The 57671-nt window shown below is 57.2% G+C and carries 39 protein-coding genes, 1 pseudogene and 1 riboswitch (1 of these 41 running past the window's edge); of the genes and pseudogenes, 32 read left to right on the top strand and 8 right to left on the bottom strand.

All coding sequences use genetic code 11. The features are described from left to right. Window positions 1-971 precede the first annotated feature (971 nt). The 4 genes and pseudogenes from DQG13_RS32040 to DQG13_RS22965 form a co-directional block, all read left to right on the top strand. A pseudogene (locus tag DQG13_RS32040) lies at window positions 972-1289 on the top strand (hypothetical protein); the annotation flags it as partial. Window positions 1290-1556: 267 nt separating this feature from the next. Beyond that, entirely contained in the window at window positions 1557-5444 is a 3888-nt protein-coding gene (locus tag DQG13_RS22955; protein WP_181592937.1) for a bacterial Ig-like domain-containing protein, read from the top strand. 155 nt (window positions 5445-5599) lie between these two features. After that, entirely contained in the window at window positions 5600-7096 is a 1497-nt protein-coding gene (locus DQG13_RS22960) for an FGGY-family carbohydrate kinase (RefSeq protein ID WP_113022511.1), read from the top strand. Between the two features lie 218 nt (window positions 7097-7314). After that, on the top strand, window positions 7315-8058 hold the full coding sequence (locus tag DQG13_RS22965; RefSeq protein ID WP_113022512.1) for a class I SAM-dependent methyltransferase: 744 nt from the start codon (window positions 7315-7317) through the stop codon (window positions 8056-8058). Between the two features lie 379 nt (window positions 8059-8437). Here the strand turns inward: DQG13_RS22965 and DQG13_RS22970 are convergent, their stop codons facing one another. Continuing rightward, window positions 8438-9301, bottom strand: coding sequence for a LysR family transcriptional regulator (locus DQG13_RS22970; protein ID WP_113022513.1), 864 nt, complete (start codon window positions 9299-9301; stop codon window positions 8438-8440). Between the two features lie 165 nt (window positions 9302-9466). On the opposite strand from DQG13_RS22970, the gene DQG13_RS22975 reads away from it, so the two are divergent. Continuing rightward, entirely contained in the window at window positions 9467-11293 is a 1827-nt protein-coding gene (locus DQG13_RS22975) for an ABC transporter ATP-binding protein (protein WP_113022514.1), read from the top strand. Continuing rightward, entirely contained in the window at window positions 11290-13029 is a 1740-nt protein-coding gene (locus DQG13_RS22980) for an ABC transporter ATP-binding protein (protein WP_113022515.1), read from the top strand. The genes DQG13_RS22975 and DQG13_RS22980 overlap by 4 nt, the downstream gene beginning before the upstream one ends. Here the strand turns inward: DQG13_RS22980 and DQG13_RS22985 are convergent. Both DQG13_RS22985 and DQG13_RS22990 read right to left on the bottom strand, forming a co-directional pair. After that, the gene (locus tag DQG13_RS22985) at window positions 13026-14669 is read right to left on the bottom strand and encodes a sensor histidine kinase (RefSeq protein WP_113022516.1); all 1644 of its coding nucleotides are present in this window, start codon (window positions 14667-14669) and stop codon (window positions 13026-13028) included. The two genes, DQG13_RS22980 and DQG13_RS22985, sit on opposite strands and share 4 nt — an antisense overlap. Then, window positions 14666-15346 (bottom strand): response regulator transcription factor, encoded by a 681-nt coding sequence (locus tag DQG13_RS22990; protein ID WP_113022517.1) that lies wholly within the window; start codon window positions 15344-15346, stop codon window positions 14666-14668. Before DQG13_RS22990 ends, DQG13_RS22985 begins: the two co-directional genes overlap by 4 nt. Before the next feature lie 134 nt (window positions 15347-15480). Here DQG13_RS22990 and DQG13_RS22995 point away from each other — a divergent pair, with 134 nt between their 5' ends. From DQG13_RS22995 to wsfD, 11 genes are all read left to right on the top strand, one after another. After that, complete coding sequence (locus DQG13_RS22995; protein ID WP_113022518.1) at window positions 15481-16389, top strand: carbohydrate ABC transporter permease; 909 nt, start codon at window positions 15481-15483, stop codon at window positions 16387-16389. A 37-nt stretch (window positions 16390-16426) separates the two neighbouring features. Next, on the top strand, window positions 16427-17284 hold the full coding sequence (locus DQG13_RS23000) for a carbohydrate ABC transporter permease (RefSeq protein ID WP_113022519.1): 858 nt from the start codon (window positions 16427-16429) through the stop codon (window positions 17282-17284). 18 nt (window positions 17285-17302) lie between these two features. After that, window positions 17303-18433 carry an efflux RND transporter periplasmic adaptor subunit gene (locus DQG13_RS23005; RefSeq protein WP_113022520.1) on the top strand — a complete coding sequence of 377 codons (1131 nt, stop codon included), beginning with the start codon at window positions 17303-17305 and terminating at the stop codon, window positions 18431-18433. Between the two features lie 26 nt (window positions 18434-18459). Beyond that, window positions 18460-19839, top strand: coding sequence for an ABC transporter substrate-binding protein (locus DQG13_RS23010; protein WP_113022521.1), 1380 nt, complete (start codon window positions 18460-18462; stop codon window positions 19837-19839). 534 nt (window positions 19840-20373) lie between these two features. Further along, window positions 20374-22047, top strand: coding sequence for a hypothetical protein (locus tag DQG13_RS23020; RefSeq protein ID WP_146767188.1), 1674 nt, complete (start codon window positions 20374-20376; stop codon window positions 22045-22047). A gap of 174 nt (window positions 22048-22221) precedes the next feature. Then, window positions 22222-22908: a glycosyltransferase family 2 protein gene (locus DQG13_RS23025; protein WP_113022524.1), complete on the top strand. Its 687-nt coding sequence runs from the start codon at window positions 22222-22224 to the stop codon at window positions 22906-22908. A 31-nt stretch (window positions 22909-22939) separates the two neighbouring features. Continuing rightward, window positions 22940-23341: a DUF2304 domain-containing protein gene (locus tag DQG13_RS23030; RefSeq protein ID WP_113022525.1), complete on the top strand. Its 402-nt coding sequence runs from the start codon at window positions 22940-22942 to the stop codon at window positions 23339-23341. Between the two features lie 74 nt (window positions 23342-23415). Beyond that, on the top strand, window positions 23416-23778 hold the full coding sequence (locus tag DQG13_RS23035) for an EamA family transporter (RefSeq protein WP_113022526.1): 363 nt from the start codon (window positions 23416-23418) through the stop codon (window positions 23776-23778). 5 nt (window positions 23779-23783) lie between these two features. Further along, on the top strand, window positions 23784-24995 hold the full coding sequence (locus tag DQG13_RS23040) for an ArnT family glycosyltransferase (RefSeq protein WP_181592938.1): 1212 nt from the start codon (window positions 23784-23786) through the stop codon (window positions 24993-24995). Then, a complete protein-coding gene (locus DQG13_RS23045; protein WP_113022528.1) occupies window positions 24992-25906 on the top strand; it encodes a phosphatase PAP2 family protein in 915 nt (304 codons plus the stop codon). The genes DQG13_RS23040 and DQG13_RS23045 overlap by 4 nt, the downstream gene beginning before the upstream one ends. Before the next feature lie 18 nt (window positions 25907-25924). Continuing rightward, complete coding sequence (wsfD, locus tag DQG13_RS23050; RefSeq protein WP_483874474.1) at window positions 25925-27361, top strand: glycan biosynthesis hexose transferase WsfD; 1437 nt, start codon at window positions 25925-25927, stop codon at window positions 27359-27361. A gap of 372 nt (window positions 27362-27733) precedes the next feature. Here wsfD and DQG13_RS23060 read toward each other — a convergent pair whose 3' ends face one another. Beyond that, the gene (locus tag DQG13_RS23060) at window positions 27734-29551 is read right to left on the bottom strand and encodes a choice-of-anchor A family protein (RefSeq protein ID WP_113022562.1); all 1818 of its coding nucleotides are present in this window, start codon (window positions 29549-29551) and stop codon (window positions 27734-27736) included. Between the two features lie 271 nt (window positions 29552-29822). On the opposite strand from DQG13_RS23060, the gene DQG13_RS23065 reads away from it, so the two are divergent. From DQG13_RS23065 to DQG13_RS23075, 3 genes are all read left to right on the top strand, one after another. Continuing rightward, window positions 29823-31286: a CAP-associated domain-containing protein gene (locus DQG13_RS23065; protein ID WP_113022531.1), complete on the top strand. Its 1464-nt coding sequence runs from the start codon at window positions 29823-29825 to the stop codon at window positions 31284-31286. 37 nt (window positions 31287-31323) lie between these two features. Next, window positions 31324-31830 (top strand): nitroreductase family protein, encoded by a 507-nt coding sequence (locus DQG13_RS23070; RefSeq protein WP_220094438.1) that lies wholly within the window; start codon window positions 31324-31326, stop codon window positions 31828-31830. A gap of 184 nt (window positions 31831-32014) precedes the next feature. Next, the gene (locus DQG13_RS23075; protein ID WP_181592939.1) at window positions 32015-34624 is read left to right on the top strand and encodes an Ig-like domain-containing protein; all 2610 of its coding nucleotides are present in this window, start codon (window positions 32015-32017) and stop codon (window positions 34622-34624) included. A gap of 128 nt (window positions 34625-34752) precedes the next feature. On the opposite strand, the gene DQG13_RS23080 is transcribed toward DQG13_RS23075, so the two are convergent. The 4 genes from DQG13_RS23080 to DQG13_RS23095 form a co-directional block, all read right to left on the bottom strand. Continuing rightward, entirely contained in the window at window positions 34753-35475 is a 723-nt protein-coding gene (locus DQG13_RS23080) for a glycerophosphodiester phosphodiesterase (protein WP_113022533.1), read from the bottom strand. Between the two features lie 39 nt (window positions 35476-35514). Continuing rightward, window positions 35515-36570 carry a metallophosphoesterase family protein gene (locus DQG13_RS23085; protein WP_113022534.1) on the bottom strand — a complete coding sequence of 352 codons (1056 nt, stop codon included), beginning with the start codon at window positions 36568-36570 and terminating at the stop codon, window positions 35515-35517. Window positions 36571-36751: 181 nt separating this feature from the next. Continuing rightward, window positions 36752-37102, bottom strand: coding sequence for a PspC domain-containing protein (locus DQG13_RS23090; RefSeq protein ID WP_113022535.1), 351 nt, complete (start codon window positions 37100-37102; stop codon window positions 36752-36754). A 3-nt stretch (window positions 37103-37105) separates the two neighbouring features. Further along, a complete protein-coding gene (locus DQG13_RS23095) occupies window positions 37106-37291 on the bottom strand; it encodes a hypothetical protein (protein WP_113022536.1) in 186 nt (61 codons plus the stop codon). Window positions 37292-37694: 403 nt separating this feature from the next. Then, a riboswitch (cobalamin riboswitch) is annotated at window positions 37695-37905 on the top strand. A gap of 277 nt (window positions 37906-38182) precedes the next feature. On the opposite strand from DQG13_RS23095, the gene DQG13_RS23100 reads away from it, so the two are divergent. The 12 genes from DQG13_RS23100 to DQG13_RS23155 form a co-directional block, all read left to right on the top strand. After that, on the top strand, window positions 38183-40504 hold the full coding sequence (locus DQG13_RS23100; protein ID WP_113022537.1) for an anaerobic ribonucleoside triphosphate reductase: 2322 nt from the start codon (window positions 38183-38185) through the stop codon (window positions 40502-40504). A gap of 136 nt (window positions 40505-40640) precedes the next feature. Continuing rightward, window positions 40641-41189, top strand: coding sequence for an anaerobic ribonucleoside-triphosphate reductase activating protein (nrdG, locus tag DQG13_RS23105; protein WP_113022538.1), 549 nt, complete (start codon window positions 40641-40643; stop codon window positions 41187-41189). A gap of 430 nt (window positions 41190-41619) precedes the next feature. Continuing rightward, entirely contained in the window at window positions 41620-42009 is a 390-nt protein-coding gene (gene nrdI / locus DQG13_RS23110) for a class Ib ribonucleoside-diphosphate reductase assembly flavoprotein NrdI (RefSeq protein WP_113022539.1), read from the top strand. 516 nt (window positions 42010-42525) lie between these two features. Next, the gene (gene nrdE, locus DQG13_RS23115) at window positions 42526-44610 is read left to right on the top strand and encodes a class 1b ribonucleoside-diphosphate reductase subunit alpha (protein WP_113022540.1); all 2085 of its coding nucleotides are present in this window, start codon (window positions 42526-42528) and stop codon (window positions 44608-44610) included. Between the two features lie 39 nt (window positions 44611-44649). Next, window positions 44650-45639 carry a class 1b ribonucleoside-diphosphate reductase subunit beta gene (gene nrdF / locus DQG13_RS23120; protein WP_113022541.1) on the top strand — a complete coding sequence of 330 codons (990 nt, stop codon included), beginning with the start codon at window positions 44650-44652 and terminating at the stop codon, window positions 45637-45639. A 384-nt stretch (window positions 45640-46023) separates the two neighbouring features. Beyond that, the gene (locus tag DQG13_RS23125; protein WP_181592940.1) at window positions 46024-49047 is read left to right on the top strand and encodes a sugar-binding protein; all 3024 of its coding nucleotides are present in this window, start codon (window positions 46024-46026) and stop codon (window positions 49045-49047) included. A 256-nt stretch (window positions 49048-49303) separates the two neighbouring features. Further along, window positions 49304-50278: an ABC transporter permease gene (locus DQG13_RS23130; RefSeq protein WP_258525820.1), complete on the top strand. Its 975-nt coding sequence runs from the start codon at window positions 49304-49306 to the stop codon at window positions 50276-50278. 26 nt (window positions 50279-50304) lie between these two features. Then, window positions 50305-51183: a carbohydrate ABC transporter permease gene (locus tag DQG13_RS23135; RefSeq protein WP_113022543.1), complete on the top strand. Its 879-nt coding sequence runs from the start codon at window positions 50305-50307 to the stop codon at window positions 51181-51183. Between the two features lie 57 nt (window positions 51184-51240). Further along, window positions 51241-52854, top strand: coding sequence for an extracellular solute-binding protein (locus tag DQG13_RS23140; protein ID WP_113022544.1), 1614 nt, complete (start codon window positions 51241-51243; stop codon window positions 52852-52854). Between the two features lie 42 nt (window positions 52855-52896). Then, window positions 52897-55233, top strand: coding sequence for a helix-turn-helix domain-containing protein (locus tag DQG13_RS23145; RefSeq protein WP_113022545.1), 2337 nt, complete (start codon window positions 52897-52899; stop codon window positions 55231-55233). Window positions 55234-55299: 66 nt separating this feature from the next. Beyond that, window positions 55300-57477 carry a family 78 glycoside hydrolase catalytic domain gene (locus DQG13_RS23150; protein WP_181592941.1) on the top strand — a complete coding sequence of 726 codons (2178 nt, stop codon included), beginning with the start codon at window positions 55300-55302 and terminating at the stop codon, window positions 57475-57477. Further along, window positions 57425-57671: the beginning of a hypothetical protein gene (locus DQG13_RS23155; RefSeq protein WP_113022547.1), read on the top strand. It continues 1427 nt past the right edge of the window; only the first 247 of its 1674 coding nucleotides appear in the window; the start codon lies at window positions 57425-57427; its stop codon lies off the right edge, out of view. Before DQG13_RS23150 ends, DQG13_RS23155 begins: the two co-directional genes overlap by 53 nt.

The following is a 57671-nucleotide window of genomic DNA, read 5'->3' on the forward strand; positions in this document are numbered from 1 at the left end:
GGCGCGTGCTAGTACCGTGCCCTTATAGGGCTGATGGAAGCCACCGGCTAAGCCGGTGGTTATGACTGAAGTCACGCCAGAAAGCATATATCGGGACGGCAGGGCAATTGCATTAGACTTTGTACGGAACACGCCCCTATGCGTTTCTAACGCGGTTGCGCTGTGGTTCTGTTCCTTGGCAGTAGACATTTTGCGAATTTTGTCTTTCATACAGTGGACATGAGCAGAGTAACTCTCCCCTCCCCTACTTTGCTCACAAAACACAATATACGGGAAACAAACGATGTTCAACAACTATATATAGACGTGTATCCTGGAGCGACCTCTATAGCCGCAATGTCCACTTTCCAACGGACATTCAGGAAGCTTTTGTCCTTCTGACGCATACAAAATCTGGATACGAAAACCTGGTTTCTGCGCTCCCTCTACCTTGGCCTGATGCAATTGCCCTGCGGTAAGCGGCTCGACTCTCGACAAACGCAGGTTGTCAAAGGATGCGACAGGCGTTTATCCTCGTCACAGTTGGGCGGACAGAGGATTCGTTATTTTCCGAATTTGATCCGTTTTTAGATTTACATGGACAGACGTTCCGCTATTTTGCTCCAGAAGCATGGAATTCCCCCGTTTTTTCAGATTTAACGGATAGTGAGTCCGCGGGGGAGAAAAAGAGGCAGGTTTTAGTGAAATAGCGGAGCCACAGTCCGCCAGCCTCAAACATCTTGATAAATGCGCAGCTCCAAAGGATGCCGCAGGCATTTTTCTCATTGGACAATACATGTCCGTTTTGACCAAAGGACAACATTTTATAAAAAAGCATTTATATTCTCTAAAACTTGGTTTATAATGGTGTTGTTAACGTGAAACATATAAATATTTGTTTCGACGCATGGTGTGAAAACGCCAACATGGTTCAGCAAGGAAGTTGTTTTGCCGCTTTATTGCTACAAATTTTTTACGAAGGAGACGTGAACATGAGAAAAAGAAAGCGCATTCTTCCAGCATTCCTAGCTTTACTGCTGTTGCTGACCATCGCAGCGATTCCGGTATATGCGGATACAGGGGTCGACTCTGGTGAATGGCAGTTTCAGGCCTTTGGCGCAGGTGTCGGTGAACCATACAATCCTGTTCCAGAGGTGGATGACGCGACAGGAGCAGTTACTGTAAAGGCTTTGGAAAAGGGCGGGAAAATTGCTTCTACAGAAATTGGCGTTTCGTTCTATTACCAAGAATTGCAGAACACGGACAGTTTTACACTGTCCGCTAAGGCGGAAATTAAAAGCTACCGTAGTTTCGACAATAATAAACAAGTATCGTTTGGCCTTATGCTTAACGATGGTCTTACAAAAAGTGATAATTATATTGCAGTCGGCGATGATAATCTGGTACTGAAGCCTTTTTATATGAAAAAAGAGGGAGCTACTCAGCAGCCTAAACAAACGAAGCTGGCTTTTCAATCACCTCCGCAAACAAAGGTTGGTGGTGTCTACGACTTTTCTATCCAAAAGAACGGAAACGCATACAAGCTCTCTCTTAACGGTGAAAGCATCATTATTCCCATGAACGACATGTTCTCGGATACGCTTTATGCCGGTCTTTATGTGGCCCGTGATGCTGAAGTAACCTTCAGCGACATTTCCCTTCAGGTGGACCAGCCCCCGCAAGGGCTGCAAGTATCCGCCGCCAAATCCCAATACCTGTTGAATCAGCCCTTGGATTTGTCCACACTTACGGTAACGGCGCAGGTTTACGGTACCGGTGAGAGTGTGGTTCTGCAGCCGAACGAGTACATGGTGACGGGCTACAACCCCGACCAATTGGGCACCCAAACGGTTACCGTGAGCTATAAAGGCGCAGAAGCTTATTTTGACGTTACCGTGATCAAGCTGGACGTGGTGGATATGAGGGTCACCTACCTCCCGGCCAAAACGGTTTATTATGTCGGAGACGCTTTTGACAGTGCGGGAATGGTTGTGACAGGCGACTACAATAACGGAGTAACGGCGGAAATTACGCCGGACAAGTATGCCTTGTCGATTACGGGAGCTACCGTAACGGATGCGGTATATACCTTCGAGATTCCAGGCCAGCAAATGGTTACCGTGAAATCTCTGGAAACTCCAACTAAGACTGCAACATTCCCGGTTGAGGTGAAAGCGGATACGCTGACAGGTCTGGAAATCGCAAAGACACCGGCCAAAACCAGCTATTTCCTTGATGAAATCTTGACGATGGACGGAATGATCTTGTATGCCCAATACAGTAACGGCAGCAAGGTCAGAATTATGGACGGGGAGTACAGTGTTAGCGGGCCGGATATGTCTATTGCCGGTACCTACAATGTGATTGTCAGCTTCCGGGGAATGCAGACCACGTTCCCTATAACCGTCAAGGCCAAATCCGTAACCGGATTGGAAGTAAAGACCTACCCCAAAACCACCTACAAGGTCGAGGAAGATTTTGATCCCATCGGCTTGAAGGTAGCAAAGGTTTATGACAATGGCGACCGGGAGACGCTGATTCTGGGTAAGGACTACATCCTGGATACAACCGCTTATGATAAAACCAAAGCAGGCATTTATGAACTGCCGATTACTCCGGTAGTTGAAGGTCCTGCCCCTACGGTGCTGAAGGTTGCCGTACGGAATGACCAGGCTCCGGTTTGGAAGAGTATTGAGTTCGGACAATCCACCTCTGCTACCAAAAATACGGTTACCGTAAAAGAGAATGACACAGTGGAGATCGTTGCTCTGGAAGGCGCCGGCAAGGTTACCGGCGACCATGACGGCATCAGCTTCTACTACACAGAGTTGGATGCGGAGAATGATAATTTTGAGCTTTCGGCTACCATCAATGTCAAGGTCTATGCCAAAACTCCTCATGACGGCCAGGAGTCCTTCGGCATTATGGCCAGAGACGCCATCGGAACAGCCAAGGATTCCAGCGTATTCGCCTCCAATATCGCAGCAATCGGCGGTTACAGCGGCGGCACCGGCAATGCCAATGGCACACAGCTTTTTGTCCGTACCGGTGTGACCTCTCCTGACGGGGCAGGCAGCAAAGGCATTCAGAAGATCATGCTGAACAACGCCCGACCGGGACCGGACAATACTCCGTACACCCTTACCTTGGGCAAAACCAACAGCGGGTTCTACGGCAAGATTGGCGATGGAAAGAGTGAAATGTTCTTTGAACCGGACATTTTGAAGGTGCAGGATTCCAAAATGTATGTAGGCTTCTATGCAGCACGGCTTGCTACCATTGAAGTCAGCAACATTCAGCTTAAGGTGACTTCAGCGGCAGCAGATGCTCCCAAGGTGGAAGCTCCTGCCCAACCGATAGAACCGAATTTCGATCTGGTCTCTTTGAGCCGGGCATCCACAGCGGACTACGACCTTCGGGTATTGGCCAATGTGGATGGGACACTGACTGTGCGCAAAGGCCAGGAAGAGATTAGACAGGATGCTCCGGTGCAAGCGGGCGCACAAACGGTTGTACCCGTTACTCTGGTGAATGGCGAGAACACCTTCAGCATCACCTTTTTGCCGGATAATACACAGTTTCTTACCTCCGAAAGCAAGATCGTCAAGAACTTCACCGTTACCCTGAAGTCCTTCGGTAATGGCAACGATCTGATCGTCACTCCGCAGGGTACGGCTCAAGGTGAAGGAACAGCGGAAAGTCCGCTGGATTTGGACACAGCGATTGATTTTGTCCAGCCGGGCCAAACCATTGTGCTCCAGGAGGGTGTATACAAGCGCAGTTCTCCGCTGTTTATCAACAAGTATAATGACGGTACGGCAGATGCCATGAAGTACCTGGTGGCGGCTCCCGGAACCCGTCCGGTCATTGACTTCGACGAGAAGTCTGAAGGGGTTGTTTTGGGGGGCAACTACTGGCATGTGAAGGGCATTGATTTCGCCCGTTCCGCCGCCAATACCAAGGGCTTTACTGTAGGCGGAAGCTACAATATTGTGGAAGACAGCCGATTCTATGAAAATGGGGACACCGGTCTGCAAATCAGCCGTACGGACGGCTCCGATAACAAGGCGGATTGGCCTTCCTACAACCTGATTCTGAACAGCACCTCCTTCGACAACAAGGACCCCTCCCAGAACAATGCCGACGGCTTTGCCGCCAAGCTGACTGTGGGCGAGGGCAACGTATTCCGTGGCTGTATTGCCCATAACAATATCGATGATGGCTGGGATCTGTACACCAAAGCCGGTACCGGAGCCATCGGGGCTGTTATTATTGAGGACAGCATTGCTTACAACAATGGCACCCTGACCAACGGCGAAGTCGGCAAGGGCGATAAAAATGGCTTCAAGCTGGGCGGCGAAGGCATTCATGTGCCGCATATCATCCGCAACAGCATCGCTTTCGGCAACGGGGCATACGGCTACACCAGCAATAGCAACCCGGGTCTCATCGTTGAAAACAACATCGGGTTTGACAATGCCAGAGGCAATCTGAATTTGTCCACCTATACAGGCATTACGCCGGATTTCCAGCTGAAAGGCTTTGTATCCTACCAGAAGTCCTATACAGCGGCGGACACTTATCCGGCCACCTTGGCCTCGGACAGCAATTATTTGTTCAATGGCTCCAAGTCCGCCAACAAATCGGGAGTGGCCTTGAGCGACAGCAACTTTAAGAGCTTAACGCCTGTGGTTCCGTCCCGTGATGCGCAGGGCAACATTGTTCTTGGGGATTTCCTGAAATTCGTGGCGCCGGTGCCATCAACACCGGAAGAGCCGTCGACGCCGGAAAATCCTTCAACACCGGGAAATCCGTCCACTCCGTCTGTTCCAGGGCCGACCCAACCGGCAGAGCCCAAGACGGTATTGGAGGGCCCCAACGGGCTTCAATTGACCAAGGAATCTGTGCCGTATCTGAGCGGCTATGAAGACGGAACAGTCCGTCCGGACAACCGGATTACCCGGGAAGAGGTACTGTCCTTGTTCTATGGGCTGCTGGTGAACACGGACAAGGGCCAAACAACAGGAGCAGCCTCCTTTAAGGATCTGTCTTCCTCCGGCTGGTCCACCCCGGCAATCCAGTATTTCCTGCAAAAGGGTCTGGTTAACGGCTACGAGGATGGTACCTTCCGTCCTGCCGCTCCCATGACCCGGGCAGAGCTGGTCACCATTCTGGTGCAATTCCTGCCGAAGACAGCGGTCCAAGGCACCGTCGGCTTCTCCGATTCCGGCAACCACTGGGCCAAGGCGGCTATTGAGCAAGCGGCAGCTGCAGGCTGGGTGAATGGCTATGAGGACGGCAGCTTCCGTCCCGACCAAAGCATTACCCGTGCGGAAACCATCGTACTGCTGAACCGGGCTCTGGGCCGCACTCCCAATCCGGAGCAGTTGGCCGGGAAGAAGGGCTTTACTGATTTGGATTCCGGACACTGGGCATACTACCATTTATTAGAATCCTCTAAATAAAGAACCGTTCCCATGGCTTCCGTTTCCGCGCTTTCGCGGAGGCGGAGGCTTTTTTGTTTTGCAAAATTGGTACGTACCAATGATTGTAATTTGCTGTTCTACAGGATAGAATGAAACAAGAGAAACGGATGAATACGAATACGGGAGGAAGTCAGATGCTCCTTGGCATTGATTTGGGCACCACCAACAGCAAGGCCGGTTTGTTCGCCAAAGACGGCAAGCCGGTAGCTATCGCCAGCCGGCCGACTGCCACGCACCAGAACGAGCGGGGCGAGTTCTACTATGACCCGGAGGAGATGTGGAAGTTTGTGTCCTCTGCCATCCGGGAAGTGACCCGCGGCGTGAGTCCGGAAGAAATTGAAGCTGTCGGCATCACCAGCATGGCGGAAAGCGGGCTGTTAATCGACAAGGAGACCGGAGCTCCGTTGTCCCCCTTCATGCCTTGGTTCGATACCTGCTCCAAACCCCAGGCGGAGCTGATCCGCTCCCAATGCGATACCTTTCAGCGTTTTCAGGCCAGCGGCCTTCATCTGAGCTTCAAGCTGGGCTTGTGCAAGCTGCTTTGGCTGAAGGAGCATGTGCCTGAGGCTTTTACCCCCAATGCCCGGTGGCTGTCCGCCTCCGGCTATATGGCCTACCGGCTGTGCGGCGAGTTGGGCTTCGATTATTCCCTGGCTGCCCGTACCTATGCCTTCCGCATCGACGAAAAGGCCTGGGATGAGCCGTGGCTCAGAAGCTTCGGCATTGACCCGGCTATTTATCCGGCGGCGCGTCCCTCCGGCGCCACCCTCGGCGGGGTAACCGCCCAGGCTGCTTCCGCCACGGGGCTCCGCCAGGGGATACCCGTTGCCATCGCCGGGCACGACCATGTGGTGGCGGCGCTGGCGGTAGGGGCTATTGCCAAGGGGGTCATCTACGACTCCATGGGGACCGCCGAGACATTGGTAGGCACCATGGAGGAGAAGCCCCTGGGCCGCAAGGAGTTCGAGTCCGGGCTGTCCTTCGGCTGCCACGTGGCCAAGGACCGCTATTTCTGGATGGGGGGTAACTCCTCCTCCGGCGGTTCGGTGGAGTGGCTGCGCACTCAGCTTAGCGAGGAGCAGATGTCCTATGAGCGGCTGCTGGCTCTTTTGGAGGAAACGGACTCCGGCCCCACAGGAATCCTGTATTATCCCTATCTGAGCGGCAGCGGGGCGCCTGCACCGGAAACCCGGGCCAAGGCTGCGTTTATCGGGCTGAGCAAGGAGCATGGGCAGGGGGATATTATCAAGGCCGTGCTGGAGGGGACCGCCTACCAGTTGGAGGCCATCCGCCGGTCGGCGGAAGAGATTGCCGGAAGCCCCATTGAGCGGCTGCAGGTGGTAGGCGGCGGCACCCGCAACAAACATTGGCTGCAGGTGAAGGCGGATGTATCCGACTTTATTCTGGAGCTGCCGCCTATTCCCGAGGCGACGCTTTTGGGCGCAGCCATGGCCGCAGGCATCGGCGCCGGTGTATACGAAAGCGCAGAGGCAGCCGCGGCGGCTATCGACAAAAGCGGTACGGGGAGAGTCACGGCGGACCCCGGACGGCATGAAGCTTACCAAAAGCTATACACCACCGGCTATGCGGCGCTGCAGGAGCCTTTGCGCAGATATTATCTTCAGCAGTAGACGCCTGGTAGTAACAATTCACAAAAGAGGACGGTCTTTCTCCTTCACGGAGGAAAGGCCGTTTTTGCTTCCATAGGTGTTCGCTTGCCGTTCCCTCGGTAATATGGTATTCTCTTTAAGTTAAAACCATATTTAACCAATTATTGAATGACCTCAAAAACAGGTATACTGATATCAGGGTAAACTTGGAGTGAGGCTTATAAAGGGAGTGAGCAGGCATGAGCTTTTATGAAACGCTAAGCCGTTATTATGATGATATTTTTCCCTACTCCCCGGATCAGCAGCGGTTTGTGGAGCAATATATGCCCCATTACGGGCGGATACTGGATGTGGCTGCCGGAACAGGCAATCTTGCCGCGGCTTTGTCCGGCTCCGGTTACCAGGTGACGGCTTTGGATGTGGACCCTTCCATGGTGCAGCGGATCAGGGCGAAGCAGCAGGCGGGAGAAGCGCCTTCCTTTGAAACCCTGCTGATGGATATGAGAGGGCTTGACCGTCTTCCTGCGGAGTATTACCATGCGGTGCTGTGCGTTGGCAACTCCCTGGTCCACTTGAATGACTTGACGGAAATTGCCGAGTCCGTCATTCAGATGTATGACCGGCTGGTGCCCGGAGGCACGCTGATCCTGCAAAACGTCAACTACGACCGCATCCTGCGCGACCGGGTGAAGGAGCTGCCGGTGATTGAGCGGAGTCTGGCGGAGGGGACTCTCACCTTCAGACGGTTCTATGAGCTGGAGGAGGACGGGATTCTGTTCCAGGGGCGGCTCACGCTGGATAAGGACGGCGCTCAGGAGGTATACGAAAACAGTGTGCGCCTCCTGCCGATGCAAAGCGAGGAGCTGCTGCATATTGCCGAGCAGTACGGATTGCCTGTGCCGGAGCTGTACGGGGGGTACAAGCAGGAGCCATACCAGACCGGCTCTACGGCGCTGGTGGCCGTGTTCCGGAAGCCGGAGTAAACGCAAAAGAACAGGAAAGGCAGCCGGGTTTGTCGGGCTGTCTTTTTGTTGCGTGGAGAGGTGCAGGTTGGGGCGCGGCGGGTGCGGACACAGAATCCGTTATTTTGCGAAAAAGCGGCGTTTATCCGGCTGGGCGGACAGAGTATCCGTTATGCGGCGGAAAAGTGGTGTTTGGAGGGTCTTCGCGGGCAAATAACGAATCGTATGTCCGCGAAATCTGCAGAAGGGGCTATTTTTGTGAAATAACGGATCGTGTGTCCGGAGAGTCGGGAGTATCGGGAGAGTCAGAAGAGTCCAGAGGGCCGGAGAGCGCTGCGCCGGAGAAATTTCCCTGCGCCGGGGCACACTTGAAATATGACGCGCCAGAACCGATCCGGCCCTAATGAAACAGCTCCAAAAACCGCGCGGCGGGGGAGGATAAATATTTGTCCTTGTTCCAGATGGCCGCTACGCTGGTGGTCAGCTCCGGGCAGCGGATTTCCTTGTGGAGCAGGTTTCGGTTGCTGCCCAGACCGAAGGCCGAGCGGGGCACAATGCCGATGCCCAGACCTTCGTTGGCCCATTGCAAAGTGGTGCGGGCGTCGTCATTGCGGCAGAAAAAAGCCGGCTCAAAGCCGTGGGCCTGGCAGCTCTCCCGGATTAAGGATTCGAAGCGGTAGTATATAATAAGGGGCTTGCCTGCAAGCTCCTTCAGCTCCGCATGGGGCGAGCCGGGACTCCAGTCCAGCTCCGCCGTCATCACTGCGATCATCGGCTCGGGGGAGGCATACTTGCAGCCCAGATTGCCGGGGTTGAAGGGGGTGCGGACAATGCCCACCTCCACCAGGCCCTTGCCCAGCATCTCGATAATGCTGAAGGTATTGCCCTCCCGGATTTCAAAGCTCACCCCGGGATAAGCCCGGTGGAATTCCGCCAGCCCCCGCTTGAGCAAGGCTTCCCCCGAGGAGGAGACGGTGCCGATGGTCAGAGTGCCGTTCATGCCCTTGGCCAAATCGCGGATTTCCCGGGCGGCGGCATCCGTCAGCTCCAAAATCTCCTCAGCCCGGTTGCGGAGAATGGCCCCGGCCTCGGTCAATTGCAGGCTGCGGGGACCGCGGTCTACCAGACGGGCACCAAGCTCCTCCTCCAGCTGCTTCAGCTGCTGGCTTAAGGGCGGCTGGGCCATCCGCAGCTTCCGGGCGGCGGCGGAAATTTGCCCTTCCTCGGCAATGGTCAAAAAATAGCGGAGCTGGCGGATATCCATCAGCATCATCCTCCTCTTTGACTGGCGGCATGTCCATTCATTATATACGATAAAAGTATGACCGGCATATAAAACAAATATTTTTCATATATCACCGTCTGTGGGATAATGCAGAGCAGATAAACTGACCGTGCATAAGAAATTTACGTTAGGTGTGATGCTGACATGTTTAAGCTTGTGGGCTTTCTCAAGCCCTTCCGCAAAGAATGTATTGCCGGCCCGTTCTTCAAGCTGCTGGAGGCGGTGCTGGAACTGCTGCTGCCTACAGTTGTGGCCCTGATCGTCAACAACGGCATTGCCCGGGGGGATGAGGCCTATGTCCTGCAAATGGGGGCGCTGATGATCGGCATGGCCATTCTGGGCTACGGCTGCTCGCTGGTGTGCCAGCATTATGCGGCCCGGGCGTCCCAGGGCTTCGGAACCGATCTGCGCAATGCGCTGTTCAAGCATATTTCCTCGTTGTCCTATGCGGAGGTGGACCGGTTCAGCACGTCCTCCCTCATCAACCGCCTGACCAGCGACGTGAACCAACTGCAATTGGCTGTCGCCATGCTGATCCGGCTGGTGATCCGCGCGCCCTTCATCTGCATCGGCGCCATCATCATGGCCATGATCCTGGATCTGCGGCTGTCGCTGATTCTCTTGGTATCTGCGCCAATCATCGGCGTCATTCTGTACTTTATTATAAGCCGTACGGCTCCCCTGTACCGCCGTTATCAGGGCAAGCTGGACCGGATGGGCGGGGTGCTCAGCGAAAATCTGACGGGAGCCCGGGTGATCCGGGCCTTCGCCAAAGGCAGGGAGGAGCAGAAGCGGTTTAAGGAGACCTCCGGGGATCTCGCCGGAACCGCCATCCATGTGGGGCGCATCGCCGCTTTGCTCAATCCCGCCACCTCCCTGGTGGTTAACGGCGCCATTATCCTGATCCTCTGGGCAGGCGGCCTTCATATCGACAGCGGCTCCTTGTCCCAAGGGGAAATTATTGCCTTTATCAACTATGTCACGCAAATTCTGCTGGCGCTGATTGTAGTGTCCAATCTGGTCATTATTTTCACCAAGGCCGCCTCCTCGGGAGCCCGGGTCAGCGAGGTGCTGGCCACCCCGGCCTCCATTGCCGACGGTAAAGGGACAGCCGCGCCATCCGCACAGGGAGTACCTGCCCTTGGGCGTTCCGCTGAGTCCAGTGCCAGTGCATCGCCTCATGCGCCCCGTCTCACAAGCGCTCTGCCGGAGGTACCCTCCGCACCTCCGGCCATTGCCTTCGAGTCCGTTTCCTTCGGCTACAGCGCCACCGGCGAATTGGCTCTGGATGGCATTTCCCTCTCCATCGCCCGGGGGGAAACCCTCGGCATTATCGGCGGCACAGGCTCCGGCAAATCCACCTTGGTAAACCTGATTCCCCGGTTCTATGATCCGGTGCAGGGAACCGTCCGGGTCAACGGCGCGGATGTCAGAGCTTACCGCCTGGAGGAGCTGCGCAGCCTGATCGGCGTGGTGCCCCAAAAGGCGATGCTGTTTACCGGCACCGTGGCGGAAAATATCCGCTGGGGCAAGCCGGAAGCCACAGCGGAGGAGGTGGAGGAAGCGGCCCGCACCGCCCAGGCGGCGGAATTTATCGCCAAGTTGCCCCAGGGCTATGAGACGGTGCTGGCCCGCGGCGGGCTCAACCTCTCCGGCGGCCAGAAGCAGCGCCTGACCATTGCCCGGGCCTTGGCGGCCAAGCCGGAGATCCTCATCCTGGACGATTCCGCCAGCGCCCTGGACTACGCCACCGACGCCGCCCTGCGCAAGGCGCTGCGGGAAACCGCAGTCGGCAAAACGCTGCTCATCGTCTCCCAGCGGGTTAGCTCTGTCCGCCACGCCGACCGCATCCTGGTGCTGGATGACGGCAAAATAGCGGGACTGGGCACCCACGGGGAGCTATTGGCAAGCTGCCAGGTGTACCAAGAGGTTTGCCAGTCCCAGCTTTCGGGAGAGGAGGCCGTATCATGACAACCAGACAAATTTGGCAAAGGCTGCTGGGCTACGTGGGCCGCTACCGCTCCATCCTGTACTGGTCCGCTGTCTGCGCCATTCTAAGCGTGGCCTCAAGCCTGGCGGGGCCCTATTATATCGGCAAAGCGGTGGATGCCATGACGGGAGCGGGACAGGTGGATTTCCCCGCCGTGCTCCGCATCCTGCTCATATTGGGCGTCATCTACGGGGCAGGCAGCCTGTTCGGCTGGCTCCTGGCTTACCTGATGAACCAGGCGGCCTACAAAACCGTGGACGCCCTCCGCCAGGACCTTTTTGGACATATCGGCAAGCTGCCCTTGTCCTTTCACGACAACCATCCCCACGGGGACAGCATCAGCCGTTTCATCAACGACATGGACATGATCTCCGACGGCTTGCAGCAGGGCTTCTCCTCGCTTCTTACGGGAGTTGTCACCATCGCAGGCTCCATCGCGCTGATGCTTTATATCAGTCCGCTAATGACCTTGATTGTGCTCCTGTCCGCACCCGCGGCCTATTATGCCGCCCGCTGCATTACCACCCGGTCGCAGAAGCTGTTCCGGGAGCAAGCCAAAACTCTGGGCGAACTGAACGGCTATGTGGAGGAAATGGTAGGCGGCCAAAAGATTGTCCAGGCCTTCCACTATGAAGCCCGGGCCATGGAGCAATTTGCAGAAAAAAATAACCGCCTCTATGAGGCGGGGGTAAAGTCTCAGTTCCTGGGCTCCCTGGCCAATCCCACTACCCGGCTGGTGAACAATGTCACCTTCTCCGTAATTGCCATGGTAGGAGGCGTTGCCAGCATCATGGCGAAGATTTCCGTAGGCGGCTTGTCCAGCTTCCTGATTTATGCCAACCTGTTCGCCAAACCCTTCAACGAAATCACCGGCGTGCTGACTCAACTGCAGTCTGCTACGGCCTCCGCCCAACGGATTTTCACCATTATGGATATGCCCCCCGAAAAGCCGGAGCCGGCCGATGCCGTTACGGCGGAGCCTGTCCAGGGCACAGTGGAGTTTCGGCATGTGGCCTTTGCCTACAATCCGCAGTACCCGCTGATCTCCGATTTCAGCCTGACGGTGAAGCCCGGCACCCGGGTAGCCATCGTCGGCCAGACCGGAGCGGGGAAAACCACCCTGGTCAATCTGCTGATGCGCTTCTATGATGTGGACCGGGGAGAAATTAGCTTAAACGGCGTCAATATCAAACAAATGACCCGGGACAGCCTGCGCCGCTCCTTTGGCATGGTGCTGCAGGACACCTGGCTGTTTGGCGGCACCATCCGGGACAATATCGCCTACGGCAAACCCGATGCCACCGATGCCCAGGTGGAGGCGGCGGCCCGGGCGGCCAATGCCCACAGCTTTATCCGCCGCCTGCCCGACGGCTACCGCACCGTTATCAGCGGGACGGGGGACAGCCTGTCCCAGGGCCAGAAGCAGCTGCTCACCATCGCCCGGGTCATGCTGGTGGACCCGCCCATGCTGATTCTGGACGAAGCCACCAGCAGCATCGACACCCGCACCGAGCTGCGCATCCAGGAGGCTTTCCTGCGGATGATCGAAGGCCGCACCAGCTTTGTTATCGCCCACCGGCTGTCCACTATCCGGGAGGCGGACCTGATCCTCTATATGCAGAACGGCGACATCGTGGAGGCGGGAAGCCACGACCAACTGCTGGCCAAGGGCGGCGCCTACCGGCAGCTGTACGAGAGCCAGTTCGCGGCGGGTTAACCGTCGTCTTCGTCTCCATCGCCCGCCGGAATGGTGAACATAAACTCCACGCCGCCGGGCACGTTGCGCACGCCGCAGCGCCCCCCATGCAGTCCGATAATCTGCCGCACGATAGCCAGACCAATGCCGGTGCCGCCGCCCTTGCGGTGTTCGCCTTCGCGTTGTCTGGCTTTTTCCACGCGATAAAAATGATCCCAGATATACCCCAATTCCTCCGGGGGAATCGGTTCGCCTTCGTTCCAAACCACCACGCGGGCCTCTTCATGGTCCGCCTTCAGCCGGATGCCCAGCCGTCCGCCGGGAGGCGTGTGCCGCAGGGCGTTGGAGAGCAAATTGGAGAGCACCTGCTCGATGCGGAAGCGGTCGGCGGTGACTGCAATCTCCGCCAGCTCCGTCTCCATGCGCAAGCCTTCATTGCCGGGATGCTCCTGCAGCTTGTCCGCCGTTTGGCCAATCAGCCGGTCAAGCCGGAAGCGCTCCGGATGCAGCGTATACTGCCCTGACTCCATCTGGCTTAAATCCAGCATATCATTGACGATTCCGGCCATTCTGGCCGCCTCTTCGCGGATAATGCTGGCGTAGCGCTCTCTCTTCTGGCCATTGCCCACATTATCCTGCAGCGCCTCGGCGAACCCGCCGATCAGGCTGACAGGCGTCTTCAATTCATGGGAGACGCCGGCCACAAACTCCCGGCGCGATTGCTCCAGCCGCTTCTCCTTTTCAATATCCGCCTGCAATTTGGCGTTGGCTTCATGCAGCTCGGAGAGGGCCTGATCCAGATTCTCCGAGAGGAAATTAAGGGTGTCGGACAGACTGCCGATTTCATCGGAGCGGCGCATCCCGCTTTTCTCCCGGAAATCCAGCTTGGCCATCCGTTGGGCGGTCCGGTTCAGCGTCAGCAGCGGTTGGGCAATCATCCGCGAATACAATAGCGCCAGCAGCAGTATGCCCGCCACCGCCAGCAGGTAGAAATAAGGATAGAAGCTGCGGAAGGCATCCATGGCGTCCCCTACGGGCTGGAGGGAGGACACCGCGATCATCAGCGTTCCCGCCCCGTTGTCCAGGCGGACAGGGGCGGCCACAACAAACTGGCGGCTTTGGCCTCCGGTGGTGGCAATGTCGGCAATGAAGGAAACCCGTCCGCCGCGGACAAGCACCTCCTCCCGCCGCTCCGGATTCTTGTACCACTGCTCGATTCCCGCCATAAGCTTCTCCATCTCGGCGTTGGGATAGGAGAGGCCCAGGGGAGGCTCCGGCAGACGGAAGGAGGGCGTATTTCTGCTGCGGTTCATGGCCGCATCGGGATTGACGATGCGCAGGCTCACCTTGCCCGCGGAGCCGCTGATGCCCTTGCCTGCGGAAATCTCCCAGCTATTGGGCTTTAGAGTAACCAGCGCGGAAATAGCATAATATTCCTCCTCCAGCCGGGAGAAAAAAGAGGGGACCTCAGTGGTCTCCGGGGCTTCCCGGAGCAAGCGCTGCCGGTTCTCCTCGAAGGCCGCGAGGAAGCCGTCTGTCTTGTCGCGAACGTAATAAGGCTCGAAGTAATGAAGCTGAAGCGCCAGCATAATGGTCAGACATCCGATAAACACCAGCCCGGTGACGGCAAACAGCTTGAAGGAGATGCTTTTAAGCTTCATGGCGCGACCTTCAGGATATAGCCGTTGCCCCGGATGGTCTGGATAAGCGGGGCATACGGCCCCAGCTTCTGGCGCAGCCGCTTGATGGTGGCGTCCACATTGCGGGCGTCTCCCTCGTACCCGTAGCCCCATACCCCGTCCAGCAGCATATCCCGGCTCAGCACCTGATTGCGGTTATGATACAGATACAAAAGCAGCTCGAATTCCTTCGGCGTCACCTCCGAGGGCTGCCCGTCCACCAGCAATTCAAAGGAATGCTCCCGAATCTCCAGTCCCCCCGCCCGGTAGGCGGCGGGGGCTTCCTCCCCGCCTCGCGCTCCCGCCCGCTTGAGCAGCGCCTTCACCTTGGCCACCAGCACCTTGGGGCTAAAGGGTTTGGTCACGTAATCATCCGCCCCAAGCTCATAGCCGTAGAGCTTGTCCGTTTCCTCCGACCGGGCCGTCAGCATGACAATCACCGTATTCGAGGCCTGGCGGAGCTCCCGGCATACGGCGAAGCCGTCCAAAAACGGCATCATCACATCCAGGATCACCGCTTCCGCCGGAGTGTGGGCGAATTTCTCCAGCGCCTCCGCCCCGTTGCGGGCCTCGTCCACCAGAAACCCCTCCTCCTTCAGATAATCCGCAATCAGCTCCCGCATGAGGGGCTCATCCTCCACCACCAATACCGTTGTCATACGTCCTCCTCCTGTAGGCCTTCCTCACCCACATTAAAGCAAAAAAGCCCGGGCTTGTCACACAGAAATCACAATCCGCTGATATGATGACTTCGGAAGCCGGATCAAATTCATCCGCGAAAGGAGGTGCACTCATGCTGCCTCAAGCACGCATCCATCGTCCGGTTCTGCTGCGCCGGTTGTTCAAGCGGGGGGGAGACGGCTGGACCGCCCTGCTGTTTCTGGCCCCCAGCCTCATCGGGTTTGCCTTGTTCTATCTTATTCCCTTCGCCGGAGGGCTTTATTATTCCCTCATGGATAGCCCGGTGAACGGCTCCTTCGCCGGCTGGAGCAACTACAGGGAGGTGGCGGGCAGCGCCTCCTTCCGCAAGGCCGCCGTCAATACGGCCTGGCTGGCGGGTCTGGGCGTGCCCCTCCTGATGGTTATTTCCCTGACTCTGGCGCTGCTCCTAAACCGCGCCCTGCCCCTGCGCAGATGGTTCCGCACCGCCTTCGTTCTCCCCATGGTAGTGCCGGCGGCCTCCGTGATTCTGTTCTGGCAGGTGCTGTTCGCTTCCCACGGCTGGCTGAATCACCTGTTGATCCAGGCGGACCGCTTGCCTGTTCCATGGCTGGAGAGCACAAGCGCCAGAGGCGTCATCGTTGTGCTCTACGTCTGGAAGAATGTGGGGTATAACATTGTGCTTCTGCTGGCCGGGCTTGCTGCCATTCCGCGGGAGTATTATGAATCCGCCAGCATCGACGGCGCGGGAAAAATACGGCAATTGTTCGGCATTACCCTCCGCTACCTGATTCCCACCCTGTTTTTTGTCACGGTGATGTCTGTAATCGGAGCGTTCAAGGTATTTCGGGAGACCTATCTGATTGCCGGGGAATATCCCCATGACAGCATTTATATGCTGCAGCATTATATGAACAATATGTTTCTGGCGCTGGACTACCAGAAGCTGACCTCGGCGGCTTACATGATGGCTGCAGTTATCATTGCCCTGGTGGTCCTGCTGTTTCAGGCGGAAAGATGGTTCAGGCGTTCCCTGGAGTAAGGAATGCGCCGCCACAATGAATGAGGGGGACTTATCCATGCGAGTAAACATGCGCAAAGGCGCGCTTACGGGAATGCTGCTTATCGTGTCGGTTCTCATGCTGGCGCCCTTTGTTGCAACCATCACCAACTCCTTCATGACGGTCAATGAAATTGCCCTGAATTATGATGCGGCGGGAGGAAGCGCCGTCCCGGAGGATTATGCCAATCTGAAGTGGATTCCCGATTGGGTGACGCTGGAGCAGTATAAGGAGCTGCTCCTGGTCAAGCCGCTTTTCCTGCAGATGTTCTGGAATTCCGCCCTTCTTGCGGTTCCCATAGTGGCCGGCCAGACCATCGTGGCGGCGCTGGCCGCCTATGCCTTTGCAAAAATGAGATTTCCCGGCAGAGATGCGCTGTTCTTTCTGTACATTGTAACCATGCTCCTGCCCTTTCAGGTGACGCTGGTGCCCAATTTTATCGCCATGGACAAGCTTGGGCTGCTGGGCAGCTATCCTTCCATTATTCTTCCGGGAATTTTCTCCGCCTTCGGGGTATTTTTGCTCCGCCAATTTATGGTCCAGATTCCCTGGGATTACGTGGAGGCGGCCAAGGTGGACGGGGCCGGACAAGGAAAGATTTTCTCGGCGGTTATTATGCCGTTGGCCATGCCCGGCATTGCCGCCCTGCAGATTCTGGCCTTCATCGACAATTGGAATATGGTGGAGCAGCCGCTCTTGTTTTTGAATGATGCCTTGAAGCAGCCGCTGTCCGTATTTCTGTCACGGGTGAACCAGGGGGACCGGAGTGTAGCCTTTGCCGCCGCCGTATTGTATATGGCTCCGGCGCTGTTCCTCTTTTTGCACGGGGAGAATGAACTGATTGAGGGGATTCAACTGACGGGGATCAAGGGATAGAGGTTGGGAGGCTGACAGATGACAGAGCTTTCAGAGGAGTTGATCCGCAGCAGGCGGAAACGGGCCATTCGGCTTGCCGCCGCCATATTTGCCGGGTGCCTCATTATATTTACCTTTTACTCCAACACATATCAAAGTTTGACACTGCCCAAGGTGTCCGTGGAGCAGCCGGAGATCGGCCAGCTTTCCTACGAAATCGAAGGGGAGGGGAATGTGGCGCCCAAGCGGACAATCCCCCTGTACCATCAATCCGGCTGGCCGGTTGCCCAGGTGCAGATTCAAGAGGGCGAGCTGGTCAAGAAGGGCCAAACCCTCCTGACATTCGATACCTCCCAAGCGGAGAAAAGTTTGGCTGACGAAGAGGACCGCCTGGCCAAGCAGCGGCTGGAGCTGGAGAAGCTGGAGAAAGCGCTGACGCGCAACGGCATCGGCGGGGAAACGGCTGCATTGGAGGAGACTATGCGGCAGATTGCCGCCTTGAAGCTGGATATGTCCATCCAAAGCCGCAAGGTGGAGAGCATCCGCCAGGAAATCGCCCGGAACGGGACGCTGGCGGCCCCCTTCGATGGATTGGTTGCGGTGCTGGAGGCGGATGAGGGGGTGATACCCTCCCAGGGCAAGGCGGTTGTGCAGCTGTCCGACCTCTCCCGGGGCTGGGAGCTGGAGGCGGCCGTTGAGGCGGAGGCGGCGGGCCAGCTGGCCGTGGGCGAGGTTCTCGACGTGCGGATCAGGGCCGGTGAATCCAGGTATGTGAAGGGGACGGTGTCCGCGATTGGAAATGAGGGCTTGGCGGGCGGCCAAACAGCCGGAGGCTCCTCCGGCACGAAGCAGGTAACGCTGGATATTGCCGATGACAAGCTGTCGGGCGGAGAACCGGCGGAGTTCAGCTTGACCCGGAAGGTGGGGATGCCCCGGATGCTGGTTCCCTTATCTGCCATCAAGACAGATGCGCAAGGGGAATATCTGCTGGTGGTTCGGGAAACGAAGCGCCCCTTGGGAAATGAGATGAAGGCTGTCAAGCAATACGTGCGCACTGAAAGCGCCGATGCAACCAAAGCCGCAGTCAGCGGCGCAGTGAACAAGAACGACAAGATTATCGTGGAAGCCAGCCAGCCGGTGAGCGATGGCGATCCGGTCAGGCTGAATTAGGACTTGGAAAAAGGAGAGGAATTCAGATGAAAACCAATTGGACCTGCGCATTGCTGTCTTCTATTCTGCTTGCTGTGCCGTTATCCGCCTGCGGCACCGACTCGGAGCCCGCAGCCGCCGGCAGTTCGCCGGAAGCGGCGGGAGGCAAAACCACGGTGACGGTTTCCGTTCTGAACAGCGATGCTTTTCTGCAGAATGCGGAGCGCCTGTTCGAGGAGGCCCACCCGAATATTGATATCGAAATCCGCGCCTATACCGTTACTCCGGCCAGCAATACCCGGATGATGAACAAAACCCCCGGAGCGGAGCCGGACAATTCGGCGGATATCGAGAAATTCCGGACAGGAGTCAATACGGAGCTGATGTCGGGCAAGGGAAGCGATCTGATTGCTTTGGAGCATCTGCCGTATGCCAAATATGCGGACAAGAAGCTGCTGGCTCCGCTGGACCCCTGGATCGGCAAGGGGCTGAACCCGCAGGAATACTATACGGGAGTATTCGACGCGCTTAAGCTGGAGGGCAAGTCCTATGCGCTGCCTGTCCATTTTAAATCCAATCTGACTCTGGGCAACGGGCCTCTTCTGGACGGGAGCGGAATCAAGGTGGACGATGCGTCCTGGACCTGGCAGCAGATGATGGAGATGGGCCAATCCTTGGTGCAATCCGGCGCGGCAACGTCGATCTGGACAGGCGTGAAGCAGGCGAACCTGCTGGCGGATATGGTGGAGAGTGAATACGGCAGCCTGGTGCAGGGGAAAAAGGCGGCTTTTAATACCCCCCAATTTATCTCCCTGCTGGAAATGGTGCGCGGCATGTATGGGCAGGGTTTGATTCTGGAGCAGGCTGCCATGTCCAATGACAGCAAGGATATATTCCGGTCGGCGGAGCTGGGGTCGGCCACAGAGCTGCTCACCCTGCCCCAGATGGCCTACGGCGGCAAGGCGCAAATTTACAATACCCCGTCGGATGGCGGCGGGAACGGAGGGTTTGCGTTTTCCTCCGATCTGCTCTTCGGCATGAATGAAAAGTCCAAGCACAAGGATGAAGCCTGGCAGTTCCTTCAATTCCTTCTGTCGGAGACGGTGCAGACCTTGCCTGCCATCGGAGGCATTCCGGTCCACAAGGCTTCGCTGGATGTGCAGCTGCGCAAGACAATCGAACAATTGTCCAGCGGCAGGCTGAAGCTGCGCGGTCCCAACGGGGCAGCGCCGTCGACGGCGGTCAGCGAGGAGCAGTTAAAGGAGATGGTGGCGCTGATGGGGAAGGCCAACCGGTACGCGGCGGGGGACCCCAATGTGATGAAGATTGTCAAGGAGGAGCTGGCGGCCTTTGTGAACGAGGGCAAATCGGTGCAGGCGACTGCAAGCATGATCCAAAACCGGGTGGAAACCTATTTGAATGAATAAGAGGGGGAAGGCGGGCATGCTGATGCACCCCATACGACAGATCGGACTTGGGCTGGCCATTGTCCTGGCCTTGACGGCGGTTCCGGCGAACATCCCTCCGGTTTTGGCGGCGGAGGGGCAAGCGCAGGTGCAGCATGTGCCGGAGGATAGGGCCGAAGCTTCGATCAGCCTGGGAGAGGGAAGGACGCTGGAGATCGCCGGCGCCCGGGTGTTCGGCCAGGGAGGATCGCTGTTATGCACCTTTGAAGCGGTTATTGCCAATGACAGCGGCAGCGATCTGGCGCTCCGTGATTATTATTTCGCCGTCAGGACTCCCTCCGGAGAAGCGGTGGATTTCAAATTGCTGCCGGAGGACAGGAACCGGCTGACGGTTCCCGCCGGAACGACTGCGGCCTACCGCTTCTACGGGGCAGTTGGCAGCGAGGCCGAAGCCCGGGGGCTGCGGCTGGAAGCCAACCGTTGGGATTTTTCATTGGCCGGCCTTTATGCCAAGCTGGGCGAGGCNGGCTGGAAGCCAACCGTTGGGATTTTTCATTGGCCGGCCTTTATGCCAAGCTGGGCGAGGCTCCCCTGTTTGCAGGCGGCAACGGGCTGGAGCAAGCCGCAGCTCCCGCAGGCGGCGTGCTGCTGCCCGGCAGCAGCTCCGCTCCTGTGTGGTGGCGGGAAGACGGGCAGCTGGAGGCCGTCTGGACGTTCACCCTGAAGAATCCCTCCGGCACGCCTGCAACGCTGCCGGAGTGGAGCTTCTGGCTGGAGGACGGCGAGGGGGGACGGATATATTCCCTGACGCCGGACCGGAAGCCGGCGGGGACGGCCATTGAGCCCGGGGGAGAGCTGGATATTGCGCTGACTGCGGTTTTGCCGCTGGACTCCGCTTTACACAACCCCACGCTTATCCTGGCGCGAACCATTCAGGAGACCGGAACCGGAGCGGAGGTGCCTGTAGCGGCCTTCCCCATCCCCGGCATCCTCGGCCATGAGCCGGACGGCAGCAGCCGGAGCATTGAAACAGAGTCGGGAACCTTCACCGCCGAGCTGACTGCCCTGGAGCGTTGGCCGTGGACGGATCAGGATTTGATTACCGCCGCAGTGACACTGACCAACACCTCCTCCAAAGCGGTTGCGGTGCCGCAGCTGGAGGGGGTTCTGGTGGCGGACGGGACCGTTGAATGGGCTGCCAAGACGGTGCGGGGCGATTCGGTCCGGCTGCTCCAGCCGGGGCAATCCTCCCTGCTGTTCGTCCAGGCCAAGGTCGATCCCGAGGAGGCGGTTGGTCTCTGGGACGTTCGGCTTCAGGCCATGGCGGAAGCGGAGGGAGGAGCGGCGGCAAAACCGCTTTGCCGGGTGGAATGGAGCGGGGTTGCGGCAGCGTCGGCCAAGAAGCTTCCTGCCGGATCACCCGCCAAGCTGCCGAACACGGCCGCCGGGTGGGCGTGGACGGCTTCGGCGCCCATCATCTACGAGAGCGCTTCGGAGCAACTGGTGGCCGTGCGTATGGATGCCGTCAACGGGGAGAAGCGTTACGCGCCGCCGGGCCAATGGGTGGCTCAATTCCGGACGGCGGATGGAACGATGTATCCGGCGGAGATGGAATCCACCTCCAAGCGGGTCATTCCCTCCGGCACCGCATCCCTTGTGGCCTGGACCAGATTGCCCAAGGGAGTTGCCCTGGACGGGCTTGGGCTCATGCTTGGCCAGGCGGTAACCGGAACAAGCCTGTCCCAGCCGGGGGAAAAGCCGGATGCGTTCCTGCAGGCCGCAGTCTTCCAACTGCCGGGGCGGCAGGGAAGCGGAGAGAAGCCCGGAGACCTGACAAAGCCTGTGAATCTGTATCCTTACACATTCGAGATCACCGATATGGTCCGGCCGGCTTGGTTTTACAATGACAAGAAGGCATTGTTCCAGTTGAATTTTTCCTTTGAATACATGCTGGCAAAGCAGTGGAATGTTGTTTCGGAAATGAAGAGCCGAAGAATCGTCCTGCAATTGCTGGACGGGCAAAATCATCTGATCCAGGAGAAATCGTATGAGCTGGACCCGCAGGATGCGGCCGCGGATGGTTTGCTGCTGGACTCCGATAAGAAGGAATGGATTGTGGAGATGAAGGACCTCTCCCTTGATCTGTCCAGCTTTACCGTAGCTCTTTATGAGGAATTTCTGCCGGGCTTCCGGCGGTTAATCGGCAGTACCACATCCGAGTGGTATTAATGATCGGTATTGCAATAGCCGGCGGTTAAACCCCCTGCCCAAGCCTCTGCTCCCCTACGGGAGCAGAGGCTCTTTGGCATGCAGATGGAAATCCCTGTTGAAATTCGTTAAGATAGGAGAAGGAAAAAAGGAAAGGGCTGGAACCCATATGAGGCAAAAAGGGAGCCGTACAACATGAAGAGGGTGCTGGTAATTGTTCCGGCCTTCAATGAAGAGGCGGCGATTCTCGATACAGTGGCCCGGGTCCGGGCCACAGGGCGGGCGGATTGCCTGGTGGTCAACGACGGCTCCACAGACCGGACGGAGGAGCTGCTGGCCTCCTGCGGCATTCCCCATGTGCGGCTGCCGGTTAATCTGGGCATCGGCGGCGCTGTTCAGACCGGGTATCGGTATGCGGCGGCGAACGGATATGATTATGCCGTCCAATTGGACGGAGACGGGCAGCATAACCCGGAGGATTTGGACAGGCTGATTGCCGCTATAGAAGAGAGCGGGGCGGATATGGTCATCGGCTCCCGCTTTGTAGAGGACAGCGGCTACCGGGGAAGCCGGGCGCGGCGGCTGGGCATCCGCTACTTCTCCCTGCTGATCCGGCTGCTGACGGGGCTGTCCGTAACGGACCCCACCTCCGGGTACCGGATTGTGGGCAGGCGGCTGATGGAGCGCTTCGCTGTCCGCTACCCCGGGGACTATCCCGAGGTGGAGGTGCTGGTGGACATGGCCCGGCTGGGCTGCCGGGTGAAGGAGCTCAGCGTGCGGATGAATCCCCGCCAGGGCGGCGTTTCCTCCATTACCCCCGTCAGGTCGGTGTATTACATGATGAAGGTGACGGTTTTTTCCCTGCTGCGGCGGGTGGCATAATCGATTCCAAGGTGAAGGGGCTGAGCGGAGAATGGACCGGATTCAGGCTATTTCCATCGGTGTGGCCCTGCTGTTCTTTGTCCAGGTGCTCTGGGTGGTGCGCCGCCAGCGCTTCCGGGAGCGGCAGGCCTTTGTTTGGCTGATGCTGGCGGCGGCAGCGGTGGTAACGGCGGCGGTAATTCCGCTGCTCAATCGGGCGGCGGCCAGGCTGGGCATCGCTTATATGCCGGCGCTGATCTTCATGCTGGCGTTTTATGTGGTCATGAGCCTGCTGATGCTCCATGCCGCCCAATCCTCCCGGGAGGAGGAGCGGCTGAAGATTCTCACCCAGGAGCTGGGGCTGCTCCGCAAGGAGCTGGAGGATGTGAAGGGCCAGCTGGCGGCGGCTGAAGCGGCATCGGGTTCTGAGGCTCCAGGCGCCGGGCGGGGATAATCCGGGAGGGCGGAACGGAGCCCTTGGGAACGGGCGCCAGGCACAACCGGCATAAGAAGCGGAGGAAAATCATAATGGCTCTTGTCAATGTGGCGCTGATTCTGCTGAATACGGTGATTATGGTCAGCGGGCAGTTTTTGTGGAAAATGGGAATGCAGCAGAATCCCGGAAGCTTCGGGTCCCTGGCCGGGATTCTCCGGCTGTTTCTCTCCCCTTATGTGCTGACGGGGCTGTTTATGTACGGGGCGGCTACCCTGCTGTGGTTTTTTATTCTGTCCCGGGTGCCCCTGAGCCTGGCTTACCCGCTGCAGAGCGTTGCTTATATTCTCGCCGTGTTCGGCGCTTATTTTATTTTCCATGAGCCGTTGTCGGCAGCCAAAATCGGCGGCTGTATGCTGATTCTGGCCGGCGTGGCCTTGATCGGCTGGAAGGGGTAAAGGAATTGAACAACAAAAAATGGCTGGCCGTGCTGCTGCTGGGGGCGTTCCTGCTGAAATGCCTGCTGGTTTTGCTCCATGGCGGCGATTACGACTACGGCTCCGATGACCGGGGTTATTTGGAGTCCGCCCGCATTCTGGCGGAGGAAGGGAAGTTTACCTATAATGACCCGGACCGGCCCACCTTCTTCATCACACCGGCTTTGCCGGGGGTATTGGCGCTGGTATATAAGGCTACCGGGAGCCTGACGGCAACGGCGCAGATTTTCCGCATTCTCCAGGCGGCCATGGTGGCGGTTGCCCTGGGGCTGCTGTTTTTGGCGGCGCGGCGTATCTTTAATGAACGGACGGCCTTATGGACGGTGGCCATCAGCTCGTTTTATCCGCCCTTATGGCTTATGTCCCTGTTTATTTTTACGGAATCCATGTTCCTGCTGGCGTTAATCCTGCTGCTTTATACAGCGCTGCGGGCCATGGAGCATCCCACAGGCCGCTGGGCAGCGGCTTTTGGCCTCATATGGGCGGCTGCGGTGTATGTGCGTCCTACTATTGCCCTGTGGCCGGGACTGATCTTCCTATATTATCTCTACGGGGCCAAGCTGCCCTGGAGGAGGCTGGTCCGCTGCGGGCTCATTGCGTCGGCGGTGTTTGTCCTGTGCCTGACTCCCTGGTGGGTGCGCAACTATGAGGCGTCGGGGGGACATTTTATTCCTTTGACAAAAGCGGGGGGCAATCCTCTGTTGTTGGGGACCTATCCCTTTACGGTGCCGGCCCTGTTTATGGAGGAGCAAAAGACCTGGCATACCACCAATGACCAGTGGATCAACGATGAGCAGGATACCGCCCGGGCCAAGGAGCGGATTAAGGAAGGCTTCGCCACAAAGCCGCTGCTGTATACCGCCTGGTATACGGTGGGCAAGTTCGCCCTGTTCTGGGGAGATGTGTTCTACTGGATGGCGCTGCCGGGAATTCCTTTGGTTGCGGCGGTACTGTACCACTATCTGCTGCTGGCTGCGGGAGTTGCGGGCTTGCGCCGCTGCTGGCGGCTTCCCGGGGCGCAGCTCATCCTGCTGCTGTTCGGCTACCTGTCCTTGCTGCATATGATCTATCTGGCCCATTCCCGCTATTCGGCGCCGCTTATGCCGCTGGTGGCCATGTTTGCGGCCGCTTATATCACCGGAAGGCTTGACCGGAAGCGGAGGCCCGCGGCATCATGAACCGTTACTTTTCCCGCATATATTTGCCATTGATGTTTGTTGGCGCAGCCGGGCTGATCTACGGCATTACCCGGGTGCAAAGCTGGAGCTGGCTGTGTGTGCTGCTGTTGGCCGCCGCTCTGGTCGGCGTGGGCAGGGATGCCCGGGCCATCAGCTGGATTCATTTTTTGCCGGCGGGGCTTCTGACTCTGACTGCTTTCTATTTGATCTACCAATATGCCAATCCCTTCTGGCACAGGGTGGTGGGCTGGCAGACGGAATCTCTGCGCCATATCTTCAACTGGAACGATTGGTTTAGCCGGATTCCCGGCAATGACGCCGCCTTTATGCGGCTGTGGCAGCCCCGGTGGCTGACCCGCTACATGCAGTGGGTGTATGCCTACGGCTTTACGCTGTCCTACTGGATTTGCATTATCCGCGCTTTTTTTACCCGGGATGTGACCAAGCTGGGCCGTTACGCGCTGGCCGGCTATCTCCTGCAGGTGCCGCTGATTCTGCCCTTCTACAACACCATTCTGCTTCAGGAGGTGTGGTATGTGCAGGGGACGCCCGATCTGCTGGAGCGGATGATGAGCCCGGAGGCCGCTTACCAGACGGTGCTGAACTGTTTTCCCAGCATGCATACCTCCATTGCCTTTGCCGGTCTTCTGCTGTCGCTCCGGGAAAAAAGCCGCTGGTACAAGGCGATGCTGAGCGTGTACTGTATTTCTATCATCATCTCCACCATGTATCTCAAAATCCACTGGGTGCTGGATGTAGTGGGCGGGATGCTGTTTGCCGCAGGCTGCGTCTGGCTGGCGGACAGGCTGGTCGGCTCCCGGGCGTTCCAGGGGTTTGCGGTGAAATTCGAAGGGCTGGGGCAGCGGCTGGAGCGCCGGATGCATCCTGCAGCCGGAGAAGGGAGGAATTGACGGAGGATGCGCCGTTTGATGAAAGTGGAGGTTCTGGCAGGGGTTGCCGCAGTGATTATTCTGGCCTGGCTGCTCTTGTGGAAGCCGGTGATCGGCATGGCGGACAATGGGGACTTCCTGCGGATTATGGGAACCGTTGGGCTGGATTACACTGATCCTTCCTTGACCTATGAGCAAAAATATTTCGGCTGGTTTATCCGTGAATTTGCCATGAAGGGGCTGGGGCTGGGGGGCTATGCCAGCACCTCGCTTTTGCCGGTGATGATCGGGAAGCTGCTCTGTTTGGCGACGGGCCGGGAGCTGTTCGATATGCGGGCGGTGGCGGTTGTGTACGGGGCGCTTTTTGTGGCTGGGGCTTGGCTGCTGCTTCGTTTCGGCAAGGGAAGGAATATGTGGGGGAACGCGCTGCTCGGCGTTCTGTTTGTAATCATGTTTGCGGATATTGGCTATTCCGCCTATTATAACTCGCTGTTCAGCGAGCCTATGGCCTATGTGGCCATGCTGCTCACCCTGGGGTTTGTGCTGGCGCTGCTGCGGGGGGCCCAGCCCATGGGCTTCTACCTGTGGGGATTCGCCATTGCCGCGGTGCTGCTCATTGGCGCGAAGGTGCAGAATGCCCCGGTGGGGCTGCTGCTGGCGCTGCTCGGTGTCAGGCTGGGAGCTCTGCGCAAAGGCGGAGGCTGGCGCAAAAAAGCCGGTTGGCTGGCGGTGGTGCTGGTTGCGGCTTCGGTGGCCATTTATGTTTCGCTGCCCCGGGAGATCAAGATTATTAACCAGTACCAGACGGTGTTCTATGGGGTGCTGAAGGGTTCGGAGAATCCGGCGGCGGATTTGCGGGAGCTGGGTCTGCCGGAGAAGCTGGCGGTGAATGCGGGGACCAACTATTTTGAGCCGGCGCCCATTGACCAGCATGATCCGGTGTTCGAGAGGGAGTATTACCCGGCCTTCAGCCACTTGAAGGTAGGTTTGTTCTATTTGAAGCATCCCGGGCGGTTCTGGGACAAGCTGGAGGTGGCGGGGGAGCATGGGATGACCATCCGGCCTTATTATCTGGGCAGCTTCGAGCAGTCGGAAGGCTTGAAGGCCTGGGAGCTGTCCGATGCCTTCAGCCTGTGGAGCGAGTTCAAGCACCGGGTGCTGCCCAACAAGCTGTGGTTCATTCTGCTGGTGTTTGTGCTGTATTATGCCCTTCTGATCCGGCGGTATCTGGACGCCTTCCGCTTGCGGGACCGCATCCGGCTGGAGGTGCTGGCGGGTCTGGGGCTGGTGGCGCTGTTCCAGTTTGTGACCCCGGTGGTGGGGGACGGGGAGGCGGATTTGGCCAAGCATCTGTTTGGCTTCAATGTCTCCTTCGATCTGATGCTGTGGTTCGGCGTTATGCTGCTGCTGGAGCGTTTGCCGGTCCGGGGCCGCCGCGGCGGAGCGGTCGGGCAAAGACCGGGACGGCAGAATTAATGAACAGGCGGATATGACCGGCAACAGGGTCATGATCCGCCTGTTTGCAATCCGGCGCCCCGGCCCGGCGGCCCAATACTGCGGCGGACGGTGGGGGACGGACTCAGGTTCCGTTATTTTGCGCAAAACCGTTTTTTTCGCGGGCAAACGGACAGAGAATCCGTTATTTGCCGGGATACCGCCTATTAGGCAGCTTTTCGGGGTGCTTAACGGATCGTATGTCCGCGAAATCCTGAAAACCGCGGGATTTGGTGAAATAGCGGATCGTCAGTCCGGATGATCTGCCGCTGGGATAGACGGCGGGAGCAGGCTCCGTGGCGGACCAGTGCCCGGAGCGCTCCAAGCGGGAAAAGCTGTTCCTCGGTCTTCCTGTTATTTGGACTTTCGTGTCCGGATCAGCGCCAACCCGGAGGCCAGTATCAGAAGTCCGCCGAAAAGATACGGAACGCGGCTGGTTTCTCCCGTCTTGGGCAAGGCGCCTAAAGGAACGGCGTTCTCCAGGATCAGCGCTTCACCGGTTACATCGGCTTGCGCCGGTGCGGGAGCTGCAGGGGGAGCGGTTGGCGCTTGGGGCGAAGGTGCGCCCCTTGCCACAAGGTCATCCGTGATTATCATTTCCTCCTGTTGCCGGGATGAGGCTGACGGAGTCGGCGCCGCAGAAGACCGCGGTGCAGCCGACTGTACGGGAGCAGCCGAAGGCGTCACGGACGGCGATGGGCTGGGTCCCCCTAAAGGAGTAGTTTCCTCCGGGATTTCTACAGGTGATTCAGGCTCCGGCGTCGGCTCGGAGGTTGGCTCCGGCGTCGGCTCAGTCGACGGGTCCGGAGAAGGCTCAACCGACGGGCTCGGAGAAGGAGCAGCCGACGGGTCCGGAGAAGGTTCAACCGACGGGTCTGGAGAAGGTTCAGCCGACGGAGTCGGAGAAGGCTCAACCGACGGGTCCGGAGAAGGCTCAACCGACGGGCTCGGAGAAGGAGCAGCCGACGGGTTCGGAGAAGGCTCAGCAGACGGGGTCGGAGAAGGCTCAGCCGACGGAGTCGGAGAAGGTTCAGCCGACGGGGTCGGAGAAGGCTCAGCCGACGGAGTCGGAGAAGGTTCAGCCGACGGAGTCGGAGAAGGCTCAGCCGACGGAGTCGGAGAAGGTTCAGCCGACGGAGTCGGAGTAGCTGTAGGTGTTGGTGTTGGTGTCGGTGTAGGTGTCGATGTCGGTGTAGGTGTCGATGTCGGTGTCGGCGTGGGTGTCGCCGTCGGTGTCGGCGTAGGTGTCGATGTAGGTGTAGGCACAGGTGTGGGCGTCGGTGTTGGAGTAACTGTAGGCGTAGGTGTCGGTCCCTCCGGAATGGTTCCGGTGAATGGGTAATGATGGGTTTCGCCGGAGGTGCCCTTCATGGATTTGGCGATGACAGTTCCGTTAATTTGTCCGTTGGAAAAGAGGAGATCCGCCCAAGGCGCCAGCACGGAGCCTTTAATTTGCAGGCTGGACATGGATATAGTTTTGGCTTCATAGAAATTGTACAGCACATAGCGGGCCCGGTTGGAGTTTTGATCCAGAGAAGGCATCCGGGAAATATTCTCCCCGCTTATATTGACAATGACCGTGGCTCCGTTGGGGACCTGTTCGATATTGAAGGTATGGGCGGCGGCCAGCGTGGCTCCGGGTACGGAGAACACCGTATCCCCGGCATTGCTCCCCTTTAATGTGATGGTGCCGTAGGCTTCCTGGGTGGTGCCGGTGGCGGTAAGCTTGGACAGCTCTGCCGACAGCTCCCTCAGATAAACGAAGGCAGCCTCAAAATCAATGGGGTTATCCTGCCGCCAGCTGCCGTACCGGACATTGGGATTATAGGGGCTGCTGACATTCAGGGCGCCGCCGTAAACGGCATTCCCGTAAAAAATCTGCCCGTTCCCGTAAGTGACGTCTCCTCCAATAACGAACACATCGGTTCCGTTAGCCGAGCTGTCCAGCTTGTCGCCCACGCCGAAATTATTCAGAATCGCGTTTCCCCCTGCGGCAAGCCGTCCCTCCGTATCCGAGGTCTGCTCAATATCCCCCAACAGGAATATGTTGAAATCCTGGGCGATGCCCAAGGGCTTTGACGATGTCTCTCCTTGAGCCCATACAATAGGGATTGCGCTGAACAGCAGGACTCCCGCCAGCAGCAATTGCAGACCGGTTTTCACCTTTTTCATAAAAAAAATTCCTCCTTTTCACGACAAGGCGCGCCGCCATCTTACACCAAAATAATCCAGTTAAAAAGCTAAATTCCAGGCGGATGTTAATGTTCTTTATAAAGAATAACTCTAATTTTAGCATGCGGCTCTGAACAGAAACTGAACATCGAACTTTCGGCGAAGATGCAAAAGTTTGTTGAATCTTTCCGATAAAAAGTTCCTATTCCCTCAATAAACCGATATACTCAATTATGGAACAGTTACATTTAACCGGGGAGGAGTGCCGTTTATGCACATCCGCTTCAAAGCATTCACAGCCCAAACGGCACTGTCCCTATGTGCCGCAACGCTTCTGCTGCCCGGCATTGCCGGAGCCGCTGCAGGAGTCAACAAAAGCTCATTTACCGATATAGAGCGGCATTGGGCCCGGCAAACTATCGAGTGGGCGGCCTCCCAGGGAATAGCCGAGGGATACGAGACCGGGACATTCCAGCCGGACCGCAAGGTTTCCGAGCCGGAGTTCCTTGCCATGCTGATTAGAACCCTTGCCCCGGGCAAAAACGTTGGGTCAAGCTTAAGCGCAGAACCGTGGTACAAGCCCTATTATGTGTATGCGCAGGATAACCATTGGATGCTGGCAAATGCCTTTGATGCCAATTTATATAACCGCGGGTATGTGGCCCAGCTGATGGCATCCGCCCAAGGAAACCGGCTGCCGCTCTCGGAGGCGGTGCAATTTCTTCTGGATGAGGGCCTCTCCCAAGGCAAATATGCGGCTACAGTGGAGGGGTATGCCTCCGGTGAAGCCTTGACCCGTGCGGAGGCGGTGCAGTTTTTGCGCAATGCCAAGGCCCAGGGGACGGAGCTGAAGCCTGCCCCGGAAGGGCCTGCGGGTCTTGGCAGCAGTCTGCAGGTGGGAAGCGTTTCGTTGGGGGATACAGCGGCCTATGTCCAGGCCATGTTGGGTGAACCGGACCGCAGGGATGCCAGCGTATATGGTTTCGAGTGGCAGGTTTACAGCCGGCATCCTCAAAGCTATACCCTGGTCGGCATACGTGACGGCAAGGTTGCGGGCTTATATACCTCGGGAACCGACTGGTTGACCTCCGGCGGTGTAAGCCCCAACGATACCAAATCTGGGATCGCGGATAAATGGGGAAGTCCCCTTTCCCGCATCCTGAAGGGGAATACCTGGGTTTCCATAAAAAGCGACGGCCATTCTCAGGTATTTGAACGGGACGGGGCTTATGTCACTTTCTATTATGACTTGCAGGATAAGGGACAAATCAGCGGCGTGAAGATGGTGGCCAAGGCGGAGGAGCAGCAGCTTACTTCCGCTTCCGGCCAATCCGGGGATCAGCTCCGGGAGGCCTTCGAGCGGCAGGTTCTTGATCTGGCCAATGCGGAACGGGCCAAACGCGGAATTGCCGCCATGCAGTGGAGCGATACGGCGGCGGCCATTGCCAGAGCCCACAGCTCGGATATGCAGGAGCAGGGGTATTTTGCCCATGATGACCGGAGCGGCCGGATGCCTTGGGACCGGGCGGAGGACGCAGGACTCTCCTACCGGCTGTTCGCCGAAAATATTGCCGCAGGCCAGGCCGATGCTCTGGAGGCCCACTATGGCTGGCTGAATTCCACCAGCGGGCACCGGGAGAACCTGTTGGGGAGCAATACCCACTTTGGAGCAGGGGTGGCATTCGGCGGCAAGTACCGGGTGTACTACACGGAAAATTTTTATACCCCGTATTGAAATTGGGGGGAGCTTCTATATAAATGGAGGGATTCCTGTGAGCAGTATATTGGATATGTTCCGCAGCCGCTACAGCTGCCGCGCCTATAAGGCGGACCCGGTAGAGGAGGAGAAGCTGGCCGTCATTCTTGAAGCGGCCCGGCTTGCTCCCACTGCGGCCAACCGTCAACCCTTCCGGCTGGTAGTGGTGCGGACGGAGGGCCGGCAGGAGGAGCTGCGGCGGATTTACCCGAAGGAGTGGTTCGCCCAGGCCCCCTATATTCTGGGGGTATGCGCTTTGCCGGATAAGGCTTGGGTCAGACGGGACGGCAAAAATTATGCGGATGTGGATGTATCCATTGTGATGGATCACATGGTTCTGGCTGCAAGCGCCCAAGGCTTGGGAACCTGCTGGGTGGGCGCCTTCGACGCCGGAGTAACCCGGCAGATTCTGGGGTTGGAGGAAGCGCTGGAGCCGGTTGTCTTCACTCCGCTGGGGTATCCCCTCGATGCTCCGGCGGCCAAGGTCCGCAAGCCGCTGGAGGAGCTTGTGCTGTACCGGTAGCCCGGTTCCGGCGGGACGAACTGCCGTTCCTTTTTCGTTCAGCTTTGTAAAAGATGTGTGAAAAGCCTAATCCGGAACCAGCCCAATACCGATAAAAGAGGATATGGAAAATTGCGGCTAGCCCCAGGTTATTCCCGGACAGATGCCGGTTGCAGCAACATGATGATGAAAGGGAGATGGATTGATGCGATTGAAACGGGTCATGCTGGTTATGCTGTTACTTGCCCTTATAACCAATACCATCGGCCTCGGCGGTACAGCCGCATTGGCCGCCACTACATCGGAGGAAATTTCCAGCCTTGTGCTGAACAAGAATGAATTGACCATGGAAGTGGGCGATACGGCTGCCCTGACGGCTACAGCGGTCTATGTCAGCGGCTCTACCGCCACCGTTACCGTTAAGACCGAATGGAATTCGGGCTCGCCCGAAGTAGCCTCCGTCTATGCCGGCACAGTGACGGCCAAGTCAGAGGGCAAAGCGGTGATTACCGCCACGTATCTGGGACAGACCGTGGTCGTCAATGTCACTGTTGTGAAGCGGGTCCGCACCCTGGTGAAGGACAAGCAAACCGTGGACCTGCGCAAGGGTGAATCCGAGCAGATTACTCTCACCGCCTATTACGATGACGGAACCACCGAGGACGTAACCAAAAAAGCGGAGTGGAACAGCGACTCCAGTTCAGTAGCCACAGTAGTCAACGGCCTGATTAAGGGGCAAAATTCCGGCCAGGCCGTGGTTACGGCGGCCTATAACGGCCAGTCCGTTTCCATTCCGGTCAACGTGGAGATTGTCAAACGGATTGACCCCGACAAACGGGAGCTGTCCCTGCTGCTGGACGAAAGCGAGACGCTGAAGCTCACCGCCACTTACCCGGACGGCTCTGTAACCGATGTGACCGAGCTGGCCGATTGGGAGTCCAACGACCCGGATATTGCCGATGTCATTAAGGGTGAAGTGAAGGGATACGGCTCCGGCCAAACCTATATCACCGCTACATACGGCACCAAAACCACCACCATCCGCGTAGATGTGGATTTGGCGGTTAAGCTGAATGTGAACAAAACCAGCCTTTTCCTAAAAAAGGATGCGACGGAGGAAATAACGCTTACTGCCACATATGCCGACGGGTCCACAGACAGCGGATTGGCCGCCCGGGCCACCTGGACCACCAGCGATCCTGCAGTGGCTACCGTCACCAAGGGCAAAATTATTGCCAACGGCACAGGTGAAGCCACCATCACCGCCACGTATGTGGACAAAACCGTGTCTATTTTGGTGGATGTGAATGTGCCCCGGCTGTTGATCGTGGATCAGGAGGAGCTGTTCCTGCAAACCAAACAAACAGCCAAGCTGGCGCTGACCGCCACGTATGCCAACGGCACCACCGAGGATGTTACGGATAAAGCGGAGTGGACCACCGCCGATTCTTCCATTGCTTATGTGCAGGATGGCTCCATTACCACCTACAAAGCAGGCAAAACGGAAATCACCGCCACTTACGGCGACAAAAGCGTCAAGGTGGCCCTGTCCGTGGATGTACCCACTACCCTCTTGCTCAGCACCAAAAAGATCAACTTCCAGATCGGCAGCACCGAGCAGGTGAAGCTGGAGGCGCTGTTCAGCGACGGCACCCAAGCGGATATCACCTCCTTGGCCAAGTGGAGCACCAGCGATGCGGATATTGCCGATGTGACCAAGGGCATGGTAACGGGCATCGGTACGGGGGTAGCGACAATTACGGTGGAATACGGCACCCGAAAAGCAACCCTGACCGCATCCGTCGGTGTGCTGAAGAGCCTGACTACCCAGAATGATCAGGAGCTGACCCTGAAAAAGGGCGATAAGCTGGATCTGAAGGTGTCCGCCGCTTTTACGGATGGCACCAGCAAGGATGTTACCGGAGAAGCCGTCTGGACCAGCAGTAACTCCAAAACGGTTACCGTCGATGAAGGCGGCCATCTGGTTGCCGCAGCATCGGGAACGGCCACCGTTACCGCCTCCTTCGGCGGTAAAACCTGCGAGTTCGATGTGCAGGTGGATACGGCTCAAACGTTGACTGCAAGCCCCACGCTGCTGGTGTTTGATTTGGGCGAGATCAAGGCCATTACCCTTACCGCCAAGGACCGGGACGGCAATGCCGCCAATGTGACGGCAACCGCCGACTGGACCACCAGCAATGCCTCCATTGCCACCGTGGACAAGGGAGTGGTTACCCCCGTTGCCCGGGGCAAGGTGACCATCACCGCCAAGTACGGCGGGCAATCCGTCTCCATCTCCGCTGAGATCGGTGTGGCCCAGGCGCTGAACGCCAGCAAGCGGGTGGTCAACATCAAATCCGGCGAGAGCATTCAGATTACGCTGAACTCGCAGTTGTCCGACAACAGCAAGAAGGAGATAGATGCCGCGGCGGCGGTATGGAAATCCAACTCGTACAATGTAGCCGATGTAATGGACGGCCTGATTACCGGAATGGGACCGGGGACGACCACAGTAACGGCCACCTTCGGCGGCAAAAGCGTCACCGTTACCGTCAATGTGGATACCTTGAAATATTTGCAGACGGACCATGTTATGGTGAACATGACCGCAGGCTCCACCATGAAGGTGACGGCAACGGCCACCTATGCGGACCAGACGGAGGAGGATGTTTCCATAGCCGGGCTGTGGACCACCTCCAACATGAAGGTGGCGGACGTGAAGAACGGCGTCATCCGGGCCAACGGCAAGGGCAAGGCAACCATCACCGTGACCTTCGCCAAAAAGAAAACCTATGTCTATGTGACGGTAAACTAAAAGCATCCGCCAAAGCGCAAATGCGCCAATCGCGCATCGGCAAAAGAAATGCCCCTCGGGTTAAGGCCCCGGGGGCATTTTTGTTGTGTGGTTTGTGCTTCTTCCTGCGTGCTCTCTGCACCGCCTGGTCAGGCCTTCTGCATAGCCTTGAAGCGGCCCGGATAGTTGGTGATGACGGCATCCACGCCGGCTGCCGCCATCCGGCGGTAATCGTCGTCGCTGTTGACCGTCCAGGGGCGCACCTTGACTCCCGCCATCCGGGCGTTCATGACGATTTCGGGGGTGACGGCCAGGTAGTGGGGGTGAAGGCTGCGCGCCCCCACAAAGGCGGCATATTCCCAAGGTCTGTACAGCCCTTCGCTGTAAAGCACCGCCGTCTCCATATCCGGGGCCATTCCCGCCAGCCGGGCGATGCTGTAATGGTTGAAGGAGGAGAGCACAATGCGCTTCTCCATGCCGTACTGCCGGACCAGCCGCACAACCGCCTCTTCCATGCCGTCATAGGGGACAATGCCGTTTTTCAGCTCAATATTCAGCTCCAGTTGGGTGGGGGCCAGAAGCTCCAGCACCTGGGACAGGAGGGGAATGCCCTCACCCCGGTACACCTCCTGTCCAAAAGAAGCATCCAGCCTGCACAGCTCCTCCCAGGTCCGGCTGCCAACCGCTCCAGTGCCGTCGGTGGTCCGGTCCAGGGTTTCATCATGGATCACCACCACCTGCTTATCTGCCGACAGCTGCACATCCAGCTCGATGCCCCCGGCGCCTTCTTGGACGGCCAGCCGAAAAGCGGCCATGGTATTTTCCGGCGCATGGCCGGACGCTCCGCGGTGGGCGTAAATCAAAGGATACATGACGTTTCCTCCTAATGGTTACAAAATTGCCCGCTCCGGTCAGGCCAGCGGGATGCTCCAGTCGGCGGCGGCAATCCAGGACCCCGTGGAAAACTCCCGGCCTTTGATATCCACGGCTCCTTCATACACTTGAATGAGCAGCCCTTGAGACAGATCGCCGCGGGTGCGGGTGACAGACGCGTTCATAAACCAGTGGAAGCTTTCCTTGCTGTACCGGTTGGGCTGGTTCAGGTCCTGATGGGTGTGCCCGGAGAAGACGAACAGATTGGGATAGGGCAGAAGAAGCTTGCGGAATTCGCTGGCGCGGATCAGCCGGTGATTGCCTCCCTCGGCGCCGATGGCGGGCAGAGGCTGATGAATAAAGACCAGGGCAGGGCTGCCGTCCGCATGGGGCTTCAGCGTCTCCTCCAGCCAGGCCAGCTGCTCATCGGAGTACCAGGCGCCCTCCTGGACATCGGGCTTTTCCTGGACGTAAACCTCCTGGGAGACCATGATCAGATGGATGCCGTTTACCCAAGCATCGGCATACGGCTTATCCATATCCATGAACTTCTGGAAGCGGTCCCTGGCGTCCTTGTCGGTTTTGCCATTGGGCACTGTTTCCGTGCTCCAGGCCCCTTCCTTGGTCAGCCAGATATCGTAATACTCATGATTGCCCATGTTGGCATACATCGGCGGTAGCTTATATTGGTTAAAGGTGGTCCTGAGCAGTTTGTAGTCCAGCTCCCGGGCATAGGTGGTCAGGTCCCCGCCCAGAACGATGGCATCGGAGGTTTCCTTCAGGGAGGCAAGATCCTTGAGGGCCGTGTGAACCTTGTCTACAACAGGCTGGGAGTCGATCATGTGGATGTCGCTTAACAGAAATACAGTGGCCAAAAGCTTTCCTTTCTCCACAGGCGCCGCCGAAGAGGAAGGGGAGGGTGCGGGTGTGGCGCTGGGGGCAGCGGAGGGGGGCGCAGCTTCGGGTGTTGCTTCTTCCGCGGCGTTTACCGGCAGAGTAGCCTCGCCCATAAGCTTGCGCATAAACAGCGACCCCGATGCGGCGAGCAGCGCAATGCCGGCCAGGAGCCACTTCACGAAGCTTCTTCGGTTCATAGGGTTATCGGCGCCTCCTTGCCTGTTGCAGGCTGTAATTAATTCTATTTTACTTGCTCCGGAGGCATCAGGCAATTGAAATAAGAGATGCCAAAGAACCCTCTGCAGGCCTGCCCGGCAAGTCGGAGGGTTTCTCTATCGGACATATAGGCGAGGCCGGGCACAGACTGCAGCAGGCGGCTTAAGTGTTGCTTTCATAGGCATCCAGGCGGCTCCGCAGCTCCCGGATCTCCCGGGCCAGAAGCTCCTTCTCTCTCTTCCAGGACAGCTCCGGGGCTGCCGCAGGCTCCGCGCCTTCAAAACCATATGCCTGCGAAGAGGGAACATACATGTACCCGCCTGCCGGCGCAGGCTTCTCCACAGGGAGCAGCATGGCCGCCAGAACATAGACCAGCAGGAGAAGGCCGCCGGTGAAAATCACGCCAACAGTGACGCATGCCCGCACCCATGCGGGGTTTACCTCAAGGCTCCTGGCAATCCCTCCGCATAAGCCGAACAGCTTTGCGTCAGTCCGGGAACGTTCCAGTCTCATGGTCTAAGCCTCCAATTCCAAGGGGTTTTTGTTCCGCAGAAGGGACAGGCCGTAGAAAATAGCCCCGGCTGCGGCCCCGATGGCAATTATATCGCCGAAACGGCTCAATAGTCCGATTCCCCCGATAAACAGTACAAGGATGCCCAGCGCCCGGACCAAGCCCCGGCCCGTTTTTCCGGATTCAGTCATGTCACATTCTTCCTTTCGTCAAAAAAGATTCCGCTGCCATGTTTTCTAACTTTATGGTAACGGAAAACGGGCTTCCCCAAAACAGTCCCGGGCAGGTAATTGGTACTGGACCTAAGGCGGGGAATTGCTCAATCCAGGGTCGGTTTTACCCGGGAGCAGAAAAAATCCGGACTTTTTTTGAGGTATTTTGCAGCTGCAAAAACCCTTTATTTTGGCGGAAAAAAGGCTTGGAAAACGGCCGGAAAAGGGGGCCCGCACAGGTGGAAAACCGTCTGTTAGACCAAAAAAAGGGAGGACAAGCACGGCGGAATTTGCTATAGTCCATAGGTAGGCTTTTTAAGAGAGTGCCATTTGTCCATTGACAAAACACCAATATATTGATTAGAATTTGTTAAGTAACCACAAGATATAGTTTTGATCAGGTATTTGGAGGGTAAGTATCATCTAGCGGACTCTCCGAATCTAAGAGGGAAGCCGGTGCCAAGCCGGCGCGGTCCCCGCCACTGTAGCGGTGCTTAACCCGATGGACTTTTTGCCACTGGCGCAACGCCGGGAAGGCGTCCTCGATTCTCACGCACCGGAGCCAGGAGACCTGCCTGATCATGAGCATTTTTTTTACCCACGGAGGATGGGGCGGTGTTCGAATACCCAGGACATTTCAAAGCATGTTGTGAAGCCGGGTTTTCATGGAAGTATTCCGGCGCATGTTTTGAAAGGGGATTTCCTGCAGGAATCCGCAATGAGGGCTTTTCCAACGGGATTCTCTGCAATAATCCGCAGCGTATTCGCGCGTCTTTCGTCTCCTTAGCTTAAAGGAGTCGGGGGGCGCCTTTATTTCCCCCTATAAGGCTGGTTATCCCTACTACATATCACATTAGGAGATGTTGGAGCTTGATTACTACTATTCGCAAAAGAGACGGCCGTGAGGCGCTGTTCGCCATCGACAAAATCACCAATGCCATCATGAAGGCCGCTGTTGCCACCAAGGAAGCCGATCCGGCCCAAGCTATGGGGCTGGCTATGAAGGTGATGCAGAGCCTGGAGCAAAAGGATGGCACAGCCGTTCCCTACGTGGAGGAGATTCAGGACACCGTGGAAGAGGTGCTGATGAATGAAGGGCTGGTCCATACGGCCAAGGCCTACATCCTTTACCGGGCGGAGCGGTCGCGGATTCGGGAGATGGACACGCGCCTCATGAAGGTATTCGAGGAGATTACCTACCAGGACGCCTCCGACAGCGAGATCAAGCGGGAAAATGCCAACATCGACGGCAACACCTCCATGGGCACCATGCTCAAATACGGCTCGGAGGGCGCCAAGCAGTTCAATGAGCTGTTCGTGCTGAAGCCCGAACATGCCGCCGCCCACAAGGACGGGGATGTCCATATTCACGATCTCGATTTTCTGACCCTGACCACCACCTGCTGCCAGATCGATATTGAGAAGCTGTTCAAGGGCGGCTTTGGCACAGGGCACGGCCAGGTCCGGGAGCCCAACGATATCCAGAGCTATGCGGCCTTGGCCTGCATCGCCATCCAATCCAACCAGAACGATCAGCATGGGGGCCAAAGCATTCCCAACTTTGATTACGGCCTGGCAAGGGGTGTAGCCAAGACCTATTCCCGGCTCTACCGCAGCAATCTGCTGAAGGCCCTGGAATGGCGCTGGAGTGTGGATGGGCAAAAGCTGGCGCGGTTAGCCGAAGCCTTCGGCGCATGGAGCGCGGACGGAGAGATTTTCCCCCGCATGAACCGGGATGAGGCTGAAGCGGAGCGGGAGCTTGTTCTTCTGGCGGAGCTTCTCGGCAGCCGGGAGAAGGCGGCGGAGGCCCAGGCGATGGCGGTCCGCCAAGCCATGGCAGAGACAGAGCGCGGCACCTATCAGGCTATGGAGGCGCTGATCCATAACCTCAATACCATGCACAGCCGTGCCGGGGCACAAATCCCCTTCAGCTCCATCAACTACGGCACAGATACCAGCCCGGAGGGCCGGTTGGTGGTCATGGGCATCCTCCACGCCACCGAACGGGGCTTGGGCAATGGCGAAACGCCTATCTTCCCGATCCAGATTTTCCGGGTGAAGGAAGGGGTTAACTACAATCCCGGCGACCCCAACTACGATCTGTTCCAACGGGCCTGCCAGGTCAGCGCCAAGCGGCTGTTTCCTAATTTTTCCTTCCAGGATGCGCCGTTTAACCTGGAATTCTACAAGGAAGGCTCTCCGGAAACGGAGATTGCCTACATGGGCTGCCGGACCCGGGTGATCAGCAATGTTCACGACAAGGAGCGGCAGATTACCTTTGGCCGGGGGAACCTGAGCTTTACCACCATTAACCTGCCCCGTCTGGCTCTGGAGCACCGCGGCGATGTGGAAGGCTTTATGGAGGCTCTGGACCGGAAGATCAGCCTGGTTATCGAGCAGCTGCTGGAGCGTTACGAAATTCAGGCCCGCAAGCGGGTGAAGAACTTTCCGTTCCTGATGGGGCAGGGGGTCTGGATCGATTCCGACAAACTCTCCCCGGATGACGAAATCCGCGAGGTGATCAAACATGGCTCTCTGTCCGCAGGCTTCATCGGGCTGGCGGAATGTCTGAAGGCGCTCATCGGCAGCCATCACGGCGAATCCGAGGAGGCTCAGGAGCTGGGCGTCCGGATTATCAGGCATATGCGGCAAAGGATGGACGAAACCGCGGAGCGCACAAGGCTGAACTTCTCCCTGCTGGCGACACCGGCGGAAGGAACGGCAGGCCGGTTCGTGAAGATGGACCGGAAGCGCTTCGGCTCCATTCCCGGGGTGACCGACCGGGAGTATTACACCAACAGCTTCCATGTGCCGGTGTATCATCCGATTACCGCTTTTGCCAAAATCCGCAAGGAAGCTCCTTACCACGCGTTTACCAATGCGGGCCATATCACATATGTAGAGCTGGACGGAGACCCGGTGCATAATCCGTCCGCCTTCGAAACCGTCATCCGGGCCATGAAGGAAGCCGGCATCGGCTACGGCTCGGTGAACCATCCCGTTGACCGTGATCCTGTCTGCGGCTATACCGGCGTTATCGGCGACCGTTGCCCGCGCTGCGGCCGCCGGGAGCATGAAGGCCCTGTAGGGTTTGAGCGGATTCGGCGGATTACGGGCTATCTGGTGGGCACCTTGGACCGGTTCAACAATGCCAAGCGGGCAGAGGAACGGGACCGGGTGAAGCATCTGTAAAATAGCGCAATGCTTACGAAGTTGTCTGGCGAAAGCCCTTAGCGGATGCTTACGAAGTTGGGCTTTCTGACGAAGGCCCTTGGCAGATGCTTACGAAGTTGAGCTTTCTGACGAAAGCTCTCGGGAGGGAACGGCAATGGAAAGGCAAATTGGAATGCTCCGGCTGGCGGGAATTGTGCAGGAATCCATCGTGGATGGGCCGGGCATCCGGATGACGGTGTTCGGCCAGGGCTGTCCTCACGCCTGCCCCGGCTGCCACAATCCCCATACCCACAGCTTTGAGGGCGGCACGCTCCGCTCGGTGGAGTCCATCTTAGCGGAGATCAAGGAGAATCCTTTGCTCTCCGGCGTGACCCTAAGCGGCGGCGAGCCCTTCGGGCAGGCGGCGGAGTTTGCCCGCCTGGCCCGGGGCGTGAAGGCCTTGGGCCGGTCGGTGATCACGTACACCGGCTATACCTTTGAGGTGCTGCTGGCTCAGGCGGACCGTCATCCGGGATGGCGGGAGCTGCTCTCCGCCAGCGATTATCTGATGGACGGCCGGTTTATTGCCGAGCGGCGGACCTATGATCTACCCTTCCGCGGCTCGGATAACCAGCGGTTTCTGGACGCAGCCGAATCCCTGCGCCAGGGCCGGGCGGTTTCCGCCGAGGCGGTAGTCGGCTCTTTGGCCGCATCCACGGCGTAAACGGGCCCGAACCTGCCATCGGTTGAAATGAGCATCAGCTGTGAGCAGCAGTTGAAGCACCCATTGCGTAACAAACATTGCTCAACAAGTGTTGCTCAGCAACCTTACTCCATACAACCTAACTGCTCAGAGGTACGGTGGGGAGGCCCGAAGCTCATCCCTGCCACTGAACTCGGAAAATCAGCTATAATTCCACCAGAATGTTCTCCAACAGGGCATTAAGTATGAAATTTCATACTTAATAAGGTGAAATCACCATAATGGAGGAGAATGTACTCGATTTTTCATACACAAATTGCGTAAACGGCTCAAATCCCAATATTATAGCTGATTTTTCAGCTATAATGTCATCGATTGCGATATCATCAAACCGAGTGACTGGCATCGGATTACTTTTGGATGGATTTCCGTAAAAAAGGAGGGACAGCGGATGCTGATCGTATATGATTCCCGCACCGGCAATGTCCGGCGGTTTGTAGACGGACTGGGGCGGCGGGCAGTGGCGTTGGCGGCGACCCAGGCAGGCGAGCTTCAAGAGCCCTTCGTGCTGGTGACCTACACCACCGGCTTCGGCCAGGTGCCGGACAGCACCGCGGGCTTCCTTCAGAAGAACGGCCACTGGCTGGCGGGTGTAGCCTCCAGCGGCAACCGCAACTGGGGCGACGGCTTCGCCAAAGCCGCGGACCGGATCGCCGCCCAGTACCGTGTGCCGGTACTGGCCAGATTCGAGCTCTCCGGCACCGGCAAAGAGGCGGCGCAGTTCCTGCAGGAGCTGGACCGGCTGGCTGTGACGGCCGGAGTGCAGCGCAACAAGGCATAGAAGCTTGGTGCGCTGCACCGCCCGTCGCTGGGCCGGGGCAGGCAATCGATTCCGGCTTGTGTGCGGCTGCTGAAATTTATGCGGATTGCCGCACCTGCATCCGGCATTTCCACTGCTGGTGAGGGACACCGGCACATGGGCGATTCTAACGGAAGTGAGAGCCCTTATTTGCCTCAAAACAGGGGATTCGGATTTCTAACGGAAGCAGGGGACGTTATTTTAGCGCAATCGGGTTTCTGGCATGCTGCTCGGCTCAAATAGCGGCTCTGGCCGCCGTTAGAATTCTGCAAGCGGTGTATTTGCGGAAATAACGGCTCTCACCGCTGTTAGAAATTGAAGTCCGGTAGCTCACCCGGGCAAGGCCGCCCCATTTTACAAAAAACAGTTGCCCTAAAGCCTTACTACATAGATTACCTCCCCCTCGCAGCAGCGAACGGGGAGGACCGCGGACAATACTGAGAATCGTTCTCGCGCACCAACCACGACCCACACCTACCCAAAGGAGGCGGAAGCCAGATGCGCTATTTGGAGTTGAACAATCTGCTGATGCAGCGGGACGCCGACGGATTCTTCCGTCTGGACAAGGACCGGGAGGCCGCCGATGCTTTTATGGAGGAGGCTGCGGCCCGCAGCATGACCTTCGGCAGCACCGCGGAAAAGGTCCGCTACATGATCGACAACGACTACTATGAGGATGTTTACGCCCACTATTCCGAAGCGGGGGTGGAGGAGGTTTATGCCCTGGCCCACGGGTATGACTTCCGCTTTTCCTCCTATATGGCGGCATCCAAATTCTATACAGACTATGCCCTGCGCACCGATGACCGCTCTGTGTATCTGGAGCATTACCCGGACCGGGTAGCCATCGTGGCCCTGTATCTGGGCCGGGGCAATAAGGAGCTGGCCCTCCGGCTGGCCGCCTCCATGATGGAGCAGCGGCTGCAGCCCGCCACCCCCACCTTCCTCAACGCCGGCAAAAAACGCCGGGGCGAGATGGTTTCCTGCTTCCTGCTGGAGATGGACGATTCCCTCAACTCCATCAACTACGTGCTGGGCACCTGCATGCAGCTGTCCAAAATCGGCGGCGGCGTAGCGGTGAACCTGTCCAAGCTGAGAAGCCGGGGCGAACCCATCAAGGGAGTGGAAGGAGCGGCCAAGGGCATTATGCCGGTGCTGAAGCTGATGGAGGACGCCTTCTCCTACGCCGACCAAATGGGGCAGCGCAAAGGCTCCGGCGCGGCCTACTATAATATTTTTGGCTGGGACGTGGTAGAGTTCCTGGACAGCAAGAAGATCAACGCCGACGAGAAGATTCGCCTGAAGACCCTCTCCATCGGCCTGATCGTCCCGGATAAGCTCTATCAGTTGGCGGAGGCGGATGAGCCGCTGTACGTATTCGCCCCGTTCTCCGTATACAAGGCCTATGGCCGTTATCTGGACGACCTGAACCTGGATGAAATGTACGAGACCTTGCTGGCCGACCCCCGGGTGAAAAAGAAGCGGATCATGTCCGCCCGGGAAATGCTGGTGAAGATTGCCGCCACCCAGATGGAATCCGGCTACCCGTATATCATGAACAAGTCCAACGCCAACCGCGGCCATGCCCTTTCCGCTTTGGGCACCGTGAATATGTCCAATCTCTGCACGGAGATTTTTCAACTGCAGGAGGTTTCGGTAATCGGCGACTACGGCCAGCCTGACCAAATCCGCAAGGACATCAGCTGCAATCTGGCTTCCCTTAATATTGCCAACGTGATGGAGACAGGACTTCTGGAGCGTTCCGTCCGGGAGGGGATGCGCGCTCTTACCGCAGTCAGCGACATGACCACCGTGGCCAACGCTCCCGGCATCGTCAAGGCCAACCGGGAGCTTCATTCCGTGGGCCTGGGGGCCATGAACCTCCACGGCTATCTGGCCAAAAGCCGGATTGCCTACGAAAGCGACGCGGCCAGGGAGTTTGCCCGCACCTTTTTCATGATGATGAATTATTACTCCCTGGCGGAGAGCATGGAAATTGCCCGGGAGAAGGGGGAGACCTTCCAGGGCTTCGAGCAGTCGGACTATGCCACAGGGGGCTACTTCACAAAATATCTGGAGACGGATTACCGTCCTGTCACCGCCAAGGTGAAGACGCTGTTCGGGCAGATGCCCATCCCCTCCCCGGAGGACTGGCGGCGGCTTCAGGAGCAGGTGCAGGCCCACGGTCTGTATCACGCCTACCGGCTGGCCATTGCGCCAACCCAAAGCATCTCCTATGTGCAAAATGCCACCTCCAGCGTAATGCCCATCGTCTCGCCCATTGAGACCCGGACCTACGCCAACTCGACCACCTATTACCCGATGCCCTTTTTGGCCCGGGACAATATCTTCTATTACAAGTCCGCTTACCAGATGGACCAGTTCAAGGTGCTGGACCTGATTGGCGAAATTCAGGCCCATGTGGACCAGGGGATTTCCACGGTGCTGCATGTGAACAGCGATATTTCCACCCGGCAGCTGGCCCGGTACTATATCTACGCCGCGCGGATCGGACTGAAATCTCTTTATTACACCCGCACCAACATGCTGTCGGTGGAGGAGTGCATCGCCTGCTCGGTGTAAAGATCAACATTGATTCCACGAAAAAAGGGGGACACAGCCATGTGCGCCATCAAAGCGGTGAACTGGAACCGCCCGGACGATGATTTTACCCAGGTATTCTGGAGCCAGAATATTATGCAGTTCTGGACCGACGACGAGATTCCCCTGTCCGATGACAAGATGTCCTGGATCACCCTGAGCAAGCCGGAGCAGGACTTGTATATGAAGGTATTGGGCGGACTGACCCTGCTGGATACGGTTCAGGGCGGTGTGGGCATGCCGCAGATTCTGGAGCATGTGGAGGGGCTGCAGCGCAAGGCGGTGCTGGGCTTTATGGCGATGATGGAGCAGATTCACGCCAAGTCCTACAGCAGCATTTTTACCACCTTGGCCTCCAACGAGGAGATCGATGCGATCTTTGAGTGGGTGGAGCAGCACCCGTGCCTCCAGTACAAGGCGGAAACCATTTCTGCGTATTACAAAAATATCTCCGGAGCGCGTGGGCTGTATCTGGCCATGGGCGCTTCGGTGCTCCTGGAAAGCTACCTGTTCTACAGCGGTTTTTTCTACCCCCTCTATCTGGCGGGCCAGGGTAAAATGACCTCCAGCGGCGAGATTATCGACCTGATTCTCCGGGACGAAAGCATCCACGGCCTGTATGTAGGGGTGCTGGCCCAGGAAATCTATGCCGGACTGTCTGCCGGGGAGCAGGAGTCGGCCCGGGCGGAGCTGCTGGAGCTGCTGCGCAAGCTCCATGCCAACGAGGAACGGTATACCGAGGAGCTGTACGATCCCTTGGGGCTGACGGAGGAGGTCAAAACCTTCCTGCGCTACAACGCCAACAAGGCCATGATGAATATGGGGCTCACGCCGCCGTTTCCGGAGGAGGAGATCAACGCCATTGTCCAGAACGGCATCCGGACCCAGACCAAGCAGCATGACTTTTTCTCCAAAAAAGGCAATGGCTACGTCAAGGCGCTGAAGGTGGAGCCTTTGGCCGACGAGGATTTCCAATTCGATTGGCTGGCGGAAAAAGCTGAAGTGAACTAAGCCAAACGGCAAAAAGGCGGTTGGACCGCCGAAGTCTCTCTGTGCGAGAGGGGCTTCGGGGCCAGCCGCCTTTGTTTTTTGGGCAGGGAGGCGAGCCGGGAGGACTGGGAGAAGAGAAGAGGCCGCATTGGAGCGCTATGCTTCCCCAAAAGATAAAAACCATCACAAAAAATAAAGATGAACATGCACCAAAAATATATACAGGAGCAAAAGGTAATGATTTCGCAACCGCTGGCCGCGTGTTACCGTTAGGACGGATTCAGCATCCTGCATAGAAGAGGAGGGGAGCTTCTAGTGTGACAATGGGGCGGCAACGGGTCCGAGCCGTCACCGGCAGCCTATCGGGGCTGCCCAAAAATGACGAAAGGGGTATTCATGATGTCCATGAGCAAGCGAAGTGGTGCAGCGTTTTTTATGGTAATCGTATTTCTTATCAGTCTCCTTCTTCCCGGCAGTTTGACTGCGAGTGCACAGGAAGAGACCAATCTGCTGGCGAACGGCGGCTTTGAGTCCGGGTTATGGGGAACAAAGGCAGGGTCTGTCCTTGATACGACGGTGAAGCACAGCGGAAATCAGAGCGCCAGCATGACGGGAACGGCAACGGGACAATATTTGGGCAGCGGCTTGATCCCTGTTCATGCGGATGAAGTGTATGAGCTGTCCGCCTGGATCAGAACAGCCAACATATCTGCCCCGGATGCCGCGAGTGTAAACATTCTGATGGTGGATGGCAACAACAACGCTTTGGGCTGGTACAACAATACCATGAAGCTGATTAAAACCGGAGGCAGCCAGGAATGGACGAAGCATACGGCGGAATTTAGTTCATTCGCAAATGGAACCGCTTACATCAGAATCTATGTCCGGTTGGACGGGAATGTCACGGGCACAGCCTGGTTTGACGACATTACCCTTAAGCTGAAGGAGCTGTTTATGGAGGTCAGCGGTCCAACGGGCAATATTTTCTCCGGCGATGAATCGGCTGTATTGAATCTGACTATGAAAAATTCTACTGCCCGGGACAAGGCTGTTCAAGTGCTTTACCGGGTAAAGGATGACGGCGGCGCCCTGCTCACAACCGGGAGTCTTGACGCCAATGTGGCGGCGGGAACGGTGTTCAGCCAGGGGGTGGACGTGTCATCTGTAGCGGCGGCGTATGGCTTATATACTCTGGAGGTCCAGGCCACAGGGGACAACGGGAATATCGACGAGGAGGGGCAATTCCCCTTTAGCCGGGTGGCAGCTTCGCCGGGAAGCGCACAAGACAATATATTCGGCACGGCCATTCATCTGATGGGCAAAACGGATGCAAGCCTGGTGGATACTTATCTCTCGCTGATCGCGCAGACGGGCATCAAGTGGGTGAGGGAGGATGCCCGCTGGGCAAACGCGGAAACTGTCCAGGGGCAAATCAGCATCCCGGCTTCATGGGATATGTTTGTGGATACGGCTTTGTCCAAGGGCCTCAGCCCCTTGTTGATTGTCGACTACGGCAACCCGTTTTATGACGGGGGAAATGCGCCCCACACCGATGAGGGAATTGCCGCCTATGCCCATTACGCCGGGGAGCTGGCCGGACATTTCAAGGGCAAGGTGGATCATTTTGAAATCTGGAACGAATGGAATATCGGAGGCGGCAACCCTGACCGGCTTCCCCCGGAGGCATATGCAAAGGTGCTTCAAGCGGCATACACCGCCATTAAGGCGGCCAATCCCGATGCCGTGGTCATTGGCTGTACAACCTCCGGCGCGGATGCCGAATGGATCGGGAGGGTATTGGCCTCAGGCGGCTATCCTTATATGGATGCCGTTTCCATTCATCCTTATACCTATCCTGTTAACCCGGATGACGGCGGCTTCATCGCCGGTCTGCATTCCATTAACGCGCTGTTTCAGCCTTATGGTCCGGCCAAGCCCATCTGGGTGACCGAAATAGGCTGGCCTACCAATGAGGTCATCGCCCGCGGCGTAAGCGAGCGGGCGTCAGGGGCCTATGCCGCCAGGGCATATACGCTGGCATTAAGCAGCGGACTTGCGGATAAGGTCTTTTGGTATGATTTCAAGAATGACTATAAGCCGGAGACAAGTCTTGAGGGTCATTTTGGCCTGGTCAGAGGGGATCATGAGGCAGTGCCCTGGTCGGCCAAAGCCAATTATGCGGCTTACCGCGCCCTGACCGGCAAGCTTGCGGGGGCCGATTACGTGGGTGCCTATCCTGCGGGGGACCAGGTGCAGGCTTACCGCTTCCACCGCAGCTCGGACGGCAAGGATGTGCTGGCGCTGTGGAGCAAAAAGGATTCCAAAAGCCTCCTGCTGCATCTCGGGACCGCCAGCGCAATTTCCTTCGATATGTTCGGCAATGGCAGCAGCTTGACTGCGGCGGCGGATGGAACGATGACCCTGCCGGTGTCGGAGGAGCCTGTATATGTGGAAGGGAATTTCGCCCAGAGCATCGAGGTGAAGGACCCTTACCATATCCAGGTGCTTCCGCAGTTAACAGAAACAGCGGCAGGAAAGCAATGGAATGTAAATATTACCGTCAGCAATCATTTAGACACAGCACTATCCGGCGTGCTGCAAATACTGGATTCCTCCCCTTGGGAGCAGGGCAGCGCAGAAAAGCCGTTTACCATCGCGGCCAATGATTCGGCAACGGTTTCATTTGAGTTTCCGGGAGCTCCGGAGGAGAAGCTGTATGCTCTGAAGATAAAAACCACCCTGAGCAATGGGGCTGCCGCTGTTGTGGACCGCCGGATCAGCTTCCTTGCCGCCTCGGAGGCCGCTCAGCCGCCGGTCATTGACGGGACTCTGGCGCAGGGCGAATGGGCCGCAGCCATGCCCTTCTCCATCGATCAGGCTGCACAGGCGCAGATGAGTGGTTGGGGCGGAGTCTCCGACCTAAGCGGCACAGGATACATGCAGTGGGATGAGGACCGGCTCTATCTTGCCGTTGCGGTCAAGGACAATGTCCATGTGCAAAATGGCACAGGCAGCGATATGTGGAAGGGCGACAGCATTCAGTTCGCCCTCGACCCCGGCAGAAAATCGGAAACGCCCGTGCTTGGGTATAATGAGCTCGGCGTGGCGCTGAACCGGAATACCGCGAGCGTCATCCAGTGGCGTTGGATGGCCGCGGCGGGAACAGCAGGCATGGATGATGCGCAATTTGCGGTCAACCGGGATGACGGCAGCGGCGCCACAACCTACGAAATGGCGATTCCGTGGAGCGCGTTGCTGCCGGCCGGAATCACGGCGGTCCCGGGAGCGGACTTCGGGTTCTCTCTGCTCATTAATGATGACGACGGCTCCGGCAGACGGGGCTGGATGGAGTATATGAGCGGAATTGGCTCGTCCAAGAACCCGGATGCTTTTGGAGATTTGCTGCTGGTCCCCACCCCCGGCCTGTAAGACCGCTGCGCTGTCCGCGGCGGATAGCGGGCCCGCCTGAAGGCTCAGCAATCGGTTTTTACGGTTGCTGAGTCTTTTTTTGGCTGCCTGGAGCGGCGGATACCGCCTCATTTCCCAAAAAGTAAAAACCATCACAAAAAGTAAAGATCAAAACCTCCCGAAAAAAGATACGGGAGCAAAAGGTAGCGATTTCGGTTCCTCTTGCCGCGTGTTACCGTTAGGGCAGATTCAACAGCATACGAAAGGAGAGATCCCCTTGCGGCAATCCCAAGGAACATACCCGCACCCGCAGCCTGCTCAAGCTGCCCTGTCCTCCGCCCGTCCCAGGCAGGGGTGGAGAAAGCATATCCTGCGGGACAAATATTTGTACCTGATGCTTGTACCGGTGGCTGTATATTTTCTGCTGTTCAAGTACGCCCCCCTCTTCGGAGAAATCATCGCCTTCAAAAACTACCGTCTGACCGAGGGCATCTGGGGAAGCAGCTGGGCCGGACTGGAGCACTTCCGGAAGCTGTTCTCCAGCAGCGATTTTTACATTGTGCTGCGCAATACCCTGCTGCTCAATCTGTACAATCTGGTGTTTGCCTTCCCGGTGCCCATTATCCTGGCTGTTCTCCTGAATGAGGTGCGCGGGAACGGCTATAAGAGGGTGCTGCAGAACCTGCTTTATATCCCCCACTTTATTTCCTGGGTGGTGCTGGGCACCATTGTCATTGCCATGCTGTCTCCCTCCACGGGAATCGTCAACACGGTGCTGAAGCTCTTCGGGATGGAGCCGATCTACTTTATGGCCAGCTCCTTCTGGTGGCCCGTCTCCTTTGTGGTGTCGGGCATCTGGAAGGAGGCGGGCTTCGGCACCATCCTTTACATGGCCGCCATGGCGGGAATTGATCCCACCCTTTATGAAGCCGCCAAGATCGACGGGGCCAGCAAGCTCCGGCAAATCTGGCACGTAACCCTGCCCGGCATCCGCAGCACGGCAGCAATTCTGCTGATCCTGCAGGTGGGAAAAATGATGGATGTGGGCTTCGAGCAGGTGTTCACCATGAAAAATCCCGCCGTCAACCAGGTGGCGGAGGTCATCAGCACCTATGTGTATACCCGCGGAATCGAAAATCTGCAATACAGCTACACCACGGCGCTTGGCCTGTTCCAGTCGGTGGTGGCGCTGATCCTGGTGGTCAGCGTCAACGGGCTGATCAAAGCCATGGGAGAACGGGGGCTGTGGTAGCCCAATCAGAAAGGAGGGATCGTCCCATGAGGACAAAAGGCTTTAACAAGACGAGCCTGTTCTATTGGCTCAACAATATCGTGCTGGCGCTGTTCGCCGCTGCAACCGTATTTCCTTTCCTGAATATTATCGCCACCTCCTTCAGCGGCAGCAGGGCTATCTCCGCAGGCGAGGTATTCCTGTGGCCGGTGGATTTCAACACGGAGACGTACCGGAATCTGATCGATGACGGACAACTGATTGTGGCCATGAAGAACACGGTCCTGATTACAGTTGTAGGTACTTTGCTCAATATGGTGTTTACCATTCTGGCCGCGTATCCCTTATCCAAGCCCAGGCTGAAGGGCAGAAGCGTTCTGCTGCAGGGCGTGCTGTTCACCATGCTGTTCGGCGGCGGAATGATTCCCCACTTCCTGCTCATCAACAGCCTGGGGCTGGTCAATACCTATTGGGCCATCTGGCTGCCTGCCCTGGTCAGCGTCTACAACATGTTCGTCATGAAATCCTTCTTCGAGGGGCTGCCTGCGGAGGTAGAGGAATCGGCGGCCATGGACGGGGCCAACGAATGGGTGGTGCTGTTCCGGATTATCCTTCCGTTGTCCATGCCGGTAATTGCGGCGCTGACCTTGTTTTATGCGGTGGGCTGGTGGAACTCCTACATGAATGTGCTGATTTACATCCGCAGCACCGACAAGATGTCCCTGATGGTCAAGCTGTACCAGATGATCGACCTGGTCAGCCCGGAGATGCTGAGGAGCGGCGAGGGAGTCACGGAGCGGATGATTACCCCGGAGGGTGTGCGGGCGGCCTCCATTGTGTTCTCCATCATGCCGATCCTGTGCGTGTACCCGCTGCTGCAAAAGCACTTTGTAAAGGGAGTCCTGTTAGGCTCTGTCAAAGGCTGATATCGGAGGCTGTTTGCGCAGTCTTGATATATTATAATGAAATCAGGAGGTCTACACATGAAAACCAGACAAAACAAAAAGCGGGTTGCTTCAGCGTTTGCCTTATGCGTGCTGGCCGGCGCGGTATTGGCGGGATGCTCGGACAAGGGGGCGGGGGAGGCCTCGCCATCGCCGGGGGCGTCGGCTGCAGGAACGGCGGCGGCTGATCCGTATGCCGATCTGCCCAAGGCCGTCAGCTTCTCCATGTTCGACAGAGGCTCGGTTTCCAGCGACGAAGGCACCTACGAAAACAACCGCTGGGTCAAATGGATTCGGGAACAGTCCGGCATTGATGTGAAGGTGGTTCCCGTTCCCCGCAACCAGGCTCAGGACAAGCTGAACGTGCTGATTGCCTCCAAGCAGGCTCCGGATCTGATCTGGGAGTATGACCGCAACTATATCGGCAAGCTGATTACCCAGGGAGCCATTCAGCCGGTGGACCAATATATTGAGAAATACAGCACCTCCTATAAAAAATATTTGCAGGAGCATCCCGAGCTGAAGCCGTACCTGACCTTCGAGGGCAAAATGTACGCCGTCGCCACCGAACGGACCCTGGATTCCATCGCCAACCACGGCATGTGGATCAGGCAGGATTGGCTGGATAAGCTGGGCCTGAAAACGCCAACCACCATGGATGAATTGATCACGGTAGCCAAGGCATTCAAGGATCAGGACCCGGACGGCAACGGCAAAGCGGATACAACCCCTCTGGTGGGCAGCACCACCTTTGACGCTTACTCCGCCATGAACGCCGCCATCAACAGCCAATGGTATCTGGAGGACGGCAAAATGAAGTACGGCGCCACCCTCGACCGGTTCGGCGATACGCTGGCTCTGGAGAAGCAAATGTATGAGGCAGGGCTGGTGGACAAGGAATATCTCACCGACAAGAACTTCCAGCGAGCCAACCAGCTCTGGACCACTGGCAAGGCCGGCATCTATGCGGCCAGCTGGGGAAGCGGCGCCATGGAGGTCCATATCCGGGATATGTGGAAGAATGTTCCTGACGCCAATCCTGTGCCGCTGGAGCCGGTTTCCACCAAAAACGGCAAGTTTGGCTTGTACCAGGAGACTGCGCCCTTCATTTTTGTAGCGTTCAACAAGGAAATGCAGAATCCCAAGGCGGCTGTAGAGTATCTGGACTGGCTGGTGGACAAAGGCTGGATGACCTTGGTTAACGGTACGGAAGGGGTGCACTACAAGAATGTGAACGGAGTGGCCCAGCAGCTGGATGCGGATAAGTACAAGAAGGAAGTGGCCTATGCCGGCGAGTACGGGTTCCTGCGGGATGTGAAGTTCTCCCCTGCCGATCTGCTGGTGAAGGCTGCGCCGGATGAGGTCTCCCAACGGTTGGCCGCACTGAGCAAGAAGGGGCTGGAGACGGCTACCAAGAATGCCTTCCGCCGGGATATTCCCTATCAGCCCAACTTCACGGAGCTGAACGATATTCAGGCTGCACTCAAGCCCTTCATCGAAGGAGTGCGCGCCAAGGTGGCCATGCAGGGCAGCCAATATACGGCAGCCTGGGGTCTGGAGGAAATCCGCAAGGAATGGAAGCGTCTGGGCGGCGAGAAGGTGGAAGCCATGGCCCAGGAATGGTATGAAGCGAACAAAGCCAGCTTCAAGTAATTTGTAAGCACCGCCAATTACGCACATGAAAGGAACAGAGGCATGAACAGAAGCGTGAGCAGTACAGAGAACCGGTGGATGAAAAAAGTGATCACAGGCCTGATCATGTTTCTGTTCCTGATCATAACCGTATCGGCGGTGCTGTTTTATCTGATCTTTACCGATGACCTGAAGGACCGCTTGATCCGCACCAATGTGGAGCTGCTGGAGCATATGGAGCAGAAGCTGGAGCTGGTGCTGAAGAATGTGGATAATGAAGCCCTCCAATTGATCCAATATGAGGAGGTAAGAAGGTTTTTTGACGACGATCTGCCGCAGGGCGAGCGGACGGACAATGATTACCGCGTCGGCAATCATATCGACAGGCTCATCCACAGCGACGAATATTTGTTCTCCGTGGATATGTACTCCTACTCCCAGGACCGGCTGGTGTCGGGGGATATTCTCACGGAGGAGCTGCGGGTGAAGGATTACGCCTGGATCGGCCGGTTCAGCCAATTCGACGGCTATTCCGACTGGCTGGGCAGCCGCAAGGTGCTGCTCCGAAACTCCAACTTTCCCATTTACCGCAATGTGGTGACCTTCGTCCGGACCTATCCGATGATTCATTCCTCCGGCTACCGCAAGGGTGCGGTGGCCTTCAATTTGAAGGAGGAGCTTTTATTGCCCCTGATTCACCACGAGCAGGATGCCCAGGGAGTAAACCTGGTGCTGGACAAGGATGGCGTGGTGGTGATTCATCCCAACGAGTCCTCGCTGGGGGAAAGCTGGGGCTCCACCCCCTTCGTGGCGGAGATGGCGGCGATGGGCAAGAAGTCGGGTTACTTCAAGGCCACAGTGGACAATAAAGCCTCCACTGTTTTCTACAAGGTGAATCCGTATACGGGCTGGAGAATTGTGCGGGTCGTCTCGGAGATCGAGTTGAACAAACCCCTGATGGTGATTCGCAATACGCTCGCCGTTTTGTCGGCTCTGCTCCTCCTTCTGGCGGCAGTGCTGGCTTTTGCTGTAGGCAGATGGACCTTCAAGCCGCTGGACCGGTTTATGGAGACCATCACAGCCAAGCTGAACGCTCTGACTCCCCACCCTGTTGGGGATGCGGGAGGGGATGGCCTGAAGCTGCTGGAATCCCGGTTCGAGGATATTCTGGTGAACAGTGAGCAGCTGCAGAAGCAGGTCCGGGACACCAAGCCGATTCTGAAGTGGCAGCTGGTGATGGAACTGTTGTCCGATTATAAAATCAATATCTCCAACACCAGACAGTATATGGACATGCTGGGAATGGAGCTGGATATGAACCGCTTTGTGGTGCTGGTGGCGGAATTTGACCAGCGCCATGAGCCGCTGACGCCCCGGGATATCCATCTGTACAATTACGCCCTGTGCAATGTGGCCGAGGAACTAATCCAGGCGGAGGGCAAGGGGGTGGCCATCGAGCTGGAAAACGGCTGCTGCGCCATTCTCATGAGCTTCCAGGACGGCGACGAGGAGGGCGAACTGCGGGCCGGAGTAGTGGCGGAATTGATCAAAAACTATGTGGCGGAAAACTTCAAGCGGACTGTGACCATCGGTGTAGGCGGACTGGCGGAATCGCCGGGGGAGATCCATCTGTCCTTCAAGCAGGCCTGCAATGTGCTGACCTACCGGCTGATTCTGGGGACGAATACGGTGATTACCCAGGATGATGTGCAAAGTGAGGAATCGGCCCAATTTTACCGCCTGGTGATGATGACGGACGGCATGATGGATTCCCTGAAGCTTCTGGACGGGGACAAGCTGAAGACGCAGATAGACCGTTGGTTCGACGCTTTCACTCAATATGGCGTGCCTCCCGAATTGATTCGGCAGATGAGTCTGCAATGTCTCATGAAGGCCGCCGTAGTGGCGGGAGAGGTGGGGATTGAGCCGAAGCAGTTCCGCTTGCCCCAGGAGATGCAGGATTCTCTGAACCAGCACGACAATCTGGAAGATATGAAGGGTTTTATCCTGTCCACGCTGCAGGAGTACATGGAGCAGATTCGGCACAAACGAAGCAGCCGGGAGAAAAATGATCTGGTGGTCAAGGTGCTGGACTATATCCATGCCAATTTCAGCAGAGTCGACCTGTCCCTGAACATGCTGGCGGATGAATACCATGTGAGCGTGTCCCATTTGAGCAAGCTATTTAAGGAGCAGACGGAGAGCAATTTTATCGATTACCTGATGAATTTGCGGATTATCCAAGCCAGAAAGCTGCTGGTGGAAACCGATGCGAAGATAAGGGATATTGCCGAGGCGGTGGGCTACAGCAATGTCAACACCTTTATCCGGATTTTCAAAAAGCTGACAGTCCTTACCCCTTCGGAATACCGGGAGCAGGCACAAAGCAATTTGCCCTGACCGCTGCCGCGGGGCAGGCAGAAAGGGAAGTCCCCGCCAACAAAATCCATGAGAGAATGTGAAGCAATGAAATTCAAGCCCGAGTGGAAAGCCCAATGGATCACCTTCGCCGGATGCCCCGGCCATACTGCGCCCGTATTCAGAAGAATATTCCATTTTCCAAGCGGCGTAAAAGCTGCTCAAGTCCGCATATGCGGACTCGGCTTCTATGTGATGGCCATCAACGGCCAGCGTGTGGGTGATGAGATCATGCAGCCTGCTTTTACCGCCTATGACAAACGAGTTTTGTATAATGTTTACGATGTAAGCGGGTATTTGGCGGAAGGCATCAATGAAATCGAAGTTACATTGGGAAACGGCTGGTATAACGAAATGCAGGCCTCCGCCTGGCAGTTTGAACATGCGGTTTGGCGCGCCCAGCCCAAAATGATTGCAGAGCTATATATCGATGAGGAATTGTTCCTCGTTTCCGATACAAGCTGGGAATGCGCCCGGAGCGGCACTGTGTTCAACTCCCTGCGGTGTGGGGAAACCTTCGACGGGGGGCACCGGATCGAAGGATGGGAGCAGGCTTCCCTTACCCCCGCTCCCGGCGGGATGATGGAGGAGCAGCGGATACCGCCCATAAGAGTGCGAGACATCATCGAGCCGGTGGCGATTATCCCGGGGCCATTGCCGGTTATCTATGATTTTGGCGTCAACCTGTCGGGAAATGTGGAGATCAAGGTAACAGGCAAAAAAGGAAACAAGGTGGCCATTCAATATTTCGAGCTGCTGCGGGCCACGGGAACTCCGGACCTGGAAAGATACAAGCAGCATGTGTATGACGAACGGTTTCAACGTGACGAGTACATTCTGTCAGGCCAGGGAACCGAGGTATGGCACAGCGAATTCAGCTACAACGGCTTCCGTTATGCGCGAGTCTACGGAGAGTATGAAACCATTGAGGTGGTGGCCCGCTGCTTCCACACTGATTTGCCCGACGCCGGGGGGCTGCTATGCGACAATTCCCGTATTGACAAAATTCAGGAGGCCGTGCGCCGTTCCACCCTGACCAATTTTCACCACATCCCCACCGACTGCCCGCACCGGGAAAAAAACGGCTGGACCGGAGACGCCCATCTGTCCTGTGAGCAGGCGCTGTTTAATTTTGCGATCCAGGACGCTTATGTGAAATGGCTGGATGATCTTGCCGACTGCCAGCGCCCAAGCGGCCGTATTCCCTGTATCGCCCCCACCAGCAGCTGGGGATATGATCATATGCTGTGCGGACCGGCCTGGGATGCCGCGCTGTTCGTCATCCCCTGGCAGCTGTACCGCTACACGGGCCAGACCGCTTATGTAGAAAGGTATTATGAACCGATGGAGAAGTATCTCGGGTATCTTCGTTCTATTCTTGACCATGGGATTTGCCGGATCGGCGTGGGCGACTGGTCTGCCCCCGCCGGAGCGCCCGAATGCCCGACAGAAGTATTGCTGACGGCTTATTCCTTTTATATGGCCGATTTATTCGCGAGAATTTCCGGGATTCTGCATAAGGGGGAACATCAGCGGCAGGCCTCCGGGCTGGCGGAGGAGATTAAAGCTGCGTTCTTGCGGGAATATGGCAGCCTTCAGACAGATAGCCAGCTTTTTTATGCCATACTGCTTTATTTTGGCCTTGCCGAGGATGTGCCGCAAACTCTGAATCAGCTGATTAGGACAGTGGAAAAAGCGGACTGCCACATCATGGGGGGGATATTTTGCGCCAAAATGCTTTTGGACGCTCTTACAGACCATGGGCATGTTGAGCTTGCCTATAAAATTGCCTCCCAGAGGGATTTTCCGGGCTGGAGCTACATGGCGGACTTATGCGCGGGAACTCTGGGGGAAAACTGGTACGGCGGCTCATCCATGAATCATCATATGTTTTCGGAAATCGGCGCCTGGTATTATAAGGCGCTTGCAGGTTTCCGCATTGACGATTGCTATCCGGGATTCAAGCGCATCCGGCTTGCTCCCCACATCCCCGCAGATGTGCAGGAATTTCAAGCTTGGCATCAAACCCCTTATGGCCGATTGGAAATTTCATGGGATACGGAACATATCCGGCTGGTTATACCGGAAGGAACCTCGGCAACCCTTGTGTATGGGGGAATAACCAGGGAGCTTGCTTCGGGAGAATATAACCTCAATAGGGAGGAAAACCATCATGCATCATGCCGAACTGCTGGCGAAGCTTCAGGCCACGGAAGCAAACTATGACCCTTTGGTCAAGCTGGTCCGGACGCCTCTGACTGCAACCTATCACACGGCGCTGAAGCCGGACACCCATCCTGTTGTCCACGCTCTGTATCCCTCGGCCTGCTACGCTTATGAGCTTCTGCAGGCGGGCGGCAAGGAGTATGCGCAGCGGGCAGCCGAGATTTTGGAGGTTGTGGTATCCTGCCAGGATCAGG

This window comes from Paenibacillus sp. YN15, from assembly GCF_003285005.1.
Classification (GTDB): domain Bacteria; phylum Bacillota; class Bacilli; order Paenibacillales; family NBRC-103111; genus Paenibacillus_AR.

Bases quoted from the DNA above. Each gene is read 5' to 3' on its own strand.
- DQG13_RS22955 (WP_181592937.1), top strand. From the start codon at position 1,557: ATGAACGACATGTTCTCGGATACGCTTTATGCCGGTCTTTATGTGGCC.
- DQG13_RS22960 (WP_113022511.1), top strand. From the start codon at position 5,600: ATGCTCCTTGGCATTGATTTGGGCACCACCAACAGCAAGGCCGGTTTG.
- DQG13_RS22965 (WP_113022512.1), top strand. From the start codon at position 7,315: ATGAGCTTTTATGAAACGCTAAGCCGTTATTATGATGATATTTTTCCC.
- DQG13_RS22970 (WP_113022513.1), bottom strand. From the start codon at position 9,301: ATGGATATCCGCCAGCTCCGCTATTTTTTGACCATTGCCGAGGAAGGG.
- DQG13_RS22975 (WP_113022514.1), top strand. From the start codon at position 9,467: ATGTTTAAGCTTGTGGGCTTTCTCAAGCCCTTCCGCAAAGAATGTATT.
- DQG13_RS22980 (WP_113022515.1), top strand. From the start codon at position 11,290: ATGACAACCAGACAAATTTGGCAAAGGCTGCTGGGCTACGTGGGCCGC.
- DQG13_RS22985 (WP_113022516.1), bottom strand. From the start codon at position 14,669: ATGAAGCTTAAAAGCATCTCCTTCAAGCTGTTTGCCGTCACCGGGCTG.
- DQG13_RS22990 (WP_113022517.1), bottom strand. From the start codon at position 15,346: ATGACAACGGTATTGGTGGTGGAGGATGAGCCCCTCATGCGGGAGCTG.
- DQG13_RS22995 (WP_113022518.1), top strand. From the start codon at position 15,481: ATGCTGCCTCAAGCACGCATCCATCGTCCGGTTCTGCTGCGCCGGTTG.
- DQG13_RS23000 (WP_113022519.1), top strand. From the start codon at position 16,427: ATGCGAGTAAACATGCGCAAAGGCGCGCTTACGGGAATGCTGCTTATC.
- DQG13_RS23005 (WP_113022520.1), top strand. From the start codon at position 17,303: ATGACAGAGCTTTCAGAGGAGTTGATCCGCAGCAGGCGGAAACGGGCC.
- DQG13_RS23010 (WP_113022521.1), top strand. From the start codon at position 18,460: ATGAAAACCAATTGGACCTGCGCATTGCTGTCTTCTATTCTGCTTGCT.
- DQG13_RS23025 (WP_113022524.1), top strand. From the start codon at position 22,222: ATGAAGAGGGTGCTGGTAATTGTTCCGGCCTTCAATGAAGAGGCGGCG.
- DQG13_RS23030 (WP_113022525.1), top strand. From the start codon at position 22,940: ATGGACCGGATTCAGGCTATTTCCATCGGTGTGGCCCTGCTGTTCTTT.
- DQG13_RS23035 (WP_113022526.1), top strand. From the start codon at position 23,416: ATGGCTCTTGTCAATGTGGCGCTGATTCTGCTGAATACGGTGATTATG.
- DQG13_RS23045 (WP_113022528.1), top strand. From the start codon at position 24,992: ATGAACCGTTACTTTTCCCGCATATATTTGCCATTGATGTTTGTTGGC.
- wsfD (WP_483874474.1), top strand. From the start codon at position 25,925: ATGAAAGTGGAGGTTCTGGCAGGGGTTGCCGCAGTGATTATTCTGGCC.
- DQG13_RS23060 (WP_113022562.1), bottom strand. From the start codon at position 29,551: ATGAAAAAGGTGAAAACCGGTCTGCAATTGCTGCTGGCGGGAGTCCTG.
- DQG13_RS23065 (WP_113022531.1), top strand. From the start codon at position 29,823: ATGCACATCCGCTTCAAAGCATTCACAGCCCAAACGGCACTGTCCCTA.
- DQG13_RS23075 (WP_181592939.1), top strand. From the start codon at position 32,015: ATGCGATTGAAACGGGTCATGCTGGTTATGCTGTTACTTGCCCTTATA.
- DQG13_RS23080 (WP_113022533.1), bottom strand. From the start codon at position 35,475: ATGTATCCTTTGATTTACGCCCACCGCGGAGCGTCCGGCCATGCGCCG.
- DQG13_RS23085 (WP_113022534.1), bottom strand. From the start codon at position 36,570: ATGAACCGAAGAAGCTTCGTGAAGTGGCTCCTGGCCGGCATTGCGCTG.
- DQG13_RS23090 (WP_113022535.1), bottom strand. From the start codon at position 37,102: ATGAGACTGGAACGTTCCCGGACTGACGCAAAGCTGTTCGGCTTATGC.
- DQG13_RS23095 (WP_113022536.1), bottom strand. From the start codon at position 37,291: ATGACTGAATCCGGAAAAACGGGCCGGGGCTTGGTCCGGGCGCTGGGC.
- nrdG (WP_113022538.1), top strand. From the start codon at position 40,641: ATGGAAAGGCAAATTGGAATGCTCCGGCTGGCGGGAATTGTGCAGGAA.
- nrdI (WP_113022539.1), top strand. From the start codon at position 41,620: ATGCTGATCGTATATGATTCCCGCACCGGCAATGTCCGGCGGTTTGTA.
- nrdE (WP_113022540.1), top strand. From the start codon at position 42,526: ATGCGCTATTTGGAGTTGAACAATCTGCTGATGCAGCGGGACGCCGAC.
- nrdF (WP_113022541.1), top strand. From the start codon at position 44,650: ATGTGCGCCATCAAAGCGGTGAACTGGAACCGCCCGGACGATGATTTT.
- DQG13_RS23125 (WP_181592940.1), top strand. From the start codon at position 46,024: ATGAGCAAGCGAAGTGGTGCAGCGTTTTTTATGGTAATCGTATTTCTT.
- DQG13_RS23135 (WP_113022543.1), top strand. From the start codon at position 50,305: ATGAGGACAAAAGGCTTTAACAAGACGAGCCTGTTCTATTGGCTCAAC.
- DQG13_RS23140 (WP_113022544.1), top strand. From the start codon at position 51,241: ATGAAAACCAGACAAAACAAAAAGCGGGTTGCTTCAGCGTTTGCCTTA.
- DQG13_RS23145 (WP_113022545.1), top strand. From the start codon at position 52,897: ATGAACAGAAGCGTGAGCAGTACAGAGAACCGGTGGATGAAAAAAGTG.
- DQG13_RS23150 (WP_181592941.1), top strand. From the start codon at position 55,300: ATGAAATTCAAGCCCGAGTGGAAAGCCCAATGGATCACCTTCGCCGGA.